Origin of the sequence: Streptomyces anulatus (genome assembly GCF_000721175.1) — a bacterium.
GTDB lineage: Bacteria > Actinomycetota > Actinomycetes > Streptomycetales > Streptomycetaceae > Streptomyces > Streptomyces anulatus_C.
In genome coordinates this window covers 112,384-163,380 of record NZ_JOEZ01000011.1, presented here as the reverse complement: position 1 = coordinate 163,380, position 50,997 = coordinate 112,384, and the positions used below count along the sequence as shown (strand labels likewise).

Genomic DNA, 50,997 nt, shown 5'->3' with positions numbered 1-50,997 from the left:
GTACCCACGCCGTCCCCCGCCGCCGCCCCGGCCCCCGCGCCCCCGGCGGCTCTGCACACGCCCCTGACGCCCGGCCCCGGCGGCGGCTCGGCCTCCTGGGCGCAGCAGGTCCACCAACTGGCCCAGCCCGAACAGCAGCAGCAACAGCCGCCGCACCAGGGGCCCGGCCCGGGAGCGGACCAGCCCGTCGTGCCCTGGAAGCCGCCGGTCGACGACCCCTTCCAGCAACTCGCCCGCAACCAGGCCTCCGCACGCCCCGCCGGGCTCGGCAGACGGTTCGCCGCCCGGCTGGTCGACAGCCTCGTGCTCGGCGCGGCCGTCGGGGCGGCGGCGGTCCCGCTGGCCACCCGGGCGCTCGATCACATCGACCGGAAGATCACCGCGGCGAAGGAGACGGGGGAGACGGTCACCGTCTGGCTGCTGGACTCCACCACCGGGGCGCTGCTGGGGGCGCTGCTCGCCGCGTTCCTCCTCGTCGGCTTCCTCCTGGAAGCCCTGCCGACGGCCAAATGGGGCCGGACGCTGGGAAAGAAGCTCTGCGGGCTCGACGTACGGGACATCGAGTCGCACGACGCGCCCACCCTGGGTGCGGCCCTGCGCCGCTGGCTCGTCTACGGCGTGCTGGGGCTGCTCGTCATCGGCGTGGTCAACGTCCTCTGGTGCCTGTTCGACCGCCCCTGGCGCCAGTGCTGGCACGACAAGGCAGCTCGCACCTTCGTCGCCGGCTGAGCGGGTCGCCCGACCGCCGGAAGGCGTGGCCGGGCGAGCGGCGCCATGCCCGTTCGGACTCGTATGCCGCTCGGTGTCCCCCGAACGCCCCTGAGCCGTTGCGGGCCCCGGTGGTGCGGGATGCACTGCCCCCATGAGCAACGACCAGCCGACGCCCGGCCAGCCGCCCGAGGACGACGATCCGTTCCTCAAGAAGCCGCAGGAGCCCTCGCCGCCGTCCGAGGGTCAGCCGTACGGCAGTGCGCCGCCCCCGCCGCCGCCTCCGCCCCCGCCGTACGATCCGTACGGCAGCGGCGGCGGCTTCGGGGCGCCCGATCCGCTGGCCGGGATGCCGCCGCTCGCCGAGCCGGGGAAGCGGATCCTGGCGCGGCTCATCGACTTCCTCATCATCTCGATCCCGCTGTACCTGATCTCGCTGCCCTGGGGCGGCGCGGTCGACGTCAACGGGGACGGCGACGACGGGTTCGGCGACGCGGTCGCCAACGGGTACGGCGGTGGCCAGCTGCTGTGGTCGCTCATCGGCCTGGTGGTCTACGTCGGCTACGACACCTACTTCACCCACAAGGACGGCCGCACGCTGGGCAAGCGGCTGCTGAAGCTGCGCGTCGCGATGCTCAACGACGGGCGGGTGCCCGACACCGGGGCCGCGCTGATGCGGGCCGTCGTGCTGTGGGCCCCGGCGCTGCTGTGCTGCCCGTGCCTGTGGTGGCTGATCAACATCGTGCTGATGTTCACCGACAAGCCCTACCGGCAGGGGCTCCAGGACAAGGCGGCGAAGACGGTCGTGGTGGCCGCCCGCTAACGAACCCGTGAACGGCCCGTCGGGATCCGCTCGCGGGCCCCGACGCCCTCCAGGGCGTGGTGCGTTCGGGCGGCGGCGTGGGCGGTCGCCGTCTGCCCGGCTCCCTCCGCCGCACGGTGGCGGGGGAGCGGCAGGCGTACGGCCACCAGGAGGCCGAGGGCCAGCGCGGCCACGCCGACGGCGGCCACCCCGATGCCGGACTCCGTGCGGAACAGCAGCAGCAGGGCGAGCGTCGTGGCGACGACGGTGGCCGAACCGTAGGCGAACTGTGCGGCAGTCGGACGCGGCATGGCGATTTCCGTCCTCGGGACGTCGGATGGGCGGGCGGTCGGCACGGTTGAAGGCGCCGAACGACCCTACGACGGTGGATGCCCGACCCGGACCGGTAGTAAGCGTGACCTAACCCACGGTACCGGTGCACAGGGGGCGCACGGAGTCACGTCTCTCACCAACCGGACAGTAGGGAGCGCCCGTTGAGATGCTCCGACGGCCTGGTCCGGACCTCCGTCGTTCTTCTGCCGTTCCCGTGCCCGCCTCATACCGTCCGCATACCGGAAGAGCGCTCCGCATAGTGCACTTGGCTTGTTCAAGTCAAGGTCTGTCTTTTCTCTCATAACTCCGATCAAATGTCGTCACTTGTGACGCGTTTACGCGCGCGGCCCGCTACATACCCCCCTGGTCGCTGCGCGGACGCCCGGGGAGGACTGCATCAAGTGACCAATCAGAGACGGGCGCTTCGCGCCGCCGCCGTTGTCGTGGCCATGGCTGCGACCGCTGCGACGGCGTCGACCTTCGCCACCGCCCAGGCGCATGACAGCTCATCAGGTTCCGGTGTCTCCACCGTCGACCGCCGTGACCCGGCGCCGGCCAAGGGGCACGTGGAGCACAACCTGGAGGGTCCCTTCAGCGAGCAGCAGGCCGCCCAGCGCGAGGCCGCGCTGGAGCAGGTGCTGTCCGGGGACAAGAAGGTGGCGAACCGGGGCGGCTCCAAGGTCGTCAAGCTCGGCCACAAGAAGTACGTGGAGCTCGGCCGGGAGAAGACCGACAAGATCTTCACCATCCTGCTGGAGTTCGGCGACGAGGTCGACGACACCACGATGTTCGACCCGGACGGCGACGGCCCCAAGCCGCCCGTCAAGAAGTACGGCGGCGCCCCGGGCCCGGCGCACAACGAGATCGCCGAGCCGGACCCGGAGAAGGACAACAGCACCGCCTGGAAGGACGACTACAACCAGGAGCACTTCCAGAAGCTCTACTTCGGCGAGGGCAAGGGCGTCCACTCGCTCAAGACCTACTACGAGAAGACCTCCTCGGGCCGCTACTCGGTCGAGGGTGAGGTCTCCGACTGGGTCAAGGTCCCCTACAACGAGGCCCGTTACGGCTCCAACTACTGCGGCCAGTCCAACTGCGCCAACGTGTGGGACGCGGTGCGCGACGGCGTGAACGCCTGGGTCGCCGACCAGCAGGCCAAGGGCCGCACCGACGCCGAGATCAAGGCGAACCTCGCCGAGTACGACGAGTGGGACCGCTACGACTTCGACGGCGACGGCAACTTCAACGAGCCCGACGGCTACATCGACCACTTCCAGCTGGTCCACGCCGGCGAGGACGAGTCGGCCGGCGGCGGCGCCGAGGGCACCAACGCCATCTGGGCGCACCGCTGGTACGCCTACGGCACCAACGCCGGTGCCACCGGCCCCGCGGACAACAAGGCCGGTGGCGCGCAGATCGGCGACACGGGCATCTGGGTCGGCGACTACACCGTCCAGCCCGAGAACGGCGGCCTGGGCGTCTTCGCCCACGAGTACGCCCACGACCTCGGTCTGCCGGACCTGTACGACACCTCCGGCGGCGGCGAGAACTCCGTCGGCTTCTGGTCCCTGATGTCGGCGGGCTCCTGGCTCGGCACCGGCAAGGGCGAGATCGGCGACCTGCCGGGCGACATGACCTCGTGGGACAAGCTCCAGCTGGGCTGGCTCGACTACGACAAGGCCAAGGCCGGCAAGACCTCGCTGCACAAGCTGGGTGTCTCGGCGTACAACACCAAGAACCCGCAGGCGCTCGTCGTCGAGCTGCCGGAGAAGGCCGTCACCACCACCGTCGTCAAGCCCGCCGAGGGCTCGAAGCAGTGGTGGAGCGACATGGGCGACGACCTGTCGAACACCCTGACCCGCTCGGTCGACCTGACCGGCAAGTCCAAGGCCACGCTGGACCTTTCGGGCTGGTACGACATCGAGGCCGACTACGACTACCTCTACACCGAGGTGTCCGACAACGGCGGCACCAGCTGGACCGCGCTCGACGGCACCGCCGACGGCAAGGCCATCCCGCGCGACGCCAGTGACAAGCCGGCCCTGACCGACGTCTCGGGCGACCACAAGAAGCTCTCCTTCTCCCTGGACGCCTACGCGGGCAAGAAGGTCGACCTCCGCTTCCGCTACCAGACGGACGGCGGCGCGGGCGGCAAGGGCTTCGCTGCCGACGAGATCACCGTCACGGCCGACGGCGCCGCGCTCTTCTCGGACAACGCCGAGGGCGACGACAACGGCTGGACCTCGAAGGGCTTCTCCCGCATCGGCGAGTCCTTCACCCAGGACTACCCGCAGTACTACATCGCGGAGAACCGCCAGTACGTCTCGTACGACGAGACCCTGAAGGTCGGCCCGTACAACTTCGGCTTCTCCGGCACGCGTCCGGACTGGGTCGAGCACTACGCGTACCAGACGGGTCTGCTGATCTGGCTCTGGGACACCTCCCAGAAGGACAACAACACCTCCGCCCACCCGGGCCAGGGTCTGATCCTGCCGATCGACGCGCACGCCAAGCCGCTCAAGTGGAAGGACGGCTCGCTCCTGCGCAACAAGATCCAGCCGTTCGACGCGCCGTTCAGCTGGTACCCGAACAAGGGCTTCACGCTCCACAACGCGGACGTCCCGCTGTACATCAAGCCCAGCCTGGGCAGCCCGGTCTTCGACGACCGCAAGGGCACCTACTGGTACGAGGAGAACCCCACGGGCAGTGTCAAGGTTTCTGACACGAACACCCGCATCTCCATCGTCCACGAGCCCCGCAACGGCTCGACGATGAGCGTGCTGGTCAGCCCCTCGGGTCGATGATCAAGTAAATCCGCAGGTCAAACCATGATCGGCCGTCGCCCCCTAGCGGGCGGCGGCCGATCGTGTTTAGGTGCGTCTTGTTCACATCCTTATTGACACGACGTCTCACGGGGGAGCGCGGAGCATGGCAGGCGGAGGTTTCTGCAGGTTGCCGAACGGCACGGTGGTGGTCGCCCTGACCCTGACCGGACCGGCCCACGGAACAGGCACCCGCGGCGGTACGGAAGCGGGGCCCGGGGCCCCGGTACGGGTGCTGGTGCACGCGGCGAACCGGGCGCGCGCCCTGACCAGGCTGCGCAACCTGGGGCTGCGGGCGGTCTACCTGCGCGGCAACGACCGGCCGCCCACGCCGGACGAGGTCACGGCGGTGCTGCACCATCCGGACGGTCTGCTGTGGCGGGCAGCCCCGCAGGCGGAACCGTCCGGGCTGTCGGGCCTCGCGCACCGGTCGCACCAGTCGCACCGGTCGCACCAGTCGAGCCAGGAGCTGTGGCACCCGATCAGGGCCTTGCTGGGCTCCTCCGGGCACGCCGGACCGGCCCGCCCGGCCGCGTAGGCCCGCGAGGCGTGATCCGGGCGCAGGGGGGCTACGACGCGACGACCGGCGTCCCGGAGAGCTTCACGCCCGCCGCCCGCAGCTCCGCCAGGGCCCGCTCCGTGGTCGCCGCGGACACACCCGCGGTCAGGTCGAGCAGGACGTGCGTGACGAAGCCCTCACGGGCCGCGTCCAGCGCGGTGGCCCGTACGCAGTGGTCGGTGGCGATGCCGACCACGTCGACCTCGGTGACCTCGCGGTCGCGCAGCCACTGGGCGAGGCCGGTGCCGTTCTCCTCGGAGCCCTCGAACCCGCTGTACGCGGCCGAATGCGCCCCCTTGTCGAACACCGTGTCGATCGCGCCGGAGGCGACGGCGGGCGCGAAGTTCGGGTGGAAGCCGACGCCCTCCGTACCGGCGACGCAGTGCGCCGGCCAGGAGTGCTCGAAGTCCGGGTCGGGCGAGAAGTGGTCGCCCGGGTCGATGTGGTGGTCGCGGGTGGCCACCACGTGGCGGTAGCCGGGCCGGGCGTCGCCGATCAGGTCGGTGATGGCGGCGGCGACATCGGCACCGCCCGCCACCGCGAGGCTGCCGCCCTCGCAGAAGTCGTTCTGAACGTCCACGACGATCAATGCGCGGTGCATGGCGGGTGTCCTTCGGTGGGGGAGGGTGCGGGCGGATGGAGCGGGGCGGGGGCCGGAGCGGAACGGGGATGCCGGGGGTGCCCGGGTGTGTCCGCGGCTCCGAGCCTAGGCACTGGACCGTCACAATCAAGCCCGTCCGCCAAACCCCCGGTTGCGGACCCGGCCGGTCCGGACACCGGGGCGGCTCGCCGCAGGCCGCCCCGGGCCGCTCTCAGGCATACTCGGTCGGGATCACCGGCTCGCCCCGCGACAGCTGGACCGCCGACATCGGCAGCCCGGCGCGCGCGGCCACGTGCCGCTCCCGGGCGGCCTCCAGAGGCTCCCGTGCGACGACCTCGCCGCCCCGCACCAGCTCCACCAGCAGCGGCCGGCCGGCCGGCTCGGCGGGCACGGGGCCGGTGCCGATCACCTCGGCCTCGGCGACGCCGTGCTCGTCGGTCCGGCGGACGGCCCACTTGCGACCGCCCTTCGACGACTTCGCGCCGAGCGACTTCTTGGCCACCGGCACCAGCGGAGCGTCCGGCTCCGCCGAGGCGGCGCGGGCCACCAGCTTGTAGACCATCGAGCAGGTGGGGTGCCCGCTCCCGGTGACCAGCTGGGTGCCGACCCCGTACGCGTCCACCGGCGCGGCCGCCAGCGAGGCGATGGCGTACTCGTCCAGGTCGGAGGTCACCACGATCTTCGTGCCCGTCGCCCCCAGCTCGTCCAGCTGCTGCCGCACCCGGTGCGCGACCAGGAGCAGGTCCCCGGAGTCGATCCGTACGGCGCCGAGCTCCGGCCCCGCGATCTCGACGGCCGCCCGGACCGCCTCGGTCACGTCGTACGTGTCGACCAGCAGCGTCGTGCCCCGGCCCAGCGAGTCCACCTGCGCCCGGAACGCGTCGCGCTCGCTGTCGTGCAGCAGGGTGAAGGCGTGCGCGCTCGTACCGACGGTCGGGATCGCCCAGCGGAAGCCCGCCGCCAGGTCGGAGGTGGCGTCGAAGCCGCCGACGTACGCCGCACGCGCCGAGGCCACGGCCGACAGCTCGTGGGTGCGCCGCGCGCCCATCTCGATCAGCCGGCGGTCCCCGGCGGCGGCCGACATCCGCGAGGCGGCGGCGGCGATGGCGGAGTCGTGGTTGAGGATGGAGAGGATCACCGTCTCCAGCAGCACGCACTCGGCGAAGGACCCCTCCACCCGCAGGACCGGGGAGCCCGGGAAGTAGACCTCGCCCTCCGGATAGCCCCAGATGTCGCCGCTGAAGCGGTAGCCGGCCAGCCATTCGAGGGTCGGCTCGTCGACGATGTCCTGCTGCCTCAGGAAGCCGATCATCTCGTCGTCGAAGTGGAAGTTCTCCACCGCGTCCAGCACCCGCCCGGTGCCCGCGACGACTCCGTAGCGCCGCCCCTCGGGCAGCCGGCGGGTGAACGCCTCGAAGACCGAGCGCCGGTCGGCGGTGCCGGCCCTGAGGGCCGCCTGCACCATGGTCAGCTCGTACTGGTCGGTGAAGAGCGCGGTCGACGGAACGCCGACCCGTCGCCCGAGGTCCGCTGAGTTCATGGCTGGGATGCTACCCCCTATTCGTCAGAGTGACGAGATGTGGGTCCGTTTGTGCGCCGGGCCCGCCCGGGTGGCAGCATGGGACACGTGAGCGTTGCTACCCCCGTAGAGATCGAACGTCCCGATTCGGCCGAGGAGACCTTCGCGGTCCCCGAGCCCGACGTCCCGTGGGTGACGCTCGTCCACAATGACCCGGTCAATCTCATGAGCTACGTGACCTACGTCTTCCAGGCCTACTTCGGCTACCCGAAGGACAAGGCCCACAAGCTCATGCTGGACGTGCACCAGAAGGGCCGTGCCGTCGTCTCCAGCGGGAGCCGCGAGGAGATGGAACGCGACGTCCAGGCCATGCACGGCTACGGGCTGTGGGCCACCCTCACCCAGGACCGCAACTAGCACCCCGCGGCCACCGCCGCCCCCACCGCCGTACCGCCCCTGCCCCGTTCGATCCACCATCGGAGAATCCATGGCCGGCCACTTCGAGGCCACCCCAGGCGGCGGCGCGGCCGTCGCGCTCGACGAGGTCGAGATCTCCATCCTGCGCTCCCTCGCCGTGCAGCTGCTCGAACTGATCGGCCCCGGCGACGAGCCCGTCGACGGCGAGGACCCGCTCGCCGCCCTCTTCGCGGAGGGCCCCAGCAAGCCGCCGTCCGACCCGGCGCTCGCCCGGCTCTTCCCCGACGCCTACGGCGGCCCCGACGGGCCCGCCGAGGGCGGAAAGCCGGAGGAGGAGCTGCGCGAGCTGTCCGCCGAGTTCCGCCGCTTCACCGAGAACGACCTGCGCTCCGGCAAGCGCGACGACGCCGTCACCGTCGTCCGCACCCTGGACGCGCTCGTGCCCGCCGGGGACGGCGGCGCCGTCCTCACCCTCACCGGCGACGAGTGCCGCAGCTGGCTCCGCTCCCTCAACGACCTGCGCCTGACCATCGGCGCCCGGCTGGAGGTCTCCGACGAGGACGAGGGCGAGGAGAGCTCGCTCTACCGGCTCCCCGACGCCGATCCACGCAAGCCCATGGTGATGGCCTACCTCTGGCTCGGCGCACTCCAGGAAACGCTCGTCGAGACGCTGATGCCGTAACCGCACAGGAGCGGGTCGTCTCCCGCCGTGCCGGAGCGGACGTCATCCGTTCGCTCAGCGGACGCCCGGATCCGCACGACGATCCCCCAAGTGCTTCGGCCCCTTCGTGCCGGTCGGCTCCCCTTGCCCGCTTCCGCCACGGGCCGGCCGAACGCCGTCCTCCTCCCGGACCGCCCCCGGCCTCCCCGAAGGCCGACGGCGTCCAGCATGCGAGCCCCCGCGTACCACCCACCGGTACGCGGGAGCCCCGTGCATATCCTGGCGCCATGCTGACCATCACCCAGACGCTCTACGACCAGATCGTCGCCCACTCCCGCGCCGACCACCCCGACGAGGCGTGCGGAGTGGTCGCGGGCCCGGCCGGGACGGACCGCCCCGAGCGCTTCATCCCGATGCTCAACGCCGCCCGCTCGCCCACGTTCTACGAGTTCGACTCCGGCGACCTCCTCAAGCTCTACCGCGAGATGGACGACCGCGACGAGGAGCCCGTGGTCATCTACCACTCCCACACGGCGACCGAGGCCTACCCCTCCCGCACCGACGTCACGTACGCCAACGAACCCGGCGCCCACTACGTCCTCGTCTCCACCGCCGACACCGACGGCTCCGGCCCCTTCCAGTTCCGCTCGTACCGCATCGTGGACGGCGAGATCACCGAGGAAGACGTGCAGGTCGTCGAGGCGTACTGAGGCCTGCCGGCCCCTCCGGGGCCCTGTGGAGCCGCCGCACGGGTCTGGCACACTGCACCCCAGACCCGACCACAGGGCAGCAGGAACCAGGAAGCCGGTGCGAATCCGGCACGGTCCCGCCACTGTGACCGGGTCGCCCTCCGGTACGGATCACTCCGTACCGGAGGGCGACCCGGAAGCCAGGAACTGGCCCGCTGCCTTCTCGCATCGACCAGGGGACGCGGAAATCCCCCGGAGAGGCCCCGCCATGTCCCGGCGCACCCCCGCGCTCGTAGCCGCCGCCGTGCTGCTCCCGCTCGCCCTCACCGCCTGCTCCACCCCGGACGGCGACGCCGCCGCCGGGGACAGGACCCCGGCGAAGAGCGACGGCTTCCCGTACACCGTCACCAACTGCGGTGTCACCACCACGTACCAGGCCCCGCCGAAGCGCGTGGTCACCATGAACCAGCACGTCACCGAGATCATGCTGGAACTGGGCCTGACCAAGTCCCTCGTCGGCACCGCCTACCTCGACGACCAGGTCCTGCCGAAGTACGCGAAGGACTACGCCTCCGTCCCGGTCATCGCCAAGGAGTACCCCTCCTACGAGCAGATCCTCGCCGCCGAACCCGACTTCGTCTACGGCGGCTACGGCAGCGCCTTCACCGCGGGCGACGGCCGCGGCCGCGAGACGTTCGGGAAGTCCGGCATCGAGACCCGCCTCAACACCGAGAGCTGCACCGAGGGCGACCAGCCCATGGACACCCTCTACGAGGAGATCCGCGAGGTCGGCCGCACCTTCGGCGTCGCCGACCGCGCCGAGGCCTGGATCAAGCAGGCCAAGGCCGACAACGCGGCCACCGCGAAGAAGCTCGCCGGCCTGAAGCCCGTCTCCGTCTTCGTCTACGACAGCGGCGACAAGACCGCCTTCACCGCGGGCGGCGAGGGCATCGGCAACGAACTGATCGAGCGGGCCGGCGGCACCAACGTCTTCGCCGACCTCGACAAGCCCTTCGGCGACGCCTCCTGGGAGAACGTCGTCGCCCGCAGGCCCGAAGTCATCGTGATCTACGACTACGGCGCCACCACCGTCGAACAGAAGAAGAAGCGCCTCCTCACCGACCCGGCCCTCGCCGACGTCCCCGCCATCAAGAACGAGCGCTTCGCGGTCATGCCGCTCTCCGACGCGGTCCTCGGCGTCCGCGTCCCCGCCGCCGTCGACAAGCTCGCGGCCCAGCTCCATCCGGCGGCCACCACCCCGTGAGCTGCCGCACCCCCGCACCGCGGCGGCTGCTCCGCCACACCCTGGTGCTCGGCGTCCTCGCCGCGCTCCTCGCCGCCGCCGTGGTCGCCGCCCTCGCCCTCGGCTCCGTCCGGATCCCGCCCGGTCAGGTCCTCGACATCCTGACCGGGCGGGCGGAGGCGAGCCCCTTCCGCACGATCGTCCTGGACGTCCGGCTGCCCCGCGTCCTGCTCGGCATCGTCGTCGGCGCCGGACTCGCCGTCATCGGCACCGTCCTCCAGGCCCTCGTACGCAACCAGCTCGCCGACCCGTTCCTCCTCGGCGTCTCCTCCGGGGCCTCCACCGGCGCGGTCCTCGTGATCGTCCTCGGCATCGGCGCCACCCTCGCCACCACCGTCACGATCCCCGCCGCCGCGTTCGCCGGCGCACTGCTCTCGCTGCTGCTCGTCTACACCCTGGCGCGCGGCGGGGGCGGTCTCACCACCAACCGGCTCGTCCTCGCCGGGGTCGCCGTCTCCTACGTCCTCTCCGCCCTCACCAGCCTGATCCTGGTCACCTCCGCCCGCGCCGACCACCTCCAGGAAGTCCTCTACTGGACCCTCGGCGGTCTCGGCGCGGCCCGCTGGGACATGCTCGCCCTCCCCGCGGTCACCCTGGTCATCGGCACCGCCGTCCTCCTCACCCTGGCCCGGCCGCTCGACCTGCTCCTGGTGGGGGAGGAGGGCGCCACCGTCCTCGGTCTCGACACCGCCCGCTTCCGGGCCGCCGTCTTCGTCCTCGCCTCCCTCATGACCGGGGCGCTCGTCGCGTACAGCGGGGCGATCGGCTTCGTCGGCCTGATGGTCCCGCACATGGCCCGGATGGCCGTCGGCGCCGCACACCGCGCGCTCCTGCCGGTCGTCGCGCTCGGCGGGGCGGTGTTCCTGGTCCTCGCCGACCTGGCCGCCCGGACGCTCGCCGCCCCGCAGGACATCCCGGTCGGCGTCCTCACCGCGCTGACCGGCGGCCCGTTCTTCCTCTGGATGCTGCGGCGCCGCCCGGAAGGAGCCCCCGCATGACGACCGGACCTTCTCCTGAGGGAGCCCGCCCGTGACCACCCTGCGCACCGAGGACCTCTCGTACGGCATCGGCGAGGGCCGCCATCTCGTCGACGCCGTCGACCTCACCGCCGCCGACGGCGAGACCGTCGGCCTCGTCGGCCCCAACGGCAGCGGCAAGACCACCCTCCTGCGCTGCGTTTACGGCACCCTGCGCCCCACCCACGGCCGCGTCCTCCTCGACGGCTGCGACCTCGCCACCCTCCCCGTGAAGGCCCGTGCCCAGCGCATCGCCACCGTCCCGCAGGACGGCCACGCAGGATTCGAGCTCACCGTCGGCCAGGTCGTCGCGATGGGCCGCGCCCCGCACAAGCGGTTCTGGGAGGCCGACAGCGCCGCCGACACCGCCCTGGTCACCGACGCCCTCGCCCGGGTCGGCATCGCCGCGCTCGGACCCCGTACCTTCGCCTCCCTCTCCGGCGGCGAACGCCAGCGCGCCCTGGTCGCCCGCGCCCTGGTCCAGCAGCCCTCGCTCGTCGTCCTGGACGAACCGACCAACCACCTGGACATCCGCTACCAGCTGGAGGTCCTCTCCCTGGTCCGCGGCCTCGGCACCACCAACCTCCTCGCCCTGCACGACCTCAACCTCGCCGCGTACCACTGCGACCGGCTCTACGTCCTCAAGGACGGCCGCGTCGTCGCCTCCGGCACCCCGGAAGAGGTCCTCACGGCGGAGCTGCTGGGCGAGGTGTACGGCGTCGCCGCCGAGGTCAGCACCCATCCGAAGACCGGCGCACCCACCGTCGTCTACCTCCCGGAAAGACCCGCCCGCCCCGCACTGTCCACATAGCGGTCGCCCACCATCCAGCATGTGGGATCACACTCGGGTTTCCGCACAGGGAATCGATACGATGCCCGCATGGTTCCCCATGACGTGAGCAACAAGACGCCGGGCACGCTGCTCGTCGCGCGGCTGCACGTCGACCTGTGCAGGCTCGCCAGCGCGATCTGTCCCGCCCGCAGCCTGCGCCCGTGAGCCGCCCGGCCTGAGCCGCGGTCCGCGCGCCCACCCACACGCACCACCCCCTGCGCGGGGGCAGAAACGCGCGCCCCACGCCACCTCCCCGCTTTCGACAGGAGCCCACGCCATGGCCATCGAGGTCCGTATCCCGACCATCCTCCGCACCTACACCGACGGCGCGAAGGCCGTCGAAGGCAACGGGGACACCCTCGCCGACCTCTTCGCCGACCTGGAGAGCCGCCACACCGGCATCCGTGAGCGCATCGTCGACGGCGAACAGCTCCGCCGCTTCGTGAACGTCTACCTCAACGACGAGGACGTCCGCTTCCTCGACGGCATCTCCACCAAGCTCAGCGACGGCGACAACGTCACGATCCTCCCGGCCGTCGCCGGCGGCATGCGCTGATGCGGTACGACTCCCCGCTGGCGGCCGTGGGGAACACCCCCCTGGTCCGCCTCCCGCGGCTGTCCCCGTCCGAGGACGTCCGTATCTGGGCCAAGCTGGAGGACCGCAACCCCACCGGCTCGATCAAGGACCGCCCGGCGCTCCACATGGTCGAGCAGGCCGAGAAGGACGGCCGGCTGACACCCGGCTGCACCATCCTGGAGCCCACCAGCGGCAACACCGGCATCTCGCTCGCCATGGCCGCCAAGCTCAAGGGCTACCGCATCGTCTGCGTCATGCCGGAGAACACCTCCCAGGAACGGCGTGACCTGCTCGCCATGTGGGGCGCCGAGATCATCGCCTCCCCGGCCGCGGGCGGCTCCAACACCGCCGTCCGCGTCGCGAAGGAACTGTCCGCCGAGCACCCGGACTGGGTGATGCTCTACCAGTACGGCAACCCGGACAACGCGGGCGCCCACTACGCCACCACCGGACCCGAGATCCTCACCGACCTCCCGTCCATCACCCACTTCGTCGCGGGCCTCGGCACCACCGGCACCCTCATGGGCGTCGGCCGCTACCTCCGCGAGAACCGCCCCGGCATCCAGATCGTCGCCGCCGAACCGCGCTACGACGACCTCGTCTACGGTCTCCGCAACCTCGACGAGGGCTTCGTCCCCGAGCTATACGACGCCTCGGTGCTCACCACCCGCTTCTCCGTGGGCTCCGCCGACGCGGTCACCCGCACCCGCGAACTCCTCCAGCAGGAGGGCATCTTCGCGGGCGTCTCCACCGGCGCCGCGCTCCACGCGGCTATCGGCGTGGGCAACAAGGCGGTCAAGGCGGGGGAGAGTGCCGACATCGTCTTCGTCGTCGCGGACGGAGGCTGGAAGTACCTGTCGACGGGCGTCTACACGGCGAAGACGACAGAAGCAGCGATCGAAACGCTCCAGGGCCAGCTCTGGGCCTGATCCACAGCCCCTCCGGCGTTCGAGGACGTCTTCTCAGCCGGTCCCGAGGGGACGCCCGCCCAGCCGGTCCGGACTACCCTCCAGCCCGACCGGCGCTTGAGGACATCTCTCAGGCCCCTACGGCTGTCGAGGAGCGGGGCCCGGGGCAGAGCCCCGAAACCAGGGCCCCGCCCTCACCCCGCCCCCAGCTTCCGCACACGCTCCCACAGCTCCGGATCCACGACCCCCACCCTCCGCCGGAACCCGGCCACCGGGACCTCCCGCAGCTCGTCCGTCTCCAGGAAACTCTGCCGCCCCCGCTGGTCCCCCACCGTCCCCGCGGGCAGCGCGATCACCCCGGGCCGCTCCTCGTGATGCCTGCTGGTGATCTTGGCGACCAGCGCCGTGCGCCCCCGGCCCCGCCCCCGTACCGAGATCACCAGACACGGCCGGTCCTTCGACCCGGGCCCGTCCTCGTACGGCACATCGGCCCACCACACCTCACCCGCCCGCGGCGTGCGCCCGTCCCCACGCCCTTCCGGGCCCGAAGGCCGCGACGGCCGGGACGGCGGCCGGGCCGACCCCACCGGCTGCCGGGGACGCCGCGAGCGGGGCCCGCGGTCCGAGCGCCCCCGCCCGTCCACCACCGCGGCGACGAGCGCGAGCAGAACCACGGCGACCAGCGCCACCCACCAGAACGTGTCCATCCACCGACCGTACCCGTGGGCGCGCTTCCATCGAACCGGTGACAGAGCAGGTGAGTTCCCCCACAACGGAGGGCAGCGGAGGAGCGACGCGGAGTTTCGCGCCTTACGCTCGACGAACCGCAGAACCCGTCCCGCAGGAACCGTACGAAGCTCCGGCGGAATCGCACGAACCCTCCCCGTTCCCACGTCTCGGAGGTTCACGCTCCATGAAGCTCACCGTCGTCGGCTGCTCCGGCTCGTTCCCGTCCGTGGGTTCGGCATGCTCGAGCTACCTCGTAGAGGCCGACGGCTTCCGGCTGCTCCTCGACATGGGCAACGGCGCCCTCGGCGAGCTGCAGCGCCACGTCGGTCTCTACGACCTCGACGCGATCTTCCTCAGCCATCTGCACGCCGACCACTGCATCGACATGTGCGCGTACTTCGTCGTGCGCTACTACCGGCACGACGGCGCCCGCCCCGCCCCCCTCCCGGTCTACGGCCCCGAGGGCACCGAGCAGCGCCTGACCGCCGCCCACGGCGACACCCCCTCCGACCGGGCGATGAGCGAGGTCTTCGACTTCCACACCCTCAAGTCGGGATCCTTCGAGATCGGCCCCTTCTCGGTCCGTACGGAGAAGCTCTGCCACCCCGTCGACACCTTCGGCATCCGGGTCGAGCACGGCGGCTCCACCCTCGTCTACTCCGGCGACACGGGGGCCTGCGAGGCGCTGGAGGACCTGGCCGGGGACGCGGACCTGTTCCTCTGCGAGGCGTCGTTCGTCGACGGCAAGGAGGACATCCCCGACCTGCACCTCAACGGCCGCGAGGCCGGCGAGGCGGCGGCCCGCGCCCGAGTGCGCCGGCTCGTCCTCACCCACATCCCGCCGTGGACCGACGCCGACCGCAACGCCGCCGACGCCCGTGCGGTCTACCCGGGCCCGGTGGAACTGGCGGCCCCGGGCGCGGTGTACGAGTTCTGAGGGCACGCGTTCCGAGAGCCGGCCGCCGAGCCGCGGCCCGTTCTGCGGGACTCCCGCGATGATCACGATCTTCTACCGTTTGCCCGTACCCGTACGCCAGGTGTGACGCGACCTACGGCAGGTACGGCGAAGCCCCCGCCCCCGGAAGACATCTCCGGGAAGCGGGGGCTTCGTCGTACGGGCGTGGCGGGGGCTACTTCGCCTCGGCCTTCTGCAGCTCGGCGAGCTCCTCGTCCGACTCCCGGCCCGGGGTCGGGAGGTTGAACTTGATGATCGCGAAGCGGAAGACCACGTAGTAGACCACCGCGAAGCAGAGGCCGACCAGGACCAGCAGCCAGGGCTTCGACGCGATGCCGAGGTTCAGCCCGAAGTCGACCAGGCCGGCGGAGAAGCCGAAGCCGTCCTTGATGCCGAGCGCCCAGGTCAGGGCCATCGACACACCGGTCAGCACCGCGTGGATCGCGTACAGCACCGGGGCGATGAACATGAACGTGAACTCGATCGGCTCGGTCACACCGGTGACGAACGAGGTCAGCGCGAGGGAGAACATCATGCCGCCGACGACCTTGCGGCGCTCCGGGCGGGCGCAGTGGACGATCGCGAGGCAGGCCGCCGGGAGGGCGAACATCATGATCGGGAAGAAGCCGGTCATGAACTGCCCGGCCGACGGGTCGCCCTCCAGGAACCGGGCGATGTCGCCGTGCTTGCCGTTGTACTCGCCCGCCTGGAACCACGGGAAGGAGTTCAGCAGGTGGTGCATGCCGACCGGGATCAGCGCACGGTTGGCGACACCGAAGATGCCCGCGCCGACCGCGCCGGAGCCGACGAGCCACTCGCCGAAGTTGTGCAGACCCGCGCCGAGGACCGGCCAGATCAGACCGAAGACGATACCGATGAGCAGACCCGCGAAGGCGGAGAGGATCGGGACCAGACGGCGGCCGCTGAAGAAGCCGGCCCAGTCGGGCAGCTTCGTCCGGTAGAACTTCTGGTAGAGCAGGGCCACGACTATGCCCATCACGACACCGCCGAGGACACCGGCGTTGACGGGGGCGTCGTTCATCACGATCTTGCCGTCGGCCACGCTGGCGACCTGCGGCAGGTTGCCGTCCGTGAAGGTGGCGAGCACCTTCTGGAAGACCAGGTAGCCGGTGACGGCGGCCAGGGCGGTCGAGCCGTCCGACTTCTTCGCGAAGCCGATGGCGATGCCGACGGCGAACAGCAGCGGCATGTTGTCGAGGATGGCACCACCGCCCGCGGCCATGTAGCCGGCGAGCTTCGTGATGAAGGCCGGGAACGAGTCGCGGCCCAGCATGTCGTCGTTGCCGAGGCGGACCAGGAGTGCGGCGGCCGGCAGCACGGCGACCGGCAGCATGAGGCTGCGGCCGATGCGCTGCATGACGGCCATCGCGCCGGCGCCCTTCTTCTTCTCGGCCGCGGGTGCGGTCTCAGCCGTGGTCATCTACTTCCTCCATGGGAGACGGTGCCGCCCAGGTGGTGGATGCGGGAGGCGGCGGCTCGGCAGACGGCGGCAGACAGCCGTGGTCTGGACCACTCAGTGGTGTAGACCAGTTTTAGCACGGTGAGGGTTAGATAAGGAACCTGCAATTCCCTGTTTATTCGCAGTAGCAGATCCAGCACGTTCGGTGACATGCCGAAGGCCCCCGGACCGGATGGTCCGAGGGCCTTGCGCGAGCCTGGTGCGGCAGGGCCCGAGGCTCCGCTGTCCTGCGGCTCCCTGCTATTTGGTGAGGTCCTTCTCGATCTCCTTCTCGATCTCCTCCGGCTCGCGCCCCGGTGTCTTGAGGTCGAACTTGGTGATCGCGAAGCGGAAGACCACGTAGTAGATCACCGCGAAGCACGCGCCGATCGGGATGATCAGCCAGGGTTTCGTATCCAGGTGCCAGTTGACGACGAAGTCGATCAACCCGGCCGAGAAGCTGAACCCCGCATGCACCCCCAGCAGCCAGGTGATGCCCATGGACGCCCCGGTGAGCACCGCGTGCACGCCGTACAGCAGTGGCGCGACGAACATGAACGAGAACTCGATCGGCTCGGTCACGCCCGTGACGAACGAGGTCAGCGCCACCGAGATCATCAGACCCGCCACTTCCTTGCGGCGCTCGGGCCGCGCGGTGTGGGTGATGGCCAGGGCCGCGGCGGGCAGCCCGAACATCATGATCGGGAAGAAGCCCGAGGTGAACTGACCGGCCGACGGGTCCTCGGCGAAGAACCGGGAGATGTCGCCCTGCACGGTCGCGCCGTCGGCTCCGGTGAACTCACCCGCCTGGAACCAGAAGAACGTGTTCAGGAACTGATGCATGCCGATCGGGATCAGCAGCCGGTTCGCGAAACCGAAGATCGCCGCGCCCCACGAGCCGAGATCGATCAGCTGCTTGGAGAACCAGGTCAGCCCGTCCCCGACCGGCTGCCACAACAGCCCGAACAGGACGCCGAGGATCACGCAGAGGAACGCCATCAGGATCGGCACCAGGCGCCGCCCGTTGAAGAAGCCGAGCCAGTCCACCAGCTTGGTCCGGTGGAAGCGCTGCCAGACGACGGCGGTCAGCAGGCCGATGAGGATGCCGCCGAGCACGCCGGGGTTCTGCGGCTCGCCGTCCGGCGTCTCCTCCGTCACGGTGCCGTCCATCGGGAAGGCGGTCAGCACGCCTCGGTAGACCAGGAAGCCCACCACGGCCGCCAGCGCGGTGGAGCCGTCCGCCTTCTTGGCGAAGCCGATGGCCACGCCGATGCAGAACAGCAGCGGCAGGCCGAGCTGGCCGTCCAGGATCGCGGTGCCGCCGTTGAGCAGTACCTTGGAGGTCTTCTCCCAGAATGCGCCGTCCAGATAGGAGCTGAAGAGGTTGCCGAGGCTGACGAGCAGACCGGCGGCGGGGAGGACGGCCACCGGGAGCTGAAGGCTCCGCCCGACCTTCTGCAGGCCCTGGACCGGTCCGTTCCACCATTTTCGCTGCGGTGCCGCAGCGGCGCTCGAACTCATGGGCGTCCTCCCGGAACACTTCACGTTTGGCGGTCGTTGCAAACTGGTGTAGACCAGTTGCGTCACGGTCCGGGGTCCGTCCCGAAGGCAGGGCGCCGGTGATCGTCATCTTTAGGGATCGTCCGATTACCCGCCCGCGAAGTTGGGCCAACCGTGCGTTACCGTGACAAAACGGACCCGCAGCGGGCGGCCGTCTGCGCGCGAAACCAGGGAGAAGGACATGGCCACCAAGGCTGAGAAGATCGTCGCCGGGCTCGGCGGTATCGACAACATCGACGAGATCGAAGGCTGCATCACCCGCCTCCGCACCGAGGTCCACGACCCCAGCAAGGTCGACGAAGTCGCCCTCAAGGCCGCCGGCGCCCACGGCGTCGTGAAGATGGGCACCGCGATCCAGGTCGTCATCGGCACCGACGCGGACCCCATCGCCGCCGACATCGAAGACATGATGTGACCGGCTGACCCCACGCCGGACCCCGCGGGCCCCGTCCCCCACCGGTGGACGGGGCCGTGCCGTGCCCGGACGCCTCCGCGTACGCGATCCACCGCGGGGCCACCGCACCCGAACGGAGCCACCCCCGCCAGCGGATAAAGTCGGGCCCATGTCTCGCATCGACGGCCGCACCCCCGAACAGCTCCGCCCCGTCACCATCGAACGCGGCTGGAGCAAGCACGCCGAGGGCTCAGTCCTCATCTCCTTCGGCGACACCAGAGTCTTCTGCACCGCCTCCGTCACCGAAGGCGTCCCGCGCTGGCGCAAGGGAAGCGGCGAAGGCTGGGTCACCGCCGAGTACTCCATGCTGCCCCGCTCCACCAACACCCGCGGCGACCGCGAAGCCGTACGCGGCAAGATCGGCGGACGCACCCACGAGATCAGCCGCCTGATCGGCCGCTCCCTGCGCGCCGTCATCGACTGCAAGGCCCTCGGCGAGAACACCATCGTCCTGGACTGCGACGTCCTCCAGGCCGACGGAGGCACCCGAACCGCCGCCATCACCGGCGCCTACGTCGCCCTCGCCGACGCCGTCGCCTGGGCCCAGGGCAAGAAGATCGTCAAGGCCGGCCGCAAGCCGCTCACCGACACCGTCGCCGCCATCAGCGTCGGCATCGTCGACGGCACCCCGCTCCTCGACCTCTGTTACGAGGAGGACGTCCGCGCCGAGACCGACATGAACGTCGTCTGCACCGGCGACGGCCGCTTCGTCGAGGTCCAGGGCACCGCCGAGGGCGCGCCCTTCGACCGCAAGGAACTCGGCGCACTCCTCGACCTCGCCACCGCCGGCTGCGTCGACCTCGCCACGCTCCAGCGCGACGCACTCGCGAGCACGCAGGACGCGTAGCGACCCACCCTCCCCGGGTAAAGAAGCAACCAAATGCGCACCGCAGAGCGTCGTCACGGATACGGACGCACGGGTCGAACCGTGCGTCCGTCCACGTAACGACCCCCGGGGAGGGACCCGCACCATGGCTTCGCGCCGCCACATACGCCTCGCACTCGCCACCGCCGCCACCCTGCTGACGCTGACCACGGCCGTGGGCTGCGCCGGCCTCGACAAGGCGCTCGACTGCGTCCGCACCGCCGACGCCATCGCCACCAGCGTCGGCAACCTCCAGCAGGCCGTCTCCAACGCCTCCGAGGACGTCACCCAGGCCTCCGAGTCCCTGGACGAGATCGACCGCGAGCTGAAGAAGCTCGACGACACCACGGACGACGCCGACCTCTCCAAGGCCGTCGACGACCTCCAGGCGGGCGTCGCCGGCGTCCGCAAGTCCATCGAGGGCGGCGACGCCACCCCCGACATCACCCCCGTGACGGACGCGGCGGCGGAGATCGGCAAGGTCTGCAGCCCGTAGGACGCGGGCGCGGGGGGGCCGGAGGCAGTACGCGGGCGGGGTGGGCCGGAGGCGGGACCGGCCCACCCCGCCCGGCACCCCTGCGGCAATAATCGCCCCATGAAGCGCCTGATCCTCGCCACCCGCAACGCCGGGAAAATCACCGAACTCCACGCCATCCTCGCCGACGCGGGACTCGACCTCGACCTGGTCGGCGCGGACGCGTACCCCCACATCCCCGACGTCAGGGAAACCGGCGTCACCTTCGCCGAGAACGCGCTCCTCAAGGCCCACGCCCTGGCCCGCGCCACCGGCCTTCCCGCCGTCGCCGACGACTCCGGCCTCTGCGTGGACGTCCTCGGCGGCGCCCCCGGCATCTTCTCGGCCCGCTGGTCCGGCGCCCACGGCGACGACACGGCCAACCTGAACCTGCTCCTGGCCCAGCTCGGCGACATCGCCGACGAACACCGCGGCGCCTACTTCGCCTGCGCCGCGGCCCTGGCCCTCCCCGACGGCACGGAACGCGTGGTCGAGGGCCGCCTGAACGGCACCCTGCGCCACGCCCCGTCGGGCGGGTACGGCTTCGGCTACGACCCGATCCTCCAGCCGGAGGGCGAGACCCGGACCTGCGCGGAGCTGACCCCGGCGGAGAAGAACGCGATCAGCCACCGGGGGAAGGCGTTCCGGGCGTTGGTGCCGGTGGTGCGGGAGTTGGTGGGGTGACAGACAGATCGGGCGGCTGCTTCCTTCGAAACGAAGGTCGCAGCCGCCCTGCCTGTGGGCCCGGTGGGACTCGAACCCACGACACACCGGACCTAAACCGGCGCCCTCTTGGCCAGCTGGGGTACGGACCCTCGTGGCCCACTCTACTGTGCGAGGCCGCGGCGATTCGAGAAGGTTTGCGTCTGGCTGTGGCATGAGGGGCACAGGTACCGGAGGTTCTCCCGGCGGTTGTCGAGCCGGTCGCCGTTGATGTGATCGATCTCCAGAACGAGCCGCATGCCCCGCCAGGTGTCTCCGGTGCCGCACTTCACGCAGACCTGAGGAACTCCGACATCGTCCAGGGCCCGTCGTAACTGAGCCGTCTTCGTCCGAGAAGCTCCGGAGTCCAGGCGGCGGAGTATGTCCGTCGCGGACGCGGTGCTGTGCATCCCGCCGCGCGTGCGTTCGCGGCCTCGTACGGAGTAACGAACCGTCTATCGGACAGTCACGCCCGGAAAACGGAGCGCCGAGTTCAGCGGCATGGAGTCGATGAGGACGCGGAACGGCCCGCCCCGCTCATGTCGAGCGGGGCGGGCCGTTCCTCCGAGGGGGCCGGAAGGGGAGGCGGAAGGCCTCAGAACTTCGGCTCCGGCGCCTGCGCGTGCACCAGTTCCGCCGCCTCCTCGTCCGTCTCGACCGACGGCGGGGAGCCGATCAGCGGCTGCTGGGCGGTCTCCTTCATGCAGGCGACCGCGATCACGCCGACCAGGGCCGCCGCCATCGCGTAGTACGCGGGCATCAGGTTGGAGCCGGTCCAGCTGATCAGGGCCGTGATCACCAGCGGGGTCGTGCCGCCGAAGACCGACGCGGAGAGGTTGTAGCCGACCGACAGGGACCCGTAGCGGACGTTCGTCGGGAACAGGGCCGGGAGCGCCGCCGACATCGTGCCGAGCATGCAGACCAGGGAGAGGCCCAGCAGCAGCATGCCGACCGTGATCGGGAAGATGCCGTCCACCCGGATGAGGAGGAACGCGGGGAGGGAGAGGAAGAGGAAGCCCAGCATCCCGGTCATCAGCAGCGGCTTGCGGCCGAAGTGGTCGGAGGCCCTGCCGATCTGACTGATGATCGTCATCAGGAACAGCATCACCGCCAGCAGGATCAGCAGGCCGTGGGTCTCGCTGTAGCCGAGTTCGTCGGAGAGGTACGTCGGCATGTACGACAGCAGCATGTAGTCGGTGATGTTGTACGCGCCGACCAGGCAGATGCAGAGGATCAGCGTCCGCCAGTGCTGCCGGAAGATCTTCGCCAGGTCGCCCTTGGCCGTGGACTCGACGCCGTCCGCCGCCTCGCTCGCGTGTGCGGTGCCGCCCTCCAGCTTCTGGAAGGCCGGGGTCTCGTCCAGGCGCATTCGCAGGTAGAGGCCGACCAGGCCCAGCGGGCCCGCGACGAGGAACGGGATCCGCCACCCCCAGGCCTCCATCTGCGCGTCCGTCAGAAGGGCGTACAGGGCCGTCACGAGGCCTGCCGCGCCGACGTAGCCGGCCAGGGTGCCGAACTCCAGGAAGCTGCCGAAGAAGCCGCGCCGCTTGTCGGGGGCGTACTCGGCGATGAACGTCGAGGCGCCGCCGTACTCGCCGCCCGTCGAGAAGCCCTGGAGCATCCGGAAGAAGATCAGCAGGACCGCGGCCCAGACGCCGATCGTGTCGTGCGAGGGGATCAGGCCGATCGCGAACGTGCCGACCGCCATCAGGATCATCGTCAGCGCGAGGACCTTCTTGCGGCCGACCTTGTCACCCATCGGGCCGAAGAACATGCCGCCGAGCGGCCGTACGAGGAAGGCCACCGCGAAGGTCGCGAAGGAGGAGAGGAGCTGGGTGGTGTCGTTCCCGGACGGGAAGAACACCTGTCCGATCGTGACGGCCAGGTAGGAGTAGATCCCGAAGTCGAACCACTCCATGGCGTTACCCAGCGAGGCCGCTTTCACGGCCCGCTTCACCGCGGCGTCGTCCGTGACCGTGATGTCCGTCCGGCGCAGCCGAGGATTGCGCCGTTTCCGGATGGCCCGGAAGAGCGTGGGGTGGCGTTTGACCGCTTCGGGGTCGGCCGCCTGGTGGGGGTCGGGGGCCGCCATGGCCGGGTCCTTTCCTCGGAGTGTGTTCCAGGAAAGGCTTCTGCGCGGTCATGGCGGTCGCAAACCGGCTTCTGGGGTCGTTGCGTTCTCCCTCACACGATCTCGACAGGTTCTCCGACGAGGAGCGTGCCGGGATCGTGTGAGGGCGGCGGGTCTCAGGGGGCGGTCAGATGCCCAGATCCCTGATGATCTTGGCCACGTGGCCGGTCGCCTTCACGTTGTAGAACGCGTGCTCGACCTTGCCGTCCTCGTCGACGACGACCGTCGAACGGATCACGCCCGTCACCACTTTGCCGTAGAGCTTCTTCTCGCCGAAGGCGCCGTACGCCTCCAGCGTTTCCTTGGCCGGGTCGCCCACCAGGACGACCTTGAGGTTCTCCGTGTCGCGGAACTTCGCGAGCTTCTCCGGCTTGTCGGGGGAGACGCCGATGACGTCGTACCCGGCGTCGGCCAGGAGGTCGAGGTTGTCCGTGAAGTCGCAGGCCTGCTTGGTGCATCCGGGGGTAAGAGCGGCCGGGTAGAAGTACACGATGACCTTGCGGCCCTTGTGGTCCGCGAGCGACACCTCGTTGCCGTCGGCGTCGGGAAGGGTGAAGGCGGGAGCGGTGTCGCCGGGCTTCAGTCGCTCGCTCATGTGGTTCTCCTCGGGTGGTGCACGGGTCGGACGGGACCGAGGGTAATAGGGGTGCCGCCGGGTGCGCGGGGGTTCGAGCTGACAGACTGTCGACGAAGGCCCAGACGAAGGTTTACCGGACGACGACCACGGAGGCGGCGCAGTGTCGGATGCCAGGACCCCTGCGCAGATCGAGGCGGACATCATCAGCAGGCGTAAGCAGCTCGCCGTGGTGCTCGACGAGATCGGGGTGCGGGTACACCCGAAGACGATCATCACGGACGCCAAGGCGAAGGCGGCCCAGTCCGTGGACCGGACGGCCGGCCGTGCCTTCGTCGCGGTGAACCGTTCGGTGTCGGAAGTGAAGGCGCGGTTCGTCGCGGAGGACGGTTCTCCGCGGCTGGAGCGGGTGATTCCCGCGGCGCTGCTGGTGGTCGGTGTGGTGGGGCTGCTCGCCGTGTCCGGGCGTCGGCGCCGCGCGTGAGCGGAACCCGGAGGCGTACGGTCCGGGGCGCGCCAGGTAGGTTGCGGGCGTGAGCGAGAACACCCACGACGACAAGTTGCCCATCCGGATGCTGCACGACCGGGTGCTGGTGCGGAACGACGCGTCCGAGGGCGAGCGGCGTTCCGGCGGCGGCATCCTGATCCCGGCGACGGCCGCGGTGGGCCGGCGCCTGGCGTGGGCCGTCGTCGTCGCGGTCGGGCAGAACGTGCGGACGGTGGAGCCTGGCGACCGGGTGCTGTACGACCCCGAGGACCGTGCCGAGGTCGAGGTGCGGGGCGTGGCGTACGTCCTGATGCGGGAGCGTGATCTGCACGCGGTGGCCGCCGACCGGTTCGAGGGTTCGGTGGATTCGACCGGGCTGTACCTGTAGGAACGGGAACCCGTGGGGCCCCGTCCGTGGGGCCCACGGCGTCGAGGGTCTGGTGACCGGTGTCACCAGGCCCTCTTCCCGGTTCTTGCTACGGTGGGACCACCCCGACGAGACGCGCCGTACCGGGCTTGCAAAGACGACGCACCCGTTCTGTTCACGTGGTCGTCGTCGGAGGTGCCGGTCATGGCGTGGGTTCTGTTGATCATCGCTGGTCTGCTCGAAGTGGGCTGGTCGATCGGGATGAAGTACACCGAGGGGTTCACGCGGCTGTGGCCTAGCGTGTTCACCGGCCTCGGGATCGTGGCGAGCATGGTGCTGTTGTCGCATGCGGCCAAGACGCTGCCGATCGGTACGGCGTACGGCGTGTGGGTCGGTATCGGCGCGGCCGGTGCGGCGGTCCTGGGCATGGTCGTGCTGCACGAGCCGGTGACCGCCGCCCGGATCTTCTTCGTCTGTCTGCTGCTGGTTGCCGTGGTCGGCCTGAAGGCGACCTCCGGGCACTGAGGTGGTGGGACCGGCCGCCGCCGGTCACACCGGTCGGTCGCCGGGGAAGCCGGGGCCGCGTACGCCCTCGATGAAGCCCCCGTCGCCCCCGCCCCCGCCGCCGGTGTCTCAGGTGCTCCCTGTTTCTCCGGAGCCGCCGTTGGCACCGGCGGCTCCGTTCGTTCCGTCGTTCGTTCCGCCGCCGTTCGCCCCGGCGGTCGTCGCGCCGGTCGTGCCGTCGTTCGCGCCCGTCCCGCCGGTGTCCGTGCCGGGTGCGGCCGGTGTGCTGTCGGCCGGGTTGTTCGGTGTGGTGCCGGAGGGGGTGGTGGTGGGGCCGGACGAGGAGGACGGGTCCGTGTCCCCGTCGGGGTCCTCGTCGAGCAGGGGTTCGTCCTCCTCGTCGGAGCCCGGCGCCGTCTGCAGGTCGAACTCCTTGGCCGGGGAGGAGCGCAGCGCCGCTTCCGTGTAGGCGGCCCAGGTCTCGGCGGGGGCGCCGCCGCCGTTGACGCGGGGCAGGCCGAGGGCTCCGTACAGCGGGGTCTGGGCGCCGGTGTCCGGGTTCTGGCCCATCACGGCGACGACGGTCGCGAGGTCCGGGGTGTATCCGGCGAACCAGGCGGCCCGGTCCTCCTCCGCCGTGCCGGTCTTGCCCGCGGCGGGGCGGCCCACCGCCTGGGCCGCCGTGCCGGTGCCGCCCTCCACGACGCTGCGCAGTACGGCGGTGGTGGTGTCGGCGGCCTCGCGGCTGACGGCCTGGTCGGTCGTGCGCTCGGGCAGCTCGACCTCCGTACCGTCCTTGGTGATCTTGTCGACGAGGACGTACGGGCCGTGCCGGCCGTGGTCGGCGAGGGTGGCGTACGCCTCGGCCATGTCCAGGACGCTGGCGTTGGCGGGGCCGAGCGCGATGGAGGGGGAGGCGGTGAGTTCGGGGGTGTCGGTGGGGATGCCGAGGGCGACCGCGGTGGCCCGGACCTTCTGGGGTCCGACGTCCTGGGCCATCTGCGCGTAGACGGAGTTGACGGACTTGTCGGTTGCCGTGCGCACGGTGATGTCGCCGTGGTCGACGTCGCCCTCGTTGGCGGGGGCGTAGTCGGTGGCGCCCTGGGGGCCGACGACCGTGCGTTCGTTGGTGCCGTCGTAGACGGTGTTGGGCGTGATGGGCCGGCCGTCCTGGGTGGTGGAGTCGTTGACGAGGGCGGAGGTGAGGACGAACGGTTTGAAGACGGAGCCGACCTGGTAGTCGCGGCGGGTCGCGTTGCTGACGTACTGCTTCGTGTAGTCGATGCCGCCGTACAGGGCGACGACCTCGCCGGTGTCGGGGACGATCGAGGCCCCGCCGACGCGGATGTTGCGGTCGGCCTTGCGGTCGGCGCTGGTCCTGGCCATCACGTTGGTGTCGACGGCCTTGACGAAGGCGTCCTGCTTGGCCTTGTCGAGCGTGGTGGTGATGCGGTGGCCGCCGGTGGCGAGGGTCTTCTCGTCGAGGATGCCGCGCCGGTTCAGGTAGTCCTCGACGGCCTGCACGATGTAGCCGCGCTGTCCGGAGAGTCCGGTCGACGGTCTGGCCTCGCCGGGGGTGGGGAACCGCGTCGTCGCCCGTTCGGCCGCGTCGAGCCAGTCCTCCTTGACCATGCCGTCCAGGACGTAGTTCCAGCGGTGCTGGACCGCGGGTCTGTTGTCGGGGCGGGCGACGACGTCGTAGGCGCTGGGGGCGTTGAGGAGGGAGGCGAGGTACGCGCCCTCGGCGGTGGTGAGGCCCTCGACGTTCTTGCCGTAGTACGCCTGGGCGGCGGCCTGGATGCCGTACGCGTTGCGCCCGAAGTAGCTGGTGTTGAGGTAGCCCTCGAAGATCTGGTTCTTGGTCTCCTCGCGGTTGAGCTTGACCGCGATGAAGAACTCCTTGACCTTGCGCAGGACGGTCCGCTCCTGGCCGAGGTAGTAGTTCTTCACGTACTGCTGGGTGATCGTCGAGCCGCCCTGCTTGCCCTTGCCGGTCACGGTGTTCCAGCCGGCCCGGACCATCGCCTTCACGTCCACGGCGCGTTGGGAGTAGAAGTCCCGGTCCTCGGCGGCCAGTACCGCGTGCTGGACGGTCACGGGGACCTGGGAGAGCTTGACCTTCTCGCGGTTCACGTCGCCGTCGCGGGCGATGACGCTGCCGTCGTTGTAGAGGTAGACGTTGGACTGGGCGGTGGCCGCGGCGTTGGCGGCCGGGATGTCGACGAGTTGGTATCCGGCGAAGAACCCGCCGACGAGGAGGAGACCGAGGCCCAGCACGGTGCCGAGGGCCATCCGCCAGGTCGGGACGGCGCGCCGCCAGCCGGTGCGCCGGGGCCGCTGCTTCTTCCCGTTCTTCTTGCCGCTCTCGCCGTTCTCGCCGTTCCTTCCGGGCGGCTCTCCCTGCTCGCTCCAGGGTGCGGCCGCCGCGTCCGAGGGGTCGCGGGGGGCCCAGTGCTGTGGCTCGTCGCTCATGTCCGTGGGGCTCCTCGGGCGTGGTCAGTTCTCCCATAGTGCCCGTTTCGACGGGAAACCCTCGTTTCTGACCGGTTCGTTCCCTCCTCCGGTCGTTTTTTAATACGTTCGCGGCGGCCGTCACGCGTGCACTAGGGTCGGACGCTTTGGTGTCGGGAGCCGGTGGCGGCGGGGGACAGGGGGCGGCGTGCGGCTCTACGCGGTGGTGGCGGGGGGTACGTTCCGGCGCTATGCCACGTACCGGACGGCTACGGCCGCGGGGGTGTTCACCAACACGGTCTTCGGTTTCATCGTGGCGTACACCTACATCGCCCTGTGGGACGTACGCCCGCAGCTCGGCGGGTACGACACGTCCCAGGCGCTCACGTACGTCTGGCTCGGCCAGGCCCTGTTGATGGCCTGCGCCATGATGGGCGGCGGCTTCGAGGACGAGCTGGTGGAACGGATCCGCACGGGGGACGTCGCCATCGACCTGTACCGTCCGGTCGACCTCCAGTCGTGGTGGCTGGCGGGCGACCTGGGCCGGGCGGCGTTCCATCTGCTGGGGCGCGGTGTCGTGCCGATGTTCCTGGGGGCGCTCGCCTTCGATCTGGCGCTCCCGGGATCGCTGTGGACCTGGCCGGCGTTCCTCGTCTCGGTGTTCCTGGGCGTGGTGGTCAGCTTCGCGCTGCGCTATCTGGTGGCCCTGTCGGCGTTCTGGCTGATGGACGGGGCGGGCGCGATGCGGATCGTGTCGCTGGCCGGGCTGTTCTTCTCCGGGATGCTGCTGCCGCTGAACCTGTTCCCCGGGCTGCTGGGCGAGGTGGCGCGGGCGCTGCCGTGGTCCTCGCTGCTCCAGGTCCCGGCCGATGTGTTCCTGGAGAAGCACACGGGGTGGGGGCTGGTGGAGGCGTACGCGTTCCAGGGCGGCTGGGCGGTGGCGCTGCTGCTGGCGGGCCGTCTGCTGCAGACCGCGGCGACCAGGAGGGTGGTGGTGCAGGGTGGCTGACACGGTGGCGGTGCGGACCGGCGGGGAACAGGACGACCCGGAACCGGGCGGCTTCGCCTTCGAGGAGCGGCCGCGGCTGCTGGAGGGCGTGCGCGCGTACGGGCTGATCATGGCGATGTGGGTGCGCTCGACGATGGCGTACCGGGCCTCGTTCGCCATGACGGCGCTCGGGGACTTCGCGGTGACGGCCTTCGACTTCGTGACGATCCTGCTGATGTTCACGCACGTCGACGCGCTGGGCGGCTACACCCTGCCGGAGATCGCCCTGCTGTACGGGTTGTCGGCCACCGCGTTCGGGCTGTGCGATCTGCTGCTGGGATCGATGGACCGGGTGGGCCGCCGGGTACGGGACGGGACGCTCGACACCCTGCTGGTGCGGCCGGTGCCGGTGCTGGCGCAGGTCGCGGCGGACCGGTTCGCGCTGCGCCGGCTGGGGCGGATCACCCAGGGGCTGCTGGTGCTCGGCTACGCGCTGCTCTCGCTGGACATCGCGTGGACGCCGCTGAAGGTGCTGATGCTGCCGGTGATGGTGGTGAGCGGGGCGGCGATCTTCGGGGCGGTCTTCGTCGCGGGGGCGGCGTTCCAGTTCGTCGCGCAGGACGCGTCGGAGGTGCAGAACTCCTTCACGTACGGCGGGACGACGCTGCTCCAGTACCCGCCCACGATCTTCGCGAAGGACCTGGTGCGCGGGGTGACGTTCGTGGTGCCGCTGGCCTTCGTCAGCTGGCTGCCCGCGCTGTACGTGCTCGGCCGGGAGTACCCGGTCGATCTGCCGCAGTGGGTGGCGTTCCTGCCGCCGCTGGTGGCGGCGGTCTGCTGGGTGCTGGCGGGCCTCGCGTGGCGGGCGGGGCTGCGGGCGTACCGGAGCACGGGCAGTTGAGCAAACGGGAGTTGGACATGTCGGACGGGTTCACGCAGGAGGGTACGGGCATGGGCGGCGACGGCGGCTTCATCACGCTCGACGGTGTCGAGAAGGTCTTCCAGGTCCGCCGGAAGGCCGGCCTGCTGCGCAGGGAGCGGCGTGAGGTCCGGGCCGTGGACGGCATCAGCTTCCGGGTCGCGCGCGGTGAGATGGTCGGCTACATCGGCCCGAACGGGGCGGGCAAGTCGACCACGATCAAGATGCTGACGGGCATCCTCACCCCGAGCGGCGGCCGGCTGCGCGTCGCGGGCATCGACCCCTCCCGCGAACGCACCCGGCTGGCCCACCGCATCGGCGTGGTCTTCGGCCAGCGGACGACCCTCTGGTGGGACCTGCCGCTGCGCGACTCGTACCGGCTGATGCACCGCATGTACCGCATCCCCGACCGGCGTTACCGGGAGAACCTGGACCGCTGCGTCGAGCTCCTCGACCTGGGCGAGCTGTTGGACGTCCCCGTACGGCAGCTCTCGCTGGGGCAGCGGATGCGGGGCGACATCGCGGCGGCGTTGCTGCACGATCCGGAGGTGCTGTACCTGGACGAGCCGACGATCGGCCTGGACGTGATCTCCAAGGCCAAGGTGCGGCAGTTCCTCAAGGAGTTGAACACCGAGCGCGGGACGACGGTCCTGCTGACGACGCACGACCTGACCGACATCGAGCAGCTGTGCGGCCGGGTGATGGTCATCGACCACGGCCGTCTGATGTACGACGGTTCGCCGGCGGGCCTCCACGAGGTGGGGGAGAGCGAACGCATGCTCGTGGTGGACCTGGAGAGCGAGTTCCCCCCGATCGTGCTGGAGCCGGAAGCGGCGGGAGGGGCCCCGGCCCTGCGGGCGGTCAAGGTGGAGGGCCCGCGTCAGTGGCTGGCGTTCCCCGCCGCCGCGTCGGCGGCCCCGCTGGTCGCGCGGATCGCCGCGGACTACCCGCTGGTCGACCTGTCGGTGCGGGAGCCGGACATCGAGGCCGTGATCGCGAGGATGTACGAGTCCGCGCCGTGACGGGCACGCGCCCGGGCACCCTCCCCGGGCGGCGCGCGCAGGTCGTGGGCCTGCGGGTCTGTGCCGGGAACGGGTGCGTTCAATAGGCTGCGCGGTATGACAAGTGAACGTCCGGAAATGCGCGCCTCCGATGCCGAGCGTGAGCGGATCGCGGAACTGCTCCGCGAGGCCGTGGCCGAGGGCCGACTGGATATGGACGAGTTCGACCAGCGTCTCGGAGCGGCCTACAAGGCCCGTACGCGCGGGGAGTTGGTGCCGCTCGTCCAGGACCTTCCGGCAGCGGGCCCGGAGTTCGCTCCGGTGGGCTCGTCCGCGCCCGCCCCGCTGCGGGGTTCGGCGGCGAACTGGCCCGCGCGGATCGGCGGGACGGCCACCTCGAAGGGGGCTTTCGCCTTCTGGGGCGGGTTCAACCGGAAGGGCCGCTGGACGGTCGGCCGGACGTTCACCGCGTTCGCGATGTGGGGCGGCGGCGAGATCGATCTGCGCGAGGCCAACTTCGAGGGCCGCGAGACCGTCATCCGCTGCGTCACCATCATGGGCGGCATCCAGGTGACCGCGCCGCCGGAGCTGAACGTCGATGTCCGAGGCATCGGCATCATGGGCGGCTTCGGCGAGGGCTCCAACGACGAGGGCGAGCCCGCCCCGGACGCGCCGTACGTGCGGATCACCGGCTTCGCCCTGATGGGCGGCGTCGGCGTGGAGCGCAAGCGGACGAAGGCGGAGCGTCGCCGGCTGAAGGCCGCGGAGGAAGCGGAACTGGAGGCGCGCCGCCGCCGCGGGCTGGAGGGCCCGGACGGCGGGGCGGGCGGCGGCCGCAAGGAACTCTGAGCGGCCCGGCGACGAGGGACTCCGAGGGTGCCCGGCGACAACGAACTCCAAGGGTCTGCGGCAGGCGACGTCGAGGTGCCGGCCGCAGTGGACTCCGAGGAGCCGGCCGCAAGCGACGTCGAGGTGCCGGGGCGAGGCGGGGGCCGGGCGCCTCGCCCCGTACGTGTGCCTCCTCGGCGGCTCTCCTCAGCGCCTCACAGCGCGTCGGACCGGGGCGTACGGGCCTGGTCCAGGGACCTCAGGTCCAGCCGGTCGCCGAGCGCGCGGTACCCGTCGTCGTTGAGGTGCAGGTGGTCGCCGGAGTCGTACGAGGTGAGGATCCGGTTCGGCGCGGCGGGATCGCGTACCGCCGCGTCGAAGTCCACGTACGCGTCGAAGACCGTGCCCGCCCGGATCTGCTCGTTGACCGCGTGGCGTACGGCGTCGCGCTGGGGCGTCCAGGTGGCGAAGCCCTCGAACGGGGTCAGCGTCGCGCCGACCACCGTGAGCCCGCGGGCGTGCGCCCGGTCGGTGAGGGCGCGCAGGCTGTCCACGATGCGCTGGGGGTCGGCCTCCTGGGGGGACTGCTGTACGTCGTTGATGCCGAGCGCCACGACGACCGTCCGGGCCCCGGCGACCGACAGGACGTCGCGGTCGAGCCGGTCGGTGCCCGACTGGCCCCCGGTGCCGCGGCCGATGCCCACGATCCGGTTGCCCGCGATGCCCGCGTTGGCGACTCCGTACCGGCCGGCCAGCCGGTCGGCGAGGACGTCGGGCCAGCGGGCGTTGGCGTCGGTGGTGGAGCCGCTGCCCGCGGTCAGGGAGTCCCCGAAGGCGACGACCGCGCCGAGCGCCCGCTCGCTGCGGACGTCCACGGCGGTCAGATAGCGCCAGTGGGTGGTGCTCCAGGTGCCGCGCTCGTCGATCAGGTACGAGGTCTGGTGGGTGTTGGAGTGGTAGGTGACCGGTCCGCCCGCCCGCGGGGTGCGGAAGCTGACCTGGAGGTCGGAGTCGGGGGCCACGGGCACCACGACCGGGTCGCTGATGACCCGTCCGCCCGCGGCGACGGTGACGACGGCGGCGCCCTTGAAGGTCACCGGCCGGGTGTTGACGGTGGCCTGATCGATGACCAGGGGGGTGGTGCCGAAGAGGTTCGACAGCGTGATGCGGGCGACGTTCCCGCCGATGCTGGTGTGCACGACGTTGCGGATGGTGCGCCCGGGGAGCCCGTCCTTGGTGCCCGGTTCGGCGCGGACGGGCGCGGCGGTCCAGGTGGCGACCCAGGTGCCACCCGCGGCGGCGGGGTCGACCGGGTTACGGGCCGCCGCCTGGGTCTCGGCGGGCGGGAGCGGTGTCGACCGTGGGCCGGAGAGCAGCGTCGTACCGAAGGCGACGGCGGCGGCGAGCACGGCGGTGCCCGCCACTAGGGCGATGAGCAGGGCATACCCCTGGCGCCTGGGCATGTGCGGTGTTTCTCCTCGTGATGATCGTGCTGGTCCCATGATGCGACAGGCCGTCGGGAACTCGACGTGCGGCCCGGGAGTAGGGGAGGTAGGGACAATGCGTACGTCACGGGGGCGAGGCGCACGCGGACGGGTGGAGCGGATGGAACGGACCGGATCCGGCGAGCAGGGGCAGGACGAGGACGGGGACGCGGTGGGGAAGCCGGAGCAGTCGCAGGAGCCGTCGCGGGAACCGTCGAAGCGGACGGCGGAGCTGGAAGCCGGCCCCGGGCCGGGGGCGGAGCCACGGCCGGGGCAGGGCCCGGATGCGGAGCGGAGTCCCGGGGGACCCGGGTTGCCGCCACGCGCCTCGGGGCCGCTGGCCTCGTTCGCGTACACCGCCGCCGACGAGGAGAAACAGCGCGGCGTACGGCGCATGAAACTCACGGCCACCGGCCTCCTTCTGCTCGTCGCGGTCGTCTACGTCCTGGCCACCTGGGCGAAGAACTCAGGCGTGGGGGGCTGGCCGGGCTATGTCGCGGCGGCTGCCGAGGCGGGGATGGTGGGTGCGCTGGCGGACTGGTTCGCCGTCACGGCGCTCTTCCGGCGCCCGCTCGGCCTGCCCATCCCGCACACGGCCATCATCCCCAACAAGAAGGATCAGCTGGGACAGTCCCTCGGTTCCTTCGTTGGCGAGAACTTTCTCTCCGGAGACGTCATTCGTGACCGGATTCACGCTCTGGGGGTCGGTCGGAGGCTCGGAGTGTGGCTCGCGGAGCCGGCCCACGCGGACCGGGTCACCGCCGAGCTGGCGACGGCCCTGCGCGGTGCGCTGACGGTCCTTCGGGATTCCGACGTGCAGGCGGTGGTCGGCGAGGCCATCACCCGGCGCGCGGACGCGGCGGAGGTCGGCCCGGGCCTCGGCAAGATGCTGGAGAAGGTCGTCACGGACGGCGGCCACCGCAAGGTCGTCGACCTCGTCTGCGTACGGGCGCACGACTGGCTGGTGGAGCACGGCGACTCGGTGATGAACGCGGTGCAGGGCGGGGCCCCGGGCTGGACCCCGCGGTTCGTGGACAAGCGGGTGGGGGAGCGCGTCTACAAGGAACTGCTGCGGTTCGTCACGGAGATGCGGGACATGCCGGAGCACCCGGCGCGCGGCTCCATCGACACGTTCCTGAACGACTTCGCGGCGGACCTCCAGAGCGACGCCGACACCCGGGCCCGCGTGGAGCGGCTGAAGTCGGAGATCCTGGGCCGCGGCGAGGTCCAGGACGTCATCGCCTCGGCCTGGTCCTCCGTCCGCACGATGATCCTCTCGGCGGCGGAGGACGAGCGCAGCGAACTGCGGCTGCGGGCACGCGCCTCGCTGATGTCGCTGGGAGCGCGGCTGGCGAGCGACGAACGGCTCCAGGGCAAGCTGGACGGCTGGCTGGAGGACGCGGCGGTGTACGTCGTGACGACGTACCGCACGGAGATCACCTCGCTGATCAGCGAGACGGTCGCGAGCTGGGACGCGGACCAGACCTCGAAGAAGATCGAGGCGCACATCGGCCGCGACCTCCAGTTCATCCGGATCAACGGCACCGTGGTCGGCGCGCTGGCGGGCCTGGCGATCTACACGGTGTCGCACGCGCTGGGCGGCTGAGTCGCCGCTACGTGCCGGGTGGTGTCGCCCGTATGCGCCGGGTGGTCGGGCGGCGGGCTCCTCGGCGCCGCTCCGGGTGCGTAACCGTCCTGTCGTACGGGTACGCACCCGGCTCACGCGGGGGAGTTGCCCGGTAGTACGGGCGCGGCGCGGCGGGCGTTCAGTCAGCGCCGTACGGGAAGCGACGGGCGACGGGGCGATGGGGGTGCCGGGTGGGAGCGGTTACGAGCACGGTGACGGTCGAGGACGGCGGAGCGGCGGGCGGGGCCGGCCCTGTACGCCTGTTCTGCACGGACCACGGCGGCGACGGCCCGCCCCTGCTCCTGCTGCACGGGCTGGCCGGTCACTGCGGCGAGTGGGAGGCGCTGGCGGCCCGGTTCGCGGCCACGCACCGGGTGGTCGCCTTCGACGCCCGGGGCAGCGGGGCGAGCACCCGCCGCCCCGGGGACGTGTCGCGGGCGGCGCACGTCCGCGATGTCCTCGCCGTCGCACGCCGGTTCGGTCTGGCCGGGGAGGACACGGTGCTGGTCGGCCAGTCGATGGGCGGCCTCACCGCGCTGCTGACGGCGGCGGCCCACCCGGAGGTGTGCCGTGCGCTGGTCCTGATCGAGGCGGGCCCGGCGGGCCCGAGCCCCGAGCTCCCGGAACGGATAGGCGGCTGGCTCGACTCCTGGCCGGTGCCGTTCCCTGACGCGGAGGCGGCCGAGGCGTTCTTCGGCGGCGGGCCGGCGGGCCGGGCCTGGGCGGCCGGACTCGCACCGGGCCCCGGCGGTCTGCACCCCCGCGTAGACCGGGACGTGATGGTGGCCACCGTTCAGGAGAACGCGCAGCGGCACTACTGGGACGACTGGGACCGGGTGCGCTGCCCGGTGCTGGTGGTACGGGGCGAGAACGGCGCGATGAAGCCGGACGAGGCGGACCGGATGCGGGCCCGGCACCCCGCGACGCGGATCGGCGTCGTCCCGGGTGCGGGCCACGACGCCCACCTGGACGACTCTGCTGCGGTGTACGGGGAGATGGCGGCCTTCCTCCGGGACTGGCGGGTCCGGGAGTGACGGGTCCGGGCCCGGTGGGGCGGCGGCACCACAGCAGTATGTGACCCCCTTCACACCGCTCGCCATCCCTGCTTCTCACGGGCCGGATGGCGGGAAACGAGCTTCGAGGGGCCCCTGTGAGCGCCGAGACACGAGCGTCAGAGGGGCTCAACGGGGCAAACCGGTCTGTTCATCTCCCGGTCATCTGGCGCCGTAGAGGCAGCTCAAGCCGGTGAACAAGTAGGGGTGACCGGGCTTGCACCCCTTACCGAGTGGGATGTTCTGTGCGGTTGTCACCCGTCATGGGGTCATTCGCGCGCTATCTCGCCGATGTCGGACCCGTTAATCCGGGATGTCACTGTCCGAAAGCGATTGTTGACGGAGAGAATCGGCGCGGGATACGTTTTTCGCCGTAATAGTCGATCCTGCACGCGGAAATCGGTGAGGAATTATGAGAATGGTTACCCAGGCTCTGAATCAATACCGATTAAGCGAGTCGGAGGCGGAGAAGGTGGGTGAGTTGTCCTCACTCGCCGCGCGCTTGTCGGACTCGATACCCATAGTCGTCTCGGGGCTCCTCATGGATCTCCCCGACGGGATGCGCAAAATGGTCCTTGATTTCGGCACGGACGTGGAAGCTGCCGGATACTGCATGCTGCGCGGAGTTCCGGTGGGTGAACTGCCGAAGACCCCGCAGGTGCACGAGGCCCATATCCTCGACGGCCACCCGACCAACGGAACCCTCATGCTCGTCGCGGACCTCCTCGGTTCGCTGACCGGCTATCAGGACGAGAAATCCGGCGCGCTCTTCCACGACGTACATCCCGTACGCGGCGAGGAGGGCCGGATCGAGAACAGCGGATCGGTCGCCTTCGACTTCCACACCGAGAACGTGCACCACCCGCTCCGCCCCGACTACCTGGGCCTGCTATGTCTGCGCCAGGACCACGAGCAGATCGCCGCGACCCGCGTCGCCTCCGTGCGCGACGCGCTGCCGCTGCTGACGGACTGCGAGGTGGCGGAGCTGCGGAAGCCTCAGTTCCACAGCCTGTATCCGACCTCCTTCACCCGGAACACCACCGGCCCCCGCCCCTCGGCCGGCCCGCATCCGGTGATCTTCGGCCCGGCGGACCGCCCGTTCATGCGCTTCAACTCGCACAACACGCAGGGCGACCACCCGCAGGCGCGGGCCGCACTGCGCTCCCTGGCCACGGCGCTGGAGGGGGTCTGCCGCGACCTGGTGCTCGCACCGGGCGACCTCGTCGTCCTGGACAACCACGTCGTCGTCCACGGCCGCACCGCGTTCACCCCCCGCTACGACGGCCAGGACCGGTGGCTTCGCCGCTTCTACTCCCTGCGGTCCGCCCCGCTGTGGGCCCAGCGGATGATGCGGCACCCGCGCGTGCTGCCGGCGATGACGGAGATCCGCGGGGTCGTCTGACCCGGCCGCGGCAGCGGCAGGACCCGGCCCCGGGAGCCGGGGTCATGTACACGTGAATGAGGAAGAGTGGAACTGTACGAGGTGCTCGGCCTGCTCGCCGCCGCGACGGCGGCCGGCTGGGTGGATGCTGTCGTCGGCGGTGGCGGGGTACTGCTCATCCCGGTACTCCTGCTGGCCTTCCCCCAGTATTCGCCCGCGGTGGCGCTGGGCACGAACAAGATCGCGGCGGTCATGGGCACCGCGACCGCCGCGTACATGTACCAGCGGCGCACCGAGCTGGACCGCTCGGTCCTGCTGCCGGCCGCCGGACTCGCGGTCCCCTTCGGCGCGCTCGGCGCGCTGTCCGCGTCGAGCGTTCCCGCGAGCTACTTCCGGCCCGTCATCATGGGCCTGCTCATCACCGTGGCCCTCTTCGTGGCCTTCAGGCCGAGTTTCGGGGTCCAGCAGCGGAACATCGTCGTCACCCCGCGCCGCCGCAATACGGCGATCCTCGTCGCGGGGGTCGGCATCGGTTTCTACGACGGGGTTTTCGGCCCCGGCGTCGGCACCTTTCTCATCATCTCCTTCACCACGCTCCTCGCGACACAGTTCCTGGAAAGCGCGGCCATGGCGAAGGTGATCAACGCCTCCTCCAACCTGGGAGCCCTCGCGGTCTTCGCCTGGCAGGGAAACGTCCTGTGGGCACTCGGCCTCGGAATGGCCGTGGGGAACATCGCGGGCGCGATGATCGGGTCGCGTACCGCAATGAAAAGGGGATCCGGATTCGTCCGGATCGTCCTCGTTCTCGTGGTCACCGGAATGGTGGCCAAGATGGGATTCGACCAGTTCGCCTGACGGCCCGACGGGCCTGACGGGCCTACGGACATTCATCCGACGACGGAAGAGGATCCATGGCAAGGGAATTATCCGGGCTGTTGACGCTGACCGATTACGAGCAGGCCGCCGCGTCCGTTCTCGACGCCGCTTCCTGGGCGTACGTGGCAGGCGGCGCCGACACCCAGCTCACGGTCCGTGCCAACACGGAGGCCTTCGACCAGGTCTGGCTGCGCCCGCGGGCCCTCGGCGGGACGGGCGTCAAGCCCGACACCTCGGTGACCGTGCTCGGCCGGCGGCTCGCCCTGCCCGTCCTGCTCGCCCCGACCAGCCCGCAGCGCCTCCTCCACGAGGACGCCGAGATCGCGACCGCCCGCGCGGCCGAGTCCACGGGCACCGTGTCGATCGTCAGCACCGACAGCCACTACACCTTCTCCGACGTGGCCGGCGCGGTCGGCAGCGACAGCTGGTTCCAGCTCTACGCCTACCGGTCCCGCGACGACGTCGCCGCGACGATCGCCCTGGCGGAGAACGTCGGCGCGACCGCGCTCGTGGTCACGGTCGACGCCAGCCACGCGGCCCGCCGTATCAGCACCCGGCGAGCGGGCTTCCGTACCCCGGCGCACGTCGACTTCGGCAACCTGCGCTCGCTGGGCGTGCTCACCGGCGACATCCCGGACGGTGCCCGCATCGAGCGCCTGCCGCTGACCTGGGACGACCTGGAATGGATCCGGTCCCGTACGCGGCTGCCGATCGTGGTCAAGGGCGTCCTGCGGGCCGAGGACGCCGAACGCTGCGTCGCCCTGGGCATGGACGGAGTCATCGTCTCCAATCACGGCGGCCGCCAACTCGACGGCGCGGTACCCAGCCTGGTGGCCCTGGAGCAGGTGGCGGCCGCGGTCTCCGGCCGCGCCCTGGTCCTCATGGACGGCGGCATCCGCTCCGGCGTCCACGTCGTCAAGGCCCTCGCGTACGGCGCGGACGCGGTGTGCGTCGGCCGCCCCTACCTCTGGGGCCTCGGCCTGGCCGGACAGCGGGGCGTGGAGGCGGTGCTCGACCTCCTCCGGAGCGAGATCGAGGACACGCTGCTCCAGCTCGGCGCGGACTCCGTCGCCGACATCGGCGCCGACTTCGCCGTCAACGCGCACCGGGCCACGAGTCCGGGCACCCCCTGACACGTACGCCTCTCCCTCCCTCCCTCCCTTCCGACCCTCCCCCTGGCAAGGAGACCTCTGTGACTTCTGCGATCTCCACGGACGCTGTGACTTCTCCGACCGTCCACTTCTCGCGGGGTATCCCTCCGCTCGAAGCGATCCCGTCCGCCGCCATCGCCGAGCTGACCCGTTCGATCCTCTCCTTGGAACCGGACCGGGTCTTCCAGTACGCGCCCATCGGCCACCACACCGGCGACCGCGAACTCCGCGACCAGCTCGGAGTGTTCCACTCGGTCGACCCCGACCGGATCTTCGTCACCAACGGCTCGCTCCAGGCCCTCGACCTGCTCGCCGCCCACCTCCTCAAGGACGCACCCCGCAAGAAGGTCCTCGCGGAGGCGCCGACCTACGACCGGGCCGTCCAGATCTTCGAGCGGCACGGGGCACAGGTGTCCGGGATACCGCTGCGGCACGACGGCCTGGACCTGGACGTCCTGCGGGAGCGCCTGCAAACGGAGGTGCCCGCGTTCGTCTATGTGATCCCTGACTTCCAGAACCCCGGCGGGGTCACGACGAGCGAGGAGAAGCGGCGCGAACTCGTGCGGCTGTCAGCCGAGTTCGGCTTCACGATCCTGGAGGACATCCCGTACCGGGAACTCCGCTTCGCGGGTACGGCCCCCACGCTCGTCGGCGAGCTCGCGGACTCCGCCGACGGCGCCCGAGTGCTGACCATCGGCTCGCTGAGCAAGGTCCTCAGCCCGGGACTGCGCGTCGGTTACGTCATCGGCCCGCCCGGTACGCCGCGGGCCCTGGCGGCACTCGCGGAGAGCACGTACCTCTCGCCGGCCCCCCTGCTCCAGGCGGTCGCCGCGCGGGCCTTCGCGAGCGGCCTGGTCCAGCGCAACATCGACGAGGTCCGGAATCTGCTGCGGCCGCGGCACGACGCGGCGGTCGAGGCGGTACGGAAGGCGCTCGGCGACGCCGCACTATGTGTGCCCGAGGGCGGCTACTACATCAGTGTGCATCTGCCGGTACGGTCCACGGAGGAGAAGTTCCTCGCGGCGGCGGCCGCTGAGGACGTCGCTCTCACCCGTGGCTCGGCGTTCTACCCGGCGGACTCGGCACCACCGTCCGGCACGGTGTTCCTCCGGCTGCCGTTCCAGGCCCTGAGCGGCGAGGAGTTCGCCCGGGGCGTCGCGCGGCTGGCCACGGTGGCGCAGCGGGCGGAGTAGGAGCGGCGGGAAGGGCGCAGCCGGGAGACACGGGGCGGGGGAAGGACACGATGACCACGGCCGAACAGGGAGCCGAGGAGGGCACGGACGAGGCGCCCGGGCCGGATGCGCGCACCCCGGATGCGGGGGCCCAGGCCAGGAGTTCTCCGGCTGACGGCCCCCCGGCCGAAGGGCCTCCGGCTGACGGGCAGTCGGCTGGCGGACGCACGGCTGGAGGACACCCGGCCGCCAGCCGTGGGGCTGACGAACACCCGGCCGACGGGCCGGCCGAAGGTCGCACACCGTCCGGTAGGCGCGGGCTCCTGGCGGACGCCTCGCTCTCCGCCGTCCTCGCGGGCCTGATCACCGTCGTGGTCTCGTGCTCCGGCCCCCTCCTCGTGGTCCTGGCGGCAGCGGCCGCCGGTCACCTGACCGACGAGCAGACCGCGTCGTGGGTGTGGGCGGCGTGCGTGGGCAGCGGCGTGACGAGTGCCGTGCTCAGCTGGTGGACCCGGATGCCGGTGATCACCGCGTTCTCGACGCCGGGCGCCGCGGTCCTCGTCGGCAGCCTCGGGGACTACACGTACCCCGAGGCCGTAGGAGCCTTCCTGGTCAGCGGTCTCCTCATGGCGCTGGTCGGCCTGACGGGCGTCTTCGGGAAGGTCATGCGCCGCGTACCGCCCGGAGTCGTGGCGGCCATGCTGGCGGGCGTGCTGTTCTCCTTCGGCGTCGACCTGTTCTCGGCGCTGGACGGCGCGCCGATCGCGGTGCTGGTCTCACTCGCCACGTACCTGGCGGTCAAACAGCGGTCACCGAGATACGCGGTGGCCTGGGCCCTGCTCGCGGCCGTGCTCGTCACCGGGGTCGTCCCGGGCATCCACGCCTCGTCCGTGGACATCGGGCTGACTCTTCCCGTCCTCACGGCCCCGGAGTTCACCGTTTCGGCGCTGGTGGGCCTGGCCGTGCCGTTGGCCGTGGTGACGATGGCCTCGCAGAACGCGCCAGGGCTCGGTGTGCTGGCGGCCTGCGGCTACCGTCCGAACGACCGGCTGCTCATCACCGCCACCGGACTCGCCTCCACGGCGCTCGCGCCGCTGGGCGGCCACGCCGTCAACCTGGCGGCGATCACCGCCGCGATCAGCACGGGCGAAGAGGCCCACCGCGACCCGCGACGCCGCTATGTGGCCGGCCTGGCGTGCGGTGCCTTCTACCTGCTGGCGGGCGTCTGCGGAGCCGCACTCGTGGGGCTGTTCACCGCGCTGGCGCCCGAACTCATCGCCGTCGTCGCGGGCATAGCCCTGCTCACCACGTTCTCCACGAGCCTCGCCCAGGCGGTGGCGGACGAACAGGGCCGGGACGCGGCGGTGGTCACCTTCCTCACCACGGCCTCCGGCGTCACCCTCGGCGGCATCGGGTCCGCGTGCTGGGGCCTGGTCCTGGGACTGGCGACGCACCTGGCGCTGACCACCCGGCGGCGACGCGGCGGCCAGGAGAAGGCGGCCCGAACGGCCCGGGAGACGTCGGCCTGAACGGCCCCGGAAGCGGTGCGACGGTCGGGAGGAGACGGAGGCCATCGCCCCGGGACGGCGGCGCGAGGGTCACTCGCAGCCGACGCCGTCACCGTCGCGGTCCAGGTGCCGTCCGTAGCCGGGATCCCCGGCCCGGATGGGCGCGGCGCCCGCGTTCCGAACGGCGGTGCAGTTCGCGTAGGAGGTACTGCCGCCACCGCCCCCACCGCTCGTACCCCCGCTTCCGCCGTCGCCGCCGGATGACGACGCGGACTCGCCCCACGGCTCGCACCCCACACCGTCGCCGTCGCGGTCCAGGTGGGACGCGTAACCGGGATCGCCCTCCTCGACCGGAGCGGCCCCGGCGGCGCGCGCGGCGTCGCAGTTCTCGTAGTACGCCGGGGCCGGGGCCGGGGCCGTCGCCTTCGGCGCGGGCTTCGTGGCGGAGGCCGGGGTCGGTTCGGATTCGGGCGCGGAGACGGTGATGCGGACGACGGCTGTGGCGGCGGGGACGTCGGCGCCCTTCACGAGGACCCGGTAGGTGAACTCGTCCTCACCGGCGTAGCCGTCCCGCGCGGTGTAGGTGACCGTGACCCCGGACAGCGTGGCGGTCCCGTGGTCCGGCTCGGCGTCGATGCTCAGGGTCAGCTCGGCCGGGTCGTAGGCGTCGAGCAGTCCCGCCCCGTCCCCGCTCTCCAGGGTGACGGAGTCGTTGTCGAGAACCTCCACGTCCAGGCTGTCGCCCGCGTCCACGCCCTGCTCGTCGTCCATGAGCGCCAGCGCCCGCTCCACGGAGGGCGACGCCCCGGCCGTCCCGCCCCGGCCGTCCGTACCGCCGCCGTCGCCCCCGCACCCCGTCAGGATCAGCGCGAGTGCGCCCGCTCCGGCCGGTATCCGCATCCGGAGGACCCCGCGCCTCGGCCGCCGTGACCGCTTCCTCATCTGCATGTGCCGCCCCCAAGGCCGAACTCCGTGCGGTGGAGCAGCCGATGCTCGCAGCGAGCCCGGGCGCACATCAGGGGCATGCGGGAAGCGAAGCGGAATTGTGATGAGAGCGTGCGCAAAGCGTGCAGGAGATGTTGGATGGGGGCGAGGGGGTGAGGGGGCGAGGGGGCAGTGTGGGGAGGAGGCGTGTGAGGCCGTCGAGTGGGCTTCGGGAACCATCATCGAGTGAGGGAATCAGCTGATGACGTACGCGACGACACCGGACGGAGTCCGTATCGCCTACCAGCTCCGGGGCGAAGGAGCGCCGCTGGTCCTGCTGGCGGGCCAGGCGAACAACCACCACTGGTGGGACACGGTCCGCGCCGACTTCCACCCCGCCCGCAGCACCCTCACCCTCGACTATCGCGGCACCGGCGACAGCGACAAGCCCGACAGCCCTCACAGCACCGAACTGTTCGCCCAGGACGTCGTCGCCGTCCTCGACGAACTCCGCATCGACCGCGCCGACATCTACGGCACGTCCATGGGCGGCAGGGTGGCCCAGCAACTCGCGGCCCACCATCCGCACCGGGTGAGAGCCCTGGTCCTCGGCTGTACTTCCCCCGGCGGCCCGCACAGCGTCGAACGCGGCGACGACGTCCGCCGAGCCCTGGTCCAGCGCCGGCCCGGGGCAGCTCGGCAAGCCCTGCTGGAGCTGATGTACACCCCGAGGTGGCTTGCCGACCACCCCGGCACGCACCACACCCTCGGCGACCCCGCCATGCCCGCACACTCCCGACGCCACCACCTCGCGGCCAGCAACCGTCACAACGCCTGGGACCTCCTGCCCGGCATCAGCGCACCCACCCTGGTCGTCCACGGAACCCGCGACCTGCTCAACCCCACGGCCAACGCGCCGCTGCTCGCCGGCCGTATCCCCGGCGCCCGTCTGCACCTGATCCCCGGCGCCCGTCACGCCTACTTCGAGGAGTTCCGCACGCACGCCGGCCCTCTCGTCCTGGACTTCCTCACGAGCGTGGACCACCAGCCGTGAGGAGCAGCGCGACGGCCCGGACCCGCCCCTCCCCCCGGGCCCCGGGCCGCCGGGCCGCCGGGCACGACCTCCCCCGGCGTGCCGCTGCCCCGGCAACTGGGCCCGCGCCTTCTGCCGCGCGGTGAACACCTCCCGCGCGTAGGCGGCGTGGTCCTGACTCGGGAACGACACGACGGACTGGTGCTGGTCGTACCGTCCGTGCGCCCGGCGGGCGGCCGTGATCTCGAACCGGACACGTGCGCACACAACTTGACCAGGAGCGGCGGCGAAGGCGCGGCTGTCGGCCTCGGTGACGGCGAACAACGGCCCGTAGAAGTCGCTCAGTCGCCGATTGCCCCGCGCGAGCCGCTCGTGGCGCTGGGCAAGCCGCAACCCGTTCAGGTGGGCCGCGACGTACCCGGCGAAGGCCAGGGCGATGGTGACGACCAGGCCAGTCATGGGGGGTGATCCTGCTGAAACCGACGTGCGGAGCGACGGGCAACGGCGCACGGTGGCAGCCCGGTTGGGGGTGGTGGCCGAACGGATCTTCGATGTGGTGATGGGTCGGAACGGTGCGATACGGTGAAGAGGTCATCACGCTCTGTGCGCTCACGTGCGCAAAGGGCGGCCCCCGGAGGTGCGTCAACACCCACCCGAGGGCCTCACACCCCCAGTGGAAGTAGCCACTAGAAATGCTGCGTCATGTTATCGCGCCCCCTTCGGGCTGGACCAAAGCCCCCCACACCGTCGTACGCGACCGGCGGTTGAACAGCGATGCGAAGATCCTCCTCCTGTACGTCCAGGGCCTCCCCGCCTCCGCCACCGACCGCCCCCTCAGCGACCTGGCGCGGAAGCTGGACATGAAGGGCCGCCCGTACCAACGGGCCAAGAGGCAACTGGTGGAGCACGGTTACGTCCACGAGTGGCGGTCCCAGAGCGACGGCGGCCGCTGGAGGACGGACCAGCTGTTCACGAACACACCGCTGACGAGCGCGGAGGCCAGGATCGTACGAGCGGCGCTGGAGCCGGACGACGGCGGCCGTCCGCCGGAGTTCGTGGCCGCCCCTCCGCCGCCGAGTACGCGGTATCCGACGGTCGGCGCGCCGACCCCTCGGACGGCCGGTGGCTATGAACCGGAGGAAGACCACAGTGATAAGACCACTCCCCACCCACCCCCCGAAGCGGAACCGCCACAGGAGCGGGCAGAGGTCCCGGCACCCGACCCCGATGAAGCGGCCCCGGCCCCCCACCCCACCAGTCAACTGGCCAAGGCTGAACGGCTGCTGCTGTCCCTGCGACACACGCGCCGTGACCTGCTGCTAGGGGTCCGGGAGGCCCGTGCGCTGGCGGTGGAGGCCGTGAAGTGGCTGGAGGGCGGACTGCCGGAGGGAGACCTGCGACAGGCGCTGCTGGCCGACCCTCCCGAGAACGGGGTGCGCTCGGCGGCCGGCTTCCTGCGCCATCGTCTGATCCAGAAATGCCCGGTGACCCCGCTGCCGGCACCGCCTCCCGCGCCGCCCGTCAGGGAGCTGATCGTCTGCACGGGCCCGGGCGAGGAGCACGTCTTCCGCCCGCTGGGCGACGAGACGGAGTGCGTGGACTGCCGCCGGGCGGCGGCGTACGCGAGCTGGACGGTCGACACGGACACGTACGACTTCCCCGCGGACATGCCCTGGCGGCAGCGCGTGGCGGCGGTGCGGAAGGCTGACGCGCTCCGAGCCGCGCACTCATCCCAGGGCGACGCGGGCCACGACGGGCAGATGGTCGCTGCCGGTGGCGGGCAGGGTGCGGATGTGGCCCACGGTGGCTGAGCGGGCCATGACCTGATCGATCCGGGCCAGCGGGAAGGCGGCCGGGAAGCTGAAGGCGAACCCGCGCTCGGCGACGTTCAGCTGTGAGGTGAGAGGGCTCAGCCCCCGGTCCTCCACAGCCCCGTTGAGGTCCCCGAGGAGAATCACCGTATCGACGCTTTCGGCGGCGATGGCGCGCCCCAGCAGCTCGGCACTCTCGTCCCTCCGATCGGACGCGAGCCCACCCGCCCCGACCCGGACGGAGGGCAGATGGGCGACGTACGCCGAGACCTCCCCGTGCGGCGAGTGGACCACGGCCCGCACGCCACGGCTCCACCCTTCAGCGATGCTCGGGGGCTTGATGTCGACCAGCCGCTCCCCGCTGAGCGGATACGTGGACCAGAGCCCGACGGTGCCGCGTACGACGTGGTGCGGATAGTCGGCGGCGAGAGCCTTCTCGTACACCGGCAGCTGCGGGTCCACCAACTCCTCCAGCGCGACGAGATCGGCCCCGGCCGCGATCAGGGCCCGGGCGGTCCCCGCCGGGTCACGGTTCTCATCACTGACGTTGTGCTGCACGACGACGAGCCCCGGCCCGTCGCCTGCCGAGGCGGGCAGGAGCAGCCCCCCGAAGAGATGCACCCAAACGCCCACCGGCAGCAGCAGGGCCACAAGGGCGACGGCGGACCGCCGCAGCAGGGCGACGACCAACAGCACGACGACGAAGACGCCGACCCAGGGCAGAAACGACTCCAGCAGACTCCCAGCCCGCCCAGGCCAGTTGGGCACACCCCGATGGAACCCCAGCAGCCCGGCCACGACCACGGCACTCCCGGCGATCACCCACCCCCGCCGCCGGTCCCCCACCCCGGGCGCCACCGGCGTCTCCGCCGGCACCGCACGAGGTTCTACCCGCTCCACCATGTCGTCCCATCCGGTCGATCCCGCTTCAGAGGACGACCGACCAGGCCAAACAGGTTCCGTCCACGGATGACAGGACCGAACTTGATCTGCCCCGCGGAAGCCGGAGACGATGTCGTCTCGACCCGAGGAGCCCGGGAACGGGACCACGGGTAACGGGGATGTCTGGGAAGACGGGGAGAGCCTTACGGTGGCGTGGGACGAATGGGAGCAAATCAAAGCTGATGTCGCGGCGAATGGGCCGACGAGCATGCAGCTGAATCAGGCCCCAGCCTCGGACGGCGAGGCTTCTGCGGATCTGAAGTCGGACAAGAAGGCATGGGTGAAGGCCGGCGAAGGCGTCACCGGCCTCAAGGGCGGCGTCGACAAGGCGTTGACGAAGCTCGGCGATGGACAGACGGGGCTGGGCGACACCGCCGGGTGCCGGAGCGCGGCGGCGCAGAAGGAGATCTACGGCTCGTGGAAGAAGTACATCGGTGATGTGAGCAGTCGCTGTGAGGCGCTGGGCGGCCTTCTGGAGAGGTCGGGACACGATCTCTCGAAGCCCGACCAGGCGGTCATGGCTGAGCTGAACAGGCTTAAGGCGCAGTACCAGGACACCGAGGCCGTTGGCGGCCACCCGAAGGCGAAGTGACGGCGACCATGGATCTTGCGACGCTGAAGGCCCTCAGGCCCTCGGAGTACGAGGGCGCCGCAGACGGCTACCGGGCCACCGGTGAGATGGCCAGTGCGGCAAAGGACACGATCGACAACCAGGTCTGCGCGGGCGTGCGGAATCAGCTGGAGGGCAAGGCGGCGACCGCCGCCCTGGGAGAGCTTCGCAACCTGTCGGAGAACTTCCATTACGTGCAGGTCGAGTGCGGTCTGATAAGCACCGCACTGAACGGATTCGCCTTCGATATGGCGGTTGCCAAGAGAAGGCTGGAGACGGCGATCGAGGATGCCCACGCCGATGGCTGCACGGTAGGTTCCGATGGATCGGTGTCCTACCCGGCGGGCAAGAAGCCCGGCGAGGAGAAGATGGTCGACGGCGGCACGGTGACCGGGAGCGCCGGGGGCAGTCCGATGTCCGATGCCCTGGAGCGTCAGGCGATGAACATCCACCCGAATCCGAACTACGGCAAAGCGATGGGGTACGCGAACCGGATCGCCGACGCGCTGGAGGAGGCGGCCGACGCGGATGCCAAGTGGGCACCGAAGCTGCGCGCGCTGAAGGCTGACGACGACCTGGTGGTCTCCAAGCGCGACTGGGCCGACACGCAGTCGGACCGGGGAGGTGTCCGCGAGGCGGGCAAGGACTACCTCGACTCCCTGCCGGAGCCGCCGAAGGACGGCAGCCCGAAGGACAACGCTGCATGGTGGAAGGGGCTCGGCGCGGAGGAGCAGTCGGCTCACCTCGCACTGAACGCCGCAGCGGTCGGTGCGCTGGACGGGTTGCCCGCCGAGACGCGTGACGAGGCCAACCGCATGGTGCTGGCACAGAGCAGGGCGCAGGTGGAGCTGGAGCTCGCCAAGATTCCTCCCGAGCCCACCAGGTACTCTCCGAATCCCAACGGCGGCTATCCGGCTGTCATCCAGAACTCCAGCTGGAGCAAGTGGGACGAGAAGTACGGCGAGCGGTTCGCGCAGCTCACCAAGTCGAATGAGGGCATGAAGAGCATTCGGGAGCGGTTCGACGCGACCGGTGAGAACGGACTGCCACCCGCCTATCTCCTGGGTTTCGATGCCGAGAAGAACGGCCGGGCGATCGTTGCCAACGGGAACCCCGACACTGCCGCTCACACGGCGGTCTATGTTCCTGGTACCACGTCGAATCTTGGCAGTATCGGTGGGGACATCGGACGCATGACAGAACTCTGGCGACAGTCCGATGCTATGGCCGGAGGAAAGGAAGTCTCCACCATCACATGGCTGGGGTACGACGCTCCGCAGAGCATCGTCAAGGATGCGCCTTTCCGGCACTATGCCGACGACGGAGCCCCGGCTTTCAACCAGTTCATGGACGGTCTCAATGTGGCCAACAGCACCGACTCCGGTGGTCACCACACGGCTATCGGCCACTCGTATGGCACGACGCTGATCGGTTCCGCAGCTCGCCAGGGCGAGCTGAACGTGGATGACGTGGTGTTCGCAGGGAGTCCCGGTGTGCAGGTGGGCGAGGCGTCACAGATGGATGTGCCCAAGGGGCATGTGTGGAACGAGGAGGCTGAGGGCGACCCGGTCCCCGACCTGGGGCGTTTCGGTCACGGCGGCAGTCAGTGGCGGTTCGGCGGCGGCGTGGCCATCATTCCCAGCGACGAATTGTTCGGAGCGAACCAGATGACTACAGGCGGGTCCGAGGGGCACAGCGAATACTGGGAAGAAGAATCGGAAAGCTTGAAGAATCAGGCGGCGGTCGTGACGGGTCGATATGGAAAGGTAGAACTTGAGGAATAGGGTTCTTAATTCTGCGCTTCTGGGCGCCGTGATACTCACCACAATCACAGGATGCGGCATGACTGACCAAGCAGAATCCGGTGCACCGAAACCAGCCGGGACGCGCAGTATTGACGATGTCGACGCGGAAACGAAGCAGATCTCCAGCCAGATCCTTGATGTCATCGCTGTGAAGGGCAAGATGTCCAAGTCGGGTCCGGGGGTCAGCGCCTGCGAAGGGGCGGAGCGGGGGAAGTTGTTCCTCATGCGACACCCTTGGAGTCTGACGGGTTCCTCGGATGCCGAACTCATGCAGGCCATGACTCGCCTCAAGGAAGATCTTCCGAAGTACGGGTGGAAGATCGTCAAGTACGAGCGGAACGGCAGTAAGGCCGAATCCTTGGAACTGACGGCGGAGCATGTCGAGAAGAAGTTCGCCGTCAATGTCGAGTTCTGGGAGAAGAACAGCGGCGGGGACACCAACGATCCAACGCTGCTCGTCAACGTGGTTTCCGCCTGTTATCAGGTCCCGGACGGCGAGGAGGTCGACCGGTTCTGAGGAAGCTCCGGCGACACCGGAGCGGCGTGAGGCGGCTCGAGTCGCCGATCACGCCGCCCGGTTCGGCCGGCTCTTCCTCTCAGCTGCTCACGTGGTGAAGCCCTTCTCCGACACGGCGGCTCGAAGAAGGGACCGCGCGAAGTCATCCACATCGAGCCCGGCCAGGTGCTCGACCAGGGCCTGCCGGACGTCCCGCACCTGCGCGGACAACCGCTCCCCGGTGATGTCGCCGGGGAGGATGACGCGCCGGAAGGCGTCCTTCTCGATCACGCGGCCGACGAGCTTCTCCGCGACCCGGACCGGTGTGCGTTCCCGGATCGCGAAGGTCAGGTGGATGCTGCGGACCTGCGTGCCGAGCGCATGAGGGTTGTGCACCCACCCCCTCGGCAGGAGCAGGGACTGCCCCGGCCGGAGGTCGACCTCCAGATCGGGGCCTGCGGCCTCCCACTGCGGAAGGAAGGCGGGGTCCCAGACGCGGAAGGGACTCCTGGTACTCGCGCATGGGCGCAGGGAACTTTCGGGCGCCAGATCTGCCACCGCTTGGTGCCCGCGATCTGCGAACAAGTGTCAAGAGTTGTGGGTCAGGTGGTGCGTGAGGGTGGAGGTGTCTCATTGGGGCATGATGAAAGCCTTGTGCTCGAGCCTGGCATGCTGGCCCGGGAGGGCTTGCCGACCGGACGTGGAGCTTCAAGGTGCCGACGGCGGTGTCTCGTATGCTCAGCCTGTGAGAGAGCCTCATCCGATCGAGCTATCAGGAACGTTTGTCACCAGGGGTGATGATCGTTGGCGCGATGATCGGTGGTATGGGCGGTACCGGTTGTGGTTTCCTCAGGTGTCGCCGTGGCCCGACCCGCACTGGACGTTTGTTCGAGTGCGTCCGGGATGGCGGTCTTTGGTCGAGGAGACGCTCTCGGTGGTGGCCACCGAGGTACCCAGGCAGAAAACCTGGCCGGTTCGTTTGCTCAACCAGAAGGTCCATGGGCGAGGCTGGGGCTTCGACCTGGGCCCACCTGATGCTGACTACCTCTGCCTGGAGCAGCTGTCTGACATCTGCTACATCGACATGCGCAACCTTCACAAGCTCATCGATCTCCTGGCACCGGCTATGGAGGACGCGCACTTCTTCGTCTACTCGGCGGGCGACGGCCTCGACCGCTGGGTCGACGAAGTACAGATCCATAACGGGCGTAGCATCGTTTCCAGGTGGACCGTCGAGGGCGAGGCCTGGGCTGATTTCCCTGCGTTGTGCGCGGAGCTCGCCGGTAATCGCGCTGGGGACGAGGCCTTCGGTCGCTTCGTCACCTGTCTGAGCGATCAGTGAGCCCAGCCGCGAAGCGATCACGCGGCACTGTTCTCCAGGCGCTCGATGAGGGCACCGTTCTCGAACCTGGCGCCGGAGCGGACGAGCGCGACGAGGTGGGCTCCGGTGATCGCGCGCCAGCGGTCCTGTGCGGACTCGACGAGCTTGAACACCATCGCCAGCGCCGCGGCCGGGCTGCCGGCCCCGCGGGTGGCCTTGGTCCTCAACTTCACGGTGCTGAAAGTGCTCTCGATGGGATTCGTCGTGCGCAGGTGCACCCAGTGGGAGGGCCCTCCACAGGCCCATCGCGCCGTCACCGACTACAGGTTCGGGATCGCGCATGCCGCGTCGGCGGCAGTCACGCAGCAGATCCGCCCACGACTCGGTTCAGTGGTGGAGAGCAGGCCCTGACGCCCGGGCGGGGTCACGAAGGCATGCGAGTAGTTGCTGAAGCCGGTCTCCCGCTGGATGCCGCGGGAGACGTCAGCCAGGAAGGGGACGACCCGCTGGAGGTTGCCGAGCCGGATCGTATGGCCGTCCTCGTACAGACGGCGCAGCTTCGCCGGGTC

The 50,997-nt window shown here is 70.5% G+C and carries 52 protein-coding genes, 1 tRNA gene, 2 pseudogenes and 2 riboswitches (1 of these 57 only partly in view); of the genes and pseudogenes, 38 read left to right on the top strand and 17 right to left on the bottom strand.

Annotation, left to right across the window (positions count from 1 at the left end; all coding sequences use genetic code 11):
* Positions 1-729: RDD family protein (locus IG90_RS0114530; protein WP_030583179.1), on the top strand; the 729-nt coding region annotated here is incomplete at its 5' end.
* A gap of 133 nt (positions 730-862) precedes the next feature.
* On the top strand, positions 863-1,531 hold the full coding sequence (locus tag IG90_RS0114525) for an RDD family protein (protein ID WP_030583177.1): 669 nt from the start codon (positions 863-865) through the stop codon (positions 1,529-1,531).
* On the opposite strand, the gene IG90_RS0114520 is transcribed toward IG90_RS0114525, so the two are convergent.
* Complete coding sequence (locus tag IG90_RS0114520) at positions 1,528-1,821, bottom strand: hypothetical protein (protein WP_030583175.1); 294 nt, start codon at positions 1,819-1,821, stop codon at positions 1,528-1,530. The genes IG90_RS0114525 and IG90_RS0114520 overlap by 4 nt on opposite strands.
* A gap of 423 nt (positions 1,822-2,244) precedes the next feature.
* Here IG90_RS0114520 and IG90_RS0114515 point away from each other — a divergent pair, with 423 nt between their 5' ends.
* Positions 2,245-4,647: an immune inhibitor A domain-containing protein gene (locus IG90_RS0114515; RefSeq protein ID WP_030583173.1), complete on the top strand. Its 2,403-nt coding sequence runs from the start codon at positions 2,245-2,247 to the stop codon at positions 4,645-4,647.
* Between the two features lie 124 nt (positions 4,648-4,771).
* A complete protein-coding gene (locus IG90_RS0114510; protein ID WP_030583172.1) occupies positions 4,772-5,203 on the top strand; it encodes a hypothetical protein in 432 nt (143 codons plus the stop codon).
* 31 nt (positions 5,204-5,234) lie between these two features.
* Here the strand turns inward: IG90_RS0114510 and IG90_RS0114505 are convergent, their stop codons facing one another.
* Both IG90_RS0114505 and IG90_RS0114500 read right to left on the bottom strand, forming a co-directional pair.
* Entirely contained in the window at positions 5,235-5,825 is a 591-nt protein-coding gene (locus IG90_RS0114505) for an isochorismatase family protein (RefSeq protein WP_030583170.1), read from the bottom strand.
* Positions 5,826-6,036: 211 nt separating this feature from the next.
* On the bottom strand, positions 6,037-7,365 hold the full coding sequence (locus tag IG90_RS0114500) for a nicotinate phosphoribosyltransferase (RefSeq protein WP_030583168.1): 1,329 nt from the start codon (positions 7,363-7,365) through the stop codon (positions 6,037-6,039).
* Positions 7,366-7,443: 78 nt separating this feature from the next.
* Here IG90_RS0114500 and clpS point away from each other — a divergent pair, with 78 nt between their 5' ends.
* The 9 genes from clpS (at position 7,444) to IG90_RS0114455 (ending at position 13,768) form a co-directional block, all read left to right on the top strand.
* Positions 7,444-7,761, top strand: coding sequence for an ATP-dependent Clp protease adapter ClpS (gene clpS / locus IG90_RS0114495; RefSeq protein WP_030583166.1), 318 nt, complete (start codon positions 7,444-7,446; stop codon positions 7,759-7,761).
* 70 nt (positions 7,762-7,831) lie between these two features.
* Positions 7,832-8,443, top strand: a complete 612-nt coding sequence (locus IG90_RS0114490) for a DUF2017 domain-containing protein (protein ID WP_030583164.1) — start codon at positions 7,832-7,834, stop codon at positions 8,441-8,443.
* 266 nt (positions 8,444-8,709) lie between these two features.
* The gene (locus IG90_RS0114485) at positions 8,710-9,132 is read left to right on the top strand and encodes a M67 family metallopeptidase (RefSeq protein ID WP_030583162.1); all 423 of its coding nucleotides are present in this window, start codon (positions 8,710-8,712) and stop codon (positions 9,130-9,132) included.
* A 57-nt stretch (positions 9,133-9,189) separates the two neighbouring features.
* A riboswitch (cobalamin riboswitch) is annotated at positions 9,190-9,341 on the top strand.
* Between the two features lie 38 nt (positions 9,342-9,379).
* Entirely contained in the window at positions 9,380-10,375 is a 996-nt protein-coding gene (locus IG90_RS0114480; protein ID WP_030583160.1) for an ABC transporter substrate-binding protein, read from the top strand.
* A complete protein-coding gene (locus tag IG90_RS0114475) occupies positions 10,372-11,412 on the top strand; it encodes a FecCD family ABC transporter permease (RefSeq protein WP_030583158.1) in 1,041 nt (346 codons plus the stop codon). The genes IG90_RS0114480 and IG90_RS0114475 overlap by 4 nt, the downstream gene beginning before the upstream one ends.
* Before the next feature lie 31 nt (positions 11,413-11,443).
* Positions 11,444-12,241 (top strand): ABC transporter ATP-binding protein, encoded by a 798-nt coding sequence (locus IG90_RS0114470; RefSeq protein ID WP_030583156.1) that lies wholly within the window; start codon positions 11,444-11,446, stop codon positions 12,239-12,241.
* A 69-nt stretch (positions 12,242-12,310) separates the two neighbouring features.
* Positions 12,311-12,427 (top strand): putative leader peptide, encoded by a 117-nt coding sequence (locus IG90_RS46890; protein WP_324604249.1) that lies wholly within the window; start codon positions 12,311-12,313, stop codon positions 12,425-12,427.
* 112 nt (positions 12,428-12,539) lie between these two features.
* A complete protein-coding gene (locus tag IG90_RS0114460; RefSeq protein WP_006124874.1) occupies positions 12,540-12,818 on the top strand; it encodes a MoaD/ThiS family protein in 279 nt (92 codons plus the stop codon).
* A complete protein-coding gene (locus IG90_RS0114455) occupies positions 12,818-13,768 on the top strand; it encodes a PLP-dependent cysteine synthase family protein (RefSeq protein WP_030583153.1) in 951 nt (316 codons plus the stop codon). Before IG90_RS0114460 ends, IG90_RS0114455 begins: the two co-directional genes overlap by 1 nt.
* A 173-nt stretch (positions 13,769-13,941) precedes the next feature.
* Here the strand turns inward: IG90_RS0114455 and IG90_RS0114450 are convergent, their stop codons facing one another.
* Positions 13,942-14,454, bottom strand: a complete 513-nt coding sequence (locus IG90_RS0114450) for a type II toxin-antitoxin system PemK/MazF family toxin (RefSeq protein ID WP_030583150.1) — start codon at positions 14,452-14,454, stop codon at positions 13,942-13,944.
* 206 nt (positions 14,455-14,660) lie between these two features.
* Between IG90_RS0114450 and IG90_RS0114445 the strand changes: the two genes are divergently transcribed.
* Entirely contained in the window at positions 14,661-15,413 is a 753-nt protein-coding gene (locus IG90_RS0114445) for an MBL fold metallo-hydrolase (RefSeq protein WP_030583148.1), read from the top strand.
* Positions 15,414-15,606: 193 nt separating this feature from the next.
* Here the strand turns inward: IG90_RS0114445 and IG90_RS0114440 are convergent, their stop codons facing one another.
* Positions 15,607-16,872, bottom strand: coding sequence for a PTS transporter subunit EIIC (locus IG90_RS0114440; protein ID WP_030583145.1), 1,266 nt, complete (start codon positions 16,870-16,872; stop codon positions 15,607-15,609).
* Between the two features lie 279 nt (positions 16,873-17,151).
* Positions 17,152-18,411 carry a PTS transporter subunit EIIC gene (locus IG90_RS0114435; RefSeq protein WP_030583143.1) on the bottom strand — a complete coding sequence of 420 codons (1,260 nt, stop codon included), beginning with the start codon at positions 18,409-18,411 and terminating at the stop codon, positions 17,152-17,154.
* Positions 18,412-18,574: 163 nt separating this feature from the next.
* Here IG90_RS0114435 and IG90_RS0114430 point away from each other — a divergent pair, with 163 nt between their 5' ends.
* The 4 genes from IG90_RS0114430 to rdgB all read left to right on the top strand — a co-directional run bounded on the left by IG90_RS0114430 (position 18,575) and on the right by rdgB (position 20,967).
* Complete coding sequence (locus IG90_RS0114430; RefSeq protein WP_078585131.1) at positions 18,575-18,865, top strand: PTS sugar transporter subunit IIB; 291 nt, start codon at positions 18,575-18,577, stop codon at positions 18,863-18,865.
* A gap of 148 nt (positions 18,866-19,013) precedes the next feature.
* Positions 19,014-19,751, top strand: a complete 738-nt coding sequence (gene rph, locus IG90_RS0114425) for a ribonuclease PH (RefSeq protein WP_030583139.1) — start codon at positions 19,014-19,016, stop codon at positions 19,749-19,751.
* A 124-nt stretch (positions 19,752-19,875) separates the two neighbouring features.
* Positions 19,876-20,265, top strand: a complete 390-nt coding sequence (locus IG90_RS0114420; RefSeq protein ID WP_030583137.1) for a hypothetical protein — start codon at positions 19,876-19,878, stop codon at positions 20,263-20,265.
* A gap of 99 nt (positions 20,266-20,364) precedes the next feature.
* Entirely contained in the window at positions 20,365-20,967 is a 603-nt protein-coding gene (gene rdgB / locus IG90_RS0114415) for an RdgB/HAM1 family non-canonical purine NTP pyrophosphatase (RefSeq protein ID WP_030583135.1), read from the top strand.
* 55 nt (positions 20,968-21,022) lie between these two features.
* Here the strand turns inward: rdgB and IG90_RS0114410 are convergent.
* The 4 genes and pseudogenes from IG90_RS0114410 to bcp all read right to left on the bottom strand — a co-directional run bounded on the left by IG90_RS0114410 (position 21,023) and on the right by bcp (position 23,711).
* A tRNA-Leu gene (locus tag IG90_RS0114410) sits at positions 21,023-21,098 on the bottom strand.
* 12 nt (positions 21,099-21,110) lie between these two features.
* Positions 21,111-21,380, bottom strand: a pseudogene (locus IG90_RS46885) (HNH endonuclease); the annotation flags it as partial.
* A 200-nt stretch (positions 21,381-21,580) separates the two neighbouring features.
* Positions 21,581-23,077, bottom strand: a complete 1,497-nt coding sequence (gene proP / locus IG90_RS0114400; RefSeq protein WP_030583132.1) for a glycine betaine/L-proline transporter ProP — start codon at positions 23,075-23,077, stop codon at positions 21,581-21,583.
* Positions 23,078-23,243: 166 nt separating this feature from the next.
* The gene (gene bcp, locus IG90_RS0114395) at positions 23,244-23,711 is read right to left on the bottom strand and encodes a thioredoxin-dependent thiol peroxidase (protein WP_030583129.1); all 468 of its coding nucleotides are present in this window, start codon (positions 23,709-23,711) and stop codon (positions 23,244-23,246) included.
* A 142-nt stretch (positions 23,712-23,853) separates the two neighbouring features.
* On the opposite strand from bcp, the gene IG90_RS0114390 reads away from it, so the two are divergent.
* The 3 genes from IG90_RS0114390 to IG90_RS0114380 all read left to right on the top strand — a co-directional run bounded on the left by IG90_RS0114390 (position 23,854) and on the right by IG90_RS0114380 (position 25,069).
* Entirely contained in the window at positions 23,854-24,174 is a 321-nt protein-coding gene (locus tag IG90_RS0114390; RefSeq protein WP_030583126.1) for a DUF3618 domain-containing protein, read from the top strand.
* Positions 24,175-24,223: 49 nt separating this feature from the next.
* The gene (locus IG90_RS0114385) at positions 24,224-24,565 is read left to right on the top strand and encodes a GroES family chaperonin (RefSeq protein ID WP_030583123.1); all 342 of its coding nucleotides are present in this window, start codon (positions 24,224-24,226) and stop codon (positions 24,563-24,565) included.
* A gap of 87 nt (positions 24,566-24,652) precedes the next feature.
* Positions 24,653-24,711, top strand: a riboswitch (guanidine-III (ykkC-III) riboswitch).
* 37 nt (positions 24,712-24,748) lie between these two features.
* A complete protein-coding gene (locus tag IG90_RS0114380) occupies positions 24,749-25,069 on the top strand; it encodes a DMT family transporter (RefSeq protein WP_030583121.1) in 321 nt (106 codons plus the stop codon).
* 108 nt (positions 25,070-25,177) lie between these two features.
* Here the strand turns inward: IG90_RS0114380 and IG90_RS0114375 are convergent, their stop codons facing one another.
* Positions 25,178-27,520, bottom strand: coding sequence for a transglycosylase domain-containing protein (locus IG90_RS0114375; RefSeq protein WP_030583118.1), 2,343 nt, complete (start codon positions 27,518-27,520; stop codon positions 25,178-25,180).
* A gap of 187 nt (positions 27,521-27,707) precedes the next feature.
* Between IG90_RS0114375 and IG90_RS0114370 the strand changes: the two genes are divergently transcribed.
* The 4 genes from IG90_RS0114370 to IG90_RS0114355 all read left to right on the top strand — a co-directional run bounded on the left by IG90_RS0114370 (position 27,708) and on the right by IG90_RS0114355 (position 31,256).
* A complete protein-coding gene (locus tag IG90_RS0114370; protein ID WP_030583116.1) occupies positions 27,708-28,508 on the top strand; it encodes an ABC transporter permease in 801 nt (266 codons plus the stop codon).
* A complete protein-coding gene (locus tag IG90_RS0114365) occupies positions 28,501-29,388 on the top strand; it encodes an ABC transporter permease (protein WP_030583114.1) in 888 nt (295 codons plus the stop codon). The genes IG90_RS0114370 and IG90_RS0114365 overlap by 8 nt, the downstream gene beginning before the upstream one ends.
* A gap of 17 nt (positions 29,389-29,405) precedes the next feature.
* Positions 29,406-30,428 carry an ABC transporter ATP-binding protein gene (locus tag IG90_RS0114360; RefSeq protein WP_030583111.1) on the top strand — a complete coding sequence of 341 codons (1,023 nt, stop codon included), beginning with the start codon at positions 29,406-29,408 and terminating at the stop codon, positions 30,426-30,428.
* Positions 30,429-30,545: 117 nt separating this feature from the next.
* The gene (locus tag IG90_RS0114355; protein ID WP_030583108.1) at positions 30,546-31,256 is read left to right on the top strand and encodes a DUF1707 SHOCT-like domain-containing protein; all 711 of its coding nucleotides are present in this window, start codon (positions 30,546-30,548) and stop codon (positions 31,254-31,256) included.
* Between the two features lie 194 nt (positions 31,257-31,450).
* Here IG90_RS0114355 and IG90_RS0114350 read toward each other — a convergent pair whose 3' ends face one another.
* The gene (locus tag IG90_RS0114350; RefSeq protein ID WP_030583105.1) at positions 31,451-32,698 is read right to left on the bottom strand and encodes an SGNH/GDSL hydrolase family protein; all 1,248 of its coding nucleotides are present in this window, start codon (positions 32,696-32,698) and stop codon (positions 31,451-31,453) included.
* Between the two features lie 97 nt (positions 32,699-32,795).
* Between IG90_RS0114350 and IG90_RS0114345 the strand changes: the two genes are divergently transcribed.
* The 7 genes from IG90_RS0114345 to IG90_RS0114315 all read left to right on the top strand — a co-directional run bounded on the left by IG90_RS0114345 (position 32,796) and on the right by IG90_RS0114315 (position 41,507).
* Positions 32,796-34,325: a DUF445 domain-containing protein gene (locus IG90_RS0114345; RefSeq protein ID WP_033894197.1), complete on the top strand. Its 1,530-nt coding sequence runs from the start codon at positions 32,796-32,798 to the stop codon at positions 34,323-34,325.
* 233 nt (positions 34,326-34,558) lie between these two features.
* Entirely contained in the window at positions 34,559-35,380 is an 822-nt protein-coding gene (locus tag IG90_RS0114340; protein ID WP_324604250.1) for an alpha/beta fold hydrolase, read from the top strand.
* 559 nt (positions 35,381-35,939) lie between these two features.
* Complete coding sequence (locus tag IG90_RS0114335; RefSeq protein WP_233435864.1) at positions 35,940-36,800, top strand: TauD/TfdA family dioxygenase; 861 nt, start codon at positions 35,940-35,942, stop codon at positions 36,798-36,800.
* Between the two features lie 66 nt (positions 36,801-36,866).
* Complete coding sequence (locus IG90_RS0114330; RefSeq protein ID WP_030583093.1) at positions 36,867-37,634, top strand: sulfite exporter TauE/SafE family protein; 768 nt, start codon at positions 36,867-36,869, stop codon at positions 37,632-37,634.
* A gap of 56 nt (positions 37,635-37,690) precedes the next feature.
* Positions 37,691-38,788, top strand: coding sequence for an alpha-hydroxy acid oxidase (locus tag IG90_RS0114325; protein ID WP_033894196.1), 1,098 nt, complete (start codon positions 37,691-37,693; stop codon positions 38,786-38,788).
* 59 nt (positions 38,789-38,847) lie between these two features.
* Positions 38,848-39,999: an aminotransferase-like domain-containing protein gene (locus IG90_RS0114320; RefSeq protein WP_030583088.1), complete on the top strand. Its 1,152-nt coding sequence runs from the start codon at positions 38,848-38,850 to the stop codon at positions 39,997-39,999.
* Positions 40,000-40,049: 50 nt separating this feature from the next.
* A complete protein-coding gene (locus tag IG90_RS0114315; RefSeq protein WP_030583085.1) occupies positions 40,050-41,507 on the top strand; it encodes a benzoate/H(+) symporter BenE family transporter in 1,458 nt (485 codons plus the stop codon).
* A 69-nt stretch (positions 41,508-41,576) separates the two neighbouring features.
* Here the strand turns inward: IG90_RS0114315 and IG90_RS0114310 are convergent, their stop codons facing one another.
* Entirely contained in the window at positions 41,577-42,386 is an 810-nt protein-coding gene (locus IG90_RS0114310) for an excalibur calcium-binding domain-containing protein (protein ID WP_033894192.1), read from the bottom strand.
* A 286-nt stretch (positions 42,387-42,672) separates the two neighbouring features.
* Between IG90_RS0114310 and IG90_RS0114305 the strand changes: the two genes are divergently transcribed.
* Both IG90_RS0114305 and IG90_RS0114300 read left to right on the top strand, forming a co-directional pair.
* Positions 42,673-43,464 carry an alpha/beta fold hydrolase gene (locus IG90_RS0114305; RefSeq protein ID WP_030583079.1) on the top strand — a complete coding sequence of 264 codons (792 nt, stop codon included), beginning with the start codon at positions 42,673-42,675 and terminating at the stop codon, positions 43,462-43,464.
* Positions 43,465-44,135: 671 nt separating this feature from the next.
* Entirely contained in the window at positions 44,136-45,254 is a 1,119-nt protein-coding gene (locus IG90_RS0114300) for a hypothetical protein (RefSeq protein WP_233435865.1), read from the top strand.
* On the opposite strand, the gene IG90_RS41130 is transcribed toward IG90_RS0114300, so the two are convergent.
* Positions 45,171-46,076, bottom strand: a complete 906-nt coding sequence (locus IG90_RS41130; RefSeq protein WP_030583073.1) for an endonuclease/exonuclease/phosphatase family protein — start codon at positions 46,074-46,076, stop codon at positions 45,171-45,173. The genes IG90_RS0114300 and IG90_RS41130 overlap by 84 nt on opposite strands.
* 268 nt (positions 46,077-46,344) lie before the next feature.
* Between IG90_RS41130 and IG90_RS0114290 the strand changes: the two genes are divergently transcribed.
* From IG90_RS0114290 to IG90_RS0114280, 3 genes are read left to right on the top strand one after another with little or no spacing between them, the layout of a single operon-like run.
* On the top strand, positions 46,345-46,788 hold the full coding sequence (locus IG90_RS0114290) for a hypothetical protein (RefSeq protein WP_030583069.1): 444 nt from the start codon (positions 46,345-46,347) through the stop codon (positions 46,786-46,788).
* An 8-nt stretch (positions 46,789-46,796) separates the two neighbouring features.
* Positions 46,797-48,590 carry an alpha/beta hydrolase gene (locus IG90_RS0114285; protein ID WP_030583066.1) on the top strand — a complete coding sequence of 598 codons (1,794 nt, stop codon included), beginning with the start codon at positions 46,797-46,799 and terminating at the stop codon, positions 48,588-48,590.
* A gap of 58 nt (positions 48,591-48,648) precedes the next feature.
* Positions 48,649-49,128: a hypothetical protein gene (locus IG90_RS0114280; RefSeq protein ID WP_078585133.1), complete on the top strand. Its 480-nt coding sequence runs from the start codon at positions 48,649-48,651 to the stop codon at positions 49,126-49,128.
* Between the two features lie 87 nt (positions 49,129-49,215).
* Here IG90_RS0114280 and IG90_RS45825 read toward each other — a convergent pair whose 3' ends face one another.
* Positions 49,216-49,503 carry a hypothetical protein gene (locus IG90_RS45825; RefSeq protein WP_233435866.1) on the bottom strand — a complete coding sequence of 96 codons (288 nt, stop codon included), beginning with the start codon at positions 49,501-49,503 and terminating at the stop codon, positions 49,216-49,218.
* A 538-nt stretch (positions 49,504-50,041) separates the two neighbouring features.
* Between IG90_RS45825 and IG90_RS0114270 the strand changes: the two genes are divergently transcribed.
* Positions 50,042-50,449, top strand: a complete 408-nt coding sequence (locus IG90_RS0114270) for a hypothetical protein (RefSeq protein WP_233435867.1) — start codon at positions 50,042-50,044, stop codon at positions 50,447-50,449.
* Positions 50,450-50,466: 17 nt separating this feature from the next.
* Here the strand turns inward: IG90_RS0114270 and IG90_RS45820 are convergent.
* Together IG90_RS45820 and IG90_RS0114260 are read right to left on the bottom strand one after the other, a co-directional pair.
* Positions 50,467-50,815, bottom strand: a pseudogene (locus tag IG90_RS45820) (IS256 family transposase); the annotation flags it as partial.
* Positions 50,749-50,997, bottom strand: partial view of a hypothetical protein gene (locus IG90_RS0114260; RefSeq protein ID WP_233435868.1) — the 3' portion only. Its footprint extends 228 nt past the window's final position; only the last 249 of its 477 coding nucleotides appear in the window; its start codon lies beyond the right edge, outside the window; its stop codon occupies positions 50,749-50,751. The pseudogene IG90_RS45820 and the gene IG90_RS0114260, both read right to left, overlap by 67 nt.

Excerpts from the sequence above, each read along its gene's own strand:
- IG90_RS0114525 (WP_030583177.1), top strand. The coding sequence starts at position 863 with ATGAGCAACGACCAGCCGACGCCCGGCCAGCCGCCCGAGGACGACGAT.
- IG90_RS0114520 (WP_030583175.1), bottom strand. The coding sequence starts at position 1,821 with ATGCCGCGTCCGACTGCCGCACAGTTCGCCTACGGTTCGGCCACCGTC.
- IG90_RS0114510 (WP_030583172.1), top strand. The coding sequence starts at position 4,772 with ATGGCAGGCGGAGGTTTCTGCAGGTTGCCGAACGGCACGGTGGTGGTC.
- IG90_RS0114505 (WP_030583170.1), bottom strand. The coding sequence starts at position 5,825 with ATGCACCGCGCATTGATCGTCGTGGACGTTCAGAACGACTTCTGCGAG.
- IG90_RS0114500 (WP_030583168.1), bottom strand. The coding sequence starts at position 7,365 with ATGAACTCAGCGGACCTCGGGCGACGGGTCGGCGTTCCGTCGACCGCG.
- clpS (WP_030583166.1), top strand. The coding sequence starts at position 7,444 with ATGGGACACGTGAGCGTTGCTACCCCCGTAGAGATCGAACGTCCCGAT.
- IG90_RS0114490 (WP_030583164.1), top strand. The coding sequence starts at position 7,832 with ATGGCCGGCCACTTCGAGGCCACCCCAGGCGGCGGCGCGGCCGTCGCG.
- IG90_RS0114485 (WP_030583162.1), top strand. The coding sequence starts at position 8,710 with ATGCTGACCATCACCCAGACGCTCTACGACCAGATCGTCGCCCACTCC.
- IG90_RS0114480 (WP_030583160.1), top strand. The coding sequence starts at position 9,380 with ATGTCCCGGCGCACCCCCGCGCTCGTAGCCGCCGCCGTGCTGCTCCCG.
- IG90_RS46890 (WP_324604249.1), top strand. The coding sequence starts at position 12,311 with ATGGTTCCCCATGACGTGAGCAACAAGACGCCGGGCACGCTGCTCGTC.
- IG90_RS0114460 (WP_006124874.1), top strand. The coding sequence starts at position 12,540 with ATGGCCATCGAGGTCCGTATCCCGACCATCCTCCGCACCTACACCGAC.
- IG90_RS0114455 (WP_030583153.1), top strand. The coding sequence starts at position 12,818 with ATGCGGTACGACTCCCCGCTGGCGGCCGTGGGGAACACCCCCCTGGTC.
- IG90_RS0114450 (WP_030583150.1), bottom strand. The coding sequence starts at position 14,454 with ATGGACACGTTCTGGTGGGTGGCGCTGGTCGCCGTGGTTCTGCTCGCG.
- IG90_RS0114445 (WP_030583148.1), top strand. The coding sequence starts at position 14,661 with ATGAAGCTCACCGTCGTCGGCTGCTCCGGCTCGTTCCCGTCCGTGGGT.
- IG90_RS0114440 (WP_030583145.1), bottom strand. The coding sequence starts at position 16,872 with ATGACCACGGCTGAGACCGCACCCGCGGCCGAGAAGAAGAAGGGCGCC.
- IG90_RS0114435 (WP_030583143.1), bottom strand. The coding sequence starts at position 18,411 with ATGAGTTCGAGCGCCGCTGCGGCACCGCAGCGAAAATGGTGGAACGGA.
- rph (WP_030583139.1), top strand. The coding sequence starts at position 19,014 with ATGTCTCGCATCGACGGCCGCACCCCCGAACAGCTCCGCCCCGTCACC.
- IG90_RS0114420 (WP_030583137.1), top strand. The coding sequence starts at position 19,876 with ATGGCTTCGCGCCGCCACATACGCCTCGCACTCGCCACCGCCGCCACC.
- rdgB (WP_030583135.1), top strand. The coding sequence starts at position 20,365 with ATGAAGCGCCTGATCCTCGCCACCCGCAACGCCGGGAAAATCACCGAA.
- proP (WP_030583132.1), bottom strand. The coding sequence starts at position 23,077 with ATGGCGGCCCCCGACCCCCACCAGGCGGCCGACCCCGAAGCGGTCAAA.
- bcp (WP_030583129.1), bottom strand. The coding sequence starts at position 23,711 with ATGAGCGAGCGACTGAAGCCCGGCGACACCGCTCCCGCCTTCACCCTT.
- IG90_RS0114380 (WP_030583121.1), top strand. The coding sequence starts at position 24,749 with ATGGCGTGGGTTCTGTTGATCATCGCTGGTCTGCTCGAAGTGGGCTGG.
- IG90_RS0114375 (WP_030583118.1), bottom strand. The coding sequence starts at position 27,520 with ATGAGCGACGAGCCACAGCACTGGGCCCCCCGCGACCCCTCGGACGCG.
- IG90_RS0114360 (WP_030583111.1), top strand. The coding sequence starts at position 29,406 with ATGTCGGACGGGTTCACGCAGGAGGGTACGGGCATGGGCGGCGACGGC.
- IG90_RS0114355 (WP_030583108.1), top strand. The coding sequence starts at position 30,546 with ATGCGCGCCTCCGATGCCGAGCGTGAGCGGATCGCGGAACTGCTCCGC.
- IG90_RS0114350 (WP_030583105.1), bottom strand. The coding sequence starts at position 32,698 with ATGCCCAGGCGCCAGGGGTATGCCCTGCTCATCGCCCTAGTGGCGGGC.
- IG90_RS0114345 (WP_033894197.1), top strand. The coding sequence starts at position 32,796 with ATGCGTACGTCACGGGGGCGAGGCGCACGCGGACGGGTGGAGCGGATG.
- IG90_RS0114335 (WP_233435864.1), top strand. The coding sequence starts at position 35,940 with ATGGATCTCCCCGACGGGATGCGCAAAATGGTCCTTGATTTCGGCACG.
- IG90_RS0114325 (WP_033894196.1), top strand. The coding sequence starts at position 37,691 with ATGGCAAGGGAATTATCCGGGCTGTTGACGCTGACCGATTACGAGCAG.
- IG90_RS0114315 (WP_030583085.1), top strand. The coding sequence starts at position 40,050 with ATGACCACGGCCGAACAGGGAGCCGAGGAGGGCACGGACGAGGCGCCC.
- IG90_RS0114310 (WP_033894192.1), bottom strand. The coding sequence starts at position 42,386 with ATGCGGATACCGGCCGGAGCGGGCGCACTCGCGCTGATCCTGACGGGG.
- IG90_RS0114305 (WP_030583079.1), top strand. The coding sequence starts at position 42,673 with ATGACGTACGCGACGACACCGGACGGAGTCCGTATCGCCTACCAGCTC.
- IG90_RS0114300 (WP_233435865.1), top strand. The coding sequence starts at position 44,136 with ATGCTGCGTCATGTTATCGCGCCCCCTTCGGGCTGGACCAAAGCCCCC.
- IG90_RS0114285 (WP_030583066.1), top strand. The coding sequence starts at position 46,797 with ATGGATCTTGCGACGCTGAAGGCCCTCAGGCCCTCGGAGTACGAGGGC.
- IG90_RS0114280 (WP_078585133.1), top strand. The coding sequence starts at position 48,649 with ATGACTGACCAAGCAGAATCCGGTGCACCGAAACCAGCCGGGACGCGC.